Consider the following 52,020-nt stretch of genomic DNA (forward strand, 5'->3'; position numbering starts at 1 on the left):
AACTAAAAGGTAAAAAACTCGGGATTTTAGGATTGGGGCGAATCGGTATGGTTATGGCGAAACGCTGCAAGGGTGCCTACGATATGGAAATTTTGTACCATAACAGAAGTTCCAATGAAAAAGCAGAAAAAGAATTCGGTGCCAAACGCGTTGATTTCGACACCTTGATAGCTAAAAGTGATGTGATTTCTGTTCATTGCGCGCTTACACCAGAAACTCGCGGCATTTTCAACAAATCCGTTTTTGACAGGATGAAATCAACAGCTTTGTTCATCAATACTGCTCGTGGCGGAATCCATAATGAAGGAGATTTAATCCATGCGATACAAAATGGTGATATTTGGGGGGCGGGACTTGATGTGACCAATCCCGAACCCATGAAACCGGACAATCCTCTGCTTACAATGGAAAACGTGTGTGTACTTCCCCACATCGGCTCCGCAACCATAACAGCCCGAAATGAAATGGCCAGAATGGGCGCCACCAATATTATTAGTTTCTATGAAGAGGGTAAAGTGCCATACATTGTCAATCCAGAGGCATTTTAAACACACATACTATAAGGTTTGGTAAACAAAGACTAATCCAACACCTCAGCAATGGGTTCCCCTGTTGTTCCATTCGGAAAACCGATTCCTAATAATGCAGCTATGGTCGGAGCAATATCAGGAATCTCAGTTCTAGCTACCGTACTTCCCTTTTTAATCCCTTTCCCATATAACAAAAGAGGTACATGGGTATCATAGATCATCGGTGATCCATGGGTGGAGCCGGTTATCGGATAATCAATAAATCCAGGTTTTGGAACCAGTAACACATCTCCGGAGCGTTTTTGGTTCCAACCATTTTGTAATAAATGTGGTATACCTTCGGTATATTCGTTTTGCCAAAGCTGGTATGCCGTATACGTTTCGTTGATTCCCTCATAATCCAAAAGCTCCAAAGCTATTTCCTCCTGTACCTTTTTCAAATCCATATCCAGATTGGCAATGATTTTATGGTCCAAAAATACCTGTGAAGCCGAAAAGTGTTTGATTACATCGGTTGTTCCGTATTGATATTTCACAAATTCCAAAAACTTGCTTTGCATTCTTGCTACATTAAGATAACCAGCTGGTATCTTTTGATTCTTTAAATAGGCAGGCACATTTACCGCCCCATGGTCGGCCGTTAAAAACACAGTATACTGTCCAACTCCAACTTTTTGATCTAATTGATTCAGCAATCGTTGCAAATCAACATCCAGACGCAGATATGCATCCTGCACCTCTTTGGAATTCACTCCAAATTTATGTCCTATATAATCTGTGCTGGAAAAGCTAATGGCCAGAAAGTCCGTTATACCATCCGTTCCTAAATTTTCATTTTGCAAAGCTTCCAACGCAAAATCCACAGTAATGCTGTTGCCATACGGCGTGTATTTTAAAATTTCAAAATCGCGCTCCTTCGCCAAAAGATTAGGTGTACTATGTGGAAAAGTTGGTGTTGTCTCATCTTCAAACAAACTTTCATAGACATTGTTATCCAATCCACTTTCTTGGTATAAAGCAATGTCTTTTAGGGTTGTCCAGGGCTTTTTATAGGCTTCCACCCTATCAGATTCGTTAAAATCGGTCACCCATTGAGGTAAATTTTGCATATAATAGGTACTGCTGATCCATTGTCCTGAATCTCCACCTTCAAACCAATAAGCCGCATTGGCCGAATGTCCTCCCGGTAAAATAGCGCCACGATCTTTCAATGCTACGGCAATTACTTTGCCTTTCTGTTGTGTGTGCAACCGTAACTGATCTGTTACGGTAGTGGTCAACATACGATGTGGAGACATCTTTCCCGCATCGGAATTTGTACCAACCGTTGCGTAACTTTCATCTGAAGCACAATACACTTCTTTATCCTGAACCTTATCATACCAATCATTGGAAATAATACCATGGGCAGCCGGGGTTGTACCCGTATAAACCGAAGCATGTCCTGGCCCTGTTTTGGTTGGGGCATAGTTAAAATGATGGTTTTTACAATTGAATCCTTCGTTAACCAACCTTTTGAACCCTCCTTCACCGTAATGGTTCCAAAAGCGGGTTAGATAATCGTACCGCATTTGATCTACAATGATTCCTACTACCAATTTAGGGGATTGGGCTATTTGTTTGGATTGTGGCTGTGGTTCGGAGGTTTTCCTTCCTTTTCGTTGGCCGAAAGTCATGTTTACGGCCAAAATCAAGGATAAAACAAGGATCAGGTTGATATTTTTCATGAATCTTTAAAGATTAGCGACGACAAAACTATTCAATTATCCTTTTTAAATAATTTAAATGATGGTTAAATGCACATCAATATTGTTATTTTTATGGCCGCAAGTCTATTTATAGTACATGAAATACCTTGAAGCGATCGGAAAATACTTCATCATGATATGGGAAGTATTTAAAAAACCGACCAAATGGCCAATCATGAGATCCCTTATTTTAAAGGAAATCGATGAATTGATCTATGGTTCTTTAGGTATCATCATATTTATTTCCTTTTTCATTGGAGGGGTTGTCACCATTCAAACAGCATTAAACCTAAATAGTCCCCTAATTCCCAAAAGTCTTATTGGTTTTGCGACACGACAGTCGGTCATTTTGGAATTCGCACCAACATTCACTTCCATAATCATGGCAGGAAAGGTAGGGTCGTATATTACCTCCAGCATTGGAACCATGAAAGTAACGGAACAAATAGATGCGCTGGAAGTGATGGGGGTAAACTCGGTTAATTATTTAGTATTTCCCAAGATCATTGCCATGCTGGCCTATCCTTTTGCAGTTGCCATAGCTATGTATGTGGGCATTTTGGGTGGATGGATCGCAGGAGCTTTCGGCGGATATGCTCCAAGTGGGGAATTTATTAAAGGACTTCAACTGGATTTTATCCCTTTCCATATTACCTATTCGTTTATAAAAACCGTTGTTTTCGCCTTTGTAATAGCCACAATACCCTCGTTTCATGGGTTATATATGAAAGGTGGCGCTCTAGAGGTCGGTAAGGCCAGCACCACAGCATTTGTCTGGACCAGTGTGGTCATCATCATACTTAATTATATTCTAACACAATTAATGCTAGGCTGATGATAGAAGTAGAAAACATTCACAAATCTTTTGGAGATACTCATGTGCTCAAAGGTATCAGCACCGTTTTTGAGGATGGAAAAACCAATTTGATCATTGGACAGAGTGGATCGGGAAAAACCGTGTTTTTAAAGTGCTTGTTGGGGCTTTTTGAACCTGAAGAAGGCCAAATATGTTATAACGGACAATTTTATTCAGAACTTTCAAGAAGCGAAAGACGTGATTTACGCCAAGAAATGGGGATGGTTTTTCAAGGAAGTGCTTTATTTGATTCCATGACGGTAGAAGGCAACGTGATGTTCCCTTTAGGCATGTTCACCAATCAATCCAAAGCCGAAATGCAAGATCGGGTCGATTTTGTTCTGGAGCGCGTCAATCTTATTGATGCCCATAAAAAATTTCCTTCGGAAATCTCGGGTGGAATGCAAAAAAGGGTGGCAATTGCCCGCGCTATTGTTATGAATCCTAAATATTTATTTTGTGATGAGCCGAATTCGGGCTTGGATCCCAAAACTGCCATCTTGATCGACAATTTGATTCAAGAAATCACTAAAGAATACAATATCACCACTGTGATCAATACCCACGATATGAATTCGGTAATGGAAATTGGGGAAAAAATCATCTTTTTAAAAGATGGAATTAAAGCGTGGGAAGGTACCAACAAGGAAATCTTTAAAACGGACAATGAAGCCGTTACCAATTTTGTCTATTCTTCAGAGCTTTTCAAAAAGGTGCGTCAAATGTATATCGAGGAACGAAATTGACGGATGTCTTATATCTGAAAAAAAAATTAATCCGCTTCCTTTACAACAAGTGTTGAATCCTGTATCCTGATTTTTAACCAATCCAACATTTTCTTTGCGTCACCCTCCTTTTGGTTTTGTCTAATACCTTCTTTCCATTTCACTTCAAAAACAGGAATGGTATCTTGTTTTTTGAAATCGGTCTGTATTTGATATGAAAAGCCCAAACCGTCAATATTCTCATAATTTGCCTTTGCCTCTGCACTGATATTTTCAAAAGGTATTTGCTTTCCTGCGTTTTTTGTCAAAGTCGCCACCTCTTCCTCTAATAATTTTATTTGTTCATCCTTGTTCAACAGCTCTGCTTTATTTTTTTCATAAAGCTCGCTCACATAATTGAACTTTTCTTCAGAATCATCCTTTCCACCCTGTAAAATTCGGAATTCGGCATCCTTTAAACGAGAATATTCATTTTTTTGGACACGCCAGGTGTTGATTATATTTTCAGGAATCAATTCGTCCCCCATACAAACCAGCTCGATAAGCGAAGCTTCTTCATTGTTAAACTCCAGTTTGGTAAGATTGTCCACATATCTACCTGAAGCATTGAACTGATAGACTTCTATGGTTTCCCCCAAAAATTGTTGGGCTTGTTTTTTAAATAAAGATTCCTGAAAGACTTGATAAAAGGTAAATCCGGCTGGGACCATAACCAAAATCCCCGTAATGGAAGCTACACGCGCTATAAACCGTCTGCGTTGGGAGTTGGCATAGCGTACCATCGGAAATCGCAAGAATTTGATGATCAAAAAAGTGGCCAAACCAATAAAAATAGTGTTGATGATAAACAAATACATGGCGCCGGCGGCATACCATGGTTTACCTATTGCCAAACCAAAGCCAACCGTACAGAGTGGTGGCATTAATGCCGTGGCTATGGCAACACCAAAAATAACACTGGCAATGGTTCCTTTTTTAGCACGCGCAATCACCAAGGCCAAACCTCCAAAAAATGCAATCAATACATCGCGAATATCTGGTTTTGTCCTCGCCAAAAGCTCGGAAGACTCATCTCGAAGGGGGAAGAAATAGAAAAATAAAAATGCCGTGATCACACTCAAGACCACCATTACCGTGAAATTCTTTAAGGATCTACGGAGCGTGTCAATGTCATTAATAGCCAACGAGAGGCCCATTCCCAAAATAGGACCCATCAAAGGTGAAATTAACATTGCACCGATAACAACTGCTGGGGAATTTGCATTTAATCCAATAGAAGCAATGAAAATGGAACAGACCAAAATCCAAGATGTATGCCCTTTAAAAGGAATATCTTCGATAATGGATTCCTTGGTTGCTGCGGCATCGGTATTTGTTCTGATCTCCAACAATTCGGAAAGAAACTTTCGTACGCTCCCCAAAAGTCCTTTAAAATCTTTCTTTACTTCGTCCCCGCTATCTTGACCGGGTGTGTTTTCTCCTCCTGTAAACAAATGTTCGCTCATATATTAAGCATATTGGTCACCAAATTTTTCTTTTACTTGGTTCAGGACTTCTTTGATGTTTTGCTGTTTGGATTTTGGATAAATCAAAAGCACTTCTTCTTTATCAACAATTATATAGTCATCCAAACCATCAACCACCACAATTTTCCCTTTTGGGGATCGAATCATATTTCCTTTGGCATCTTCCAATAGGACCTTACCATTAACTACAGCATTGTCAGCCCCATCCTTGTCCAGCTTATCGTATAATGCACCCCATGTACCCAGATCGTTCCAATCAAAAGTGGCTGGCAAGGTGAAAATGGATTTGGACTTCTCCAAGATAGCATAATCTATGGAAATGTTTTCCGCCTTGGGATAGTTTTCCTTTATAAATTCTTGCTCATCTACTGTGTTATAACAAGAATTCCCTTCCTCAAATAATCTATATTGATCCGGTTGATAATTTTTAAATGCATTTACTATGGTATTCACACCCCACATAAAAATTCCTGCGTTCCAAAGAAAATTACCTTGTGCTAAAAATTCCTTGGCGGTTTCGTAATCGGGTTTCTCCCTAAATTGAGACACTTTTTTTAGGTTTTCGTCACTGTCTTTTTCAAATTCAATATATCCGAAACCAGTGTTGGGGAATGAGGGCTGAATTCCCAAAGTACAAAGTACCTCTTCTTTCTCACACTTATCGAAACAGGCTTTTACATCATTTTCAAAAGCTTGTTCGTCTTCAATCCAGTGATCGCTGGGTGCAACAATCATCACAGCATTGGGATTCATCTTCTGAATTTTTAGAGCGGCATATAAAATGCAGGGGGCCGTGTTCCGCATGGCAGGTTCAAGCACCACTTGCTCTTGCTTTACCTTTGGTAATTGTTCCAAAACCAAATCGTTGTACCGTTCATTGGTAAGGATCAGAATGTTCTCCGTAGGAATGAACCTATTTAACCTATCAAATGTTTTTTGAATCAAGGTTTTTCCAGCGCCCAACATGTCATGGAACTGTTTCGGATTTGAAGATGTACTTACAGGCCAAAATCGGGAACCAACCCCACCTGCCATCAATATTGCATAATAGTTTTTATTCATTTTGTTCTGTTCTCAATGTTAAAAAGGCGGCTCTACCCGGGTATCTTTGATCAATTCCACTTCAGCATTCGGCTGGAACAAATATAACCTGCCTGTAGCCAAATCCACACACTCATATCGTTTTACCCGTTTTTTTCCTTTTTTAAAGAGTTTACCGTTATACAAACGAAACGTACTGCCTTGGGGCAATTCGTATACGTAGCTATTTTTTCGTTCTTCCGCATCAAAAGTCTTTAATGCAATGGACAAACGGGCATCGGTACTGCTACTCGCCTTGGGATTTTTAAAGTGATATGCAATGACGGGCAGCAATTGTGAAGGAAAAACTTCTGGACGTATAAATGGAACCATTAAATGCTGAAAGGTGCGCTTCCATTCCAGTCCATGTGGTTTTATACGTCTACCGTATTTTTCAAAGGCCACCAAATGGGCAATTTCATGGACCAGGGTAATCAAAAACCGATATTTATTCAAAGATGCATTCACAGTTATTTGATGGAGTCCATTCGGCAATCTTCGATAATCGCCATGACGAGTAACCCTATGGTTTACAATTTTTAAATGTACTCCATGGATTTTGATAAGATCAAAACAAGGTTCAACCGCACGTTCGGGTAGATATTTTTGTAAGGTGTTGTCCATTAGCGTTCGTCAAACGAAAATAGCAGTTTATCAATTAACTCATCCTAATTGTGGCTCTCAAGGTGTACTATTACTCACCTGCATTAACTTGCCATTGTACAGTTTGTGTCCTGTCAGGGAAAAATCCTTTATGTAGTTTGCCATTTGCAGCGCAGTAACCGGAGCTTTATAACCAGGAAACGCTTCAGCCAACATTTCGGTTTGAACGGCACCAAGTGCCAAAACATTAAAACTAGGGCCCGTTTCCTTGAATTCTTCAGCCCAAAGTTCCGTCAAAGTAATCACTGCTCCCTTGCTGGAACTGTAGGCTGAAAGTCCGGGAAATTTCACGCTTCCTTGTACACCTCCCATGGAACTAATGGTCAACACATGTCCATTCTTTACCATTTTTGGGAGTACGGTTCGGGTCATTTCGGAAACACCAAAGACATTTACTTTGTAAACGGATTCAAATTCCGAAGGAGAGGTTTCTAAAAAAGGCTTGTTCAGTAAACTCCCCGCATTGTTTATCAACACATCGACACTGTCCCATTGTTTTAGAAAATCGGTTACTTTCCCAAAATCTTGTGGATTTGCCAAATCGAAAGGAAAAGTATCAACATTGGGCAAGTTTAAATCGGATATGGGTTTTTCATTTCTAGACAATGCCAAAACTTGGTGCCCCTCTTTTGCAAAAAGTTGTACCAATTCGAAACCAATTCCCCTACTTGTACCTGTAATGATGATGTTTGCCATAATTGCTTCTGTTTGTCATTCCCGTGAAAACGTGAATCTTATACACCCCTAAGATCCCACTTCGACAAGCTCAGTGTGACACTTATTTTGAAATTATCTTGACTTCCTGCGTTGGTGCATTGGCAATTCCTTCCATGACCGGTAGCATTTTGTTCACCAAGGTGGCCATATGCCCAAAATCCATCAGATCGTTTTCATCGCCAACTTTATGATAGTGTCCGAAATTGGTAAAATCGAAAGTGCAATAGGTGTGGGAAGGCACTCCAAACTCCTTATGAAATGGATAATTATCCGAACGCTGAAAAAGATTATACTCTTTAGCGGTTGGTAGAAATCCAACCAAGTTTTCCTTTGCGTAGGTATTGCTTACCTCAGCCAAATTGGAGTTGTCGTACCCCGTGATGTATACAAAATAATCTTTTGCTTGCAGCGGAACTCCTGTCATTTCAAAATTGAGCATGGTATACAAATTTAGGTTTTGGGCCTTTAATTTATGGGCTAAATGCTCCGAACCCAATAATCCTTTTTCCTCAGCGCTGAACAAAGCAAAAATCAGGCTACGTTTGTTGTTCTTTTCGGTTCCAAAATAGCGAGCCAATTCCATTACGGTAGTGGTTCCAGAGGCATTATCATTAGCTCCGTTGGCAATATAATCCCCATTTTCAGGAGTAATGGTCCCAATATGATCATAATGTGCCCCAATCAGGATATATTCATTTTTTAGATTGGGATCATTACCCTCAACTACACCCACAATATTATAGGATGGTTTTTTAAAATTGGAAAGGGTATCTCGATAGGATTCAAAATACGGTTTTACATGGTAGCTCTTAAAATGGTTTTCGATGTATTTGGCAGCCATTTCTATACCTTCACTTCCTGAATCGCGTCCTTTTAGATCGTCCGAAGCCAGATATTTCATTATATCACCAACACGTTCTGCATTGGTAAAAGAGTCAATCGAATTAATTGCTGTTTTAACTTCTTGTGCAGTTTCAACCACACTTCCTTTTACGCCTTCTGGTCCATTTGGTGCTGTAGAAGCTGTTTTGGTTTCAACCATTTGGGCGGAACCACAACTCAACAAGAGCATAGCTCCAAAGGCATAGTACAGTTTTTTCATCGTATTCGTTTTTTGAATTTTTTAAAGATAAAAAAAGCATCCTAAAAGGATGCTCTTAATTTTTATAGTCTTAACTCGGATAAAACATCCCTACCTTAGGACTGCTCAGGACAACAACCTAGGGTAATCGTTCTCGACTGCGCCCGAACTGACATTAAGCCAACATAGTTACTGGGTTTTCCAAATATGCCCGCAAAGTTTGGAGGAATTGGGCTCCTGTAGCTCCATCAACTGTTCTATGGTCACAAGCCAAAGTAACTTTCATGGTACTGCCTGCGACTACTTCTCCATTTTTGACTACAGGTTTGTCCACAATCGCTCCTACGGACAAAATTGCCGAGTTGGGTTGATTAATAATGGAAGTGAACTCCAAAATTCCGAACATCCCTAAATTGGAAACGGTAAAGGTACTCCCCTCCATTTCATCTGGCTTTATCTTTTTGGTCCGAGCTCTTCCTGCTAAATCTTTTACGGATGCTCCGAGTTGGGTCAAACTCAACTGATCTGCAAATTTGATCACCGGAACTACCAATCCTTCATCCACAGCAACGGCCACGCCCATATGAACATGATGTTTGTATATGGTTGTATCGGCGCTCCATGTTGTATTTACTTGCGGATGTTTTTTCAATGCCATTGCGCAAGCTTTTAAAACCATATCGTTGAAAGATACTTTAGTATCGGGCAGACTGTTTATCTGAACTCGCGACGCTTTGGCATTATCCATATCCACTTCGATGGTCAAATAGTAATGTGGTGCGGAGAACTTTGATTCTCCCAAACGCTTGGCAATTACCTTGCGCATGGTTGAATTTTTTACTTCTTCCATGCCTTCTTCTCCAACAGGTAAATTTATTGGGGCCGCGGCTACTGGTGCATCTGTTTCAACGGGGGCAACGGTAGGTGTTGAAGCTGGTGCTTGTGATGGTTGGAAGTTTTCGACATCTCTCTTCACGATTCTACCATGGTCTCCAGAACCTTTGACATCTGCCAAATTGATTCCTTTTTCCCCGGCAATCTTTTTAGCCAATGGGGAAGCCAAAATGCGTTGTCCATTCTGCGAAGTTGCAACCTCTGGGGTTGCTTCTTGTGTTTTTGGAGCATCAACAGCTGCTTGGGCCACAGGGGCACTTTCAGCTACTGCACTAGTAGGTGCACTTAAAACAGCACTTACATCGGTTCCGGCAGGGCCAATAACAGCCAGTACATCATCAACCGGCGCGGATTCTCCTTCTTGTATTCCAATATGTAAGAGCGTTCCAGAATAAAATGATTCAAATTCCATTGTGGCCTTATCGGTCTCAATTTCAGCCAGAATATCCCCTTCTTCTACTTCATCCCCAACCTTTTTTAACCAAGAAGCAACGGTGCCTTCTTCCATGGTGTCGCTTAAGCGAGGCATCTTAATCACCTCAACTCCTTCAGGAATTTCAGCATTTGCTGCCGTTGGTACTGCTGGAGTTTCAGGAGCACTTTCTGTTTCGGCCGGAGCCTCGGCAACAGGCTGCGCGCTACCACCATTCAATAATGCAGAAACATCTTCTCCTTCTTCTCCGATAATGGCCAAAAGTGAATCAACTGGTGCTCCATCTCCTTCTTCAATACCTATATGAAGTAATGTGCCTTCATGAAAGGATTCAAATTCCATTGTGGCCTTGTCCGTTTCGATTTCGGCCAAAATATCTCCTTCCTCTACTCTGTCTCCTACTTTTTTGAGCCATTTGGCCACGGTTCCTTCTTCCATGGTATCGCTCAACCTAGGCATGTTGATTACTTCTGCCATCTACTTATAGTTTATGTTGTAAAAATGGATAGTCTTCTTGTTCGTAAACCGTATCGTACATCTGTTCCAATGGTGGAAAATCAGACTCTTCGGCAAACTTTTCACATTCAGCTACTAATTCTTTTACACCTTTATCAATTTCTTTGATTTGATCCTCAGTGGCCCATCCTTTTTCAAAGATGATGTCCTTCACCTGAGTAATTGGATCTATCTTTTTGTATTCTTCTACTTCTTCCTTGGTTCTGTAATGCTGTGCATCCGACATTGAATGTCCTCTGTAGCGGTATGTCTTCATTTCCAAGAAAGTTGGACCACCTCCTGTACGAGCGCGCTCAATGGCTTTGTCCACTTCTTTGGCAACAGATGCAGGGTCCATTCCATCAACATCGGTACATGGCATTTCATAACCCAATCCCAATTTCCATATTTCGGTCGTATATGCGGTACGGGCTACTGAAGTTCCCATGGCATAACCATTGTTCTCACAAATGAAAACTACCGGCAATTGCCAAAGCATGGCCAAATTGAATGCTTCATGCAAAGACCCTTGACGAACCGCACCATCGCCCATATAGCACAGGGTAACAGCGTCTCTTTTAAAATATTTATCGGCAAAGGCCAATCCGGCCCCTAGGGGAATTTGTCCTCCCACAATACCATGCCCACCATAAAAGCGGTGTTCTTTTGAGAAAATATGCATGGAACCTCCATTACCTTTTGAGGTACCTGTTACTTTTCCAAAAAGCTCGGCCATAACACGTTTTGGGTCAACCCCCATTCCAATTGGCTGAACATGATTACGATATGCTGTTATCATTCTATCTTTGGTCAAATCCATAGCGTGCAGCGATCCTGCCAAAACTGCTTCTTGACCGTTATATAAATGAAGGAAGCCCCTAACTTTTTGTTGAATATATACTGCAGCAAGTTTGTCCTCGAATTTTCTCCAGAACAACATGTCCTCATACCATTTCAGGTAAACTTCTTTGGTGATTTTTTTCATCAACGATTGTATTATTTGAAATTCCCCAGCTTTGGAGAACAGCAAAAATACATATATATCTCTTTTGTAAAAAGATTTGGTTTAAGAATCACCTAAAAATGAACTGCTAAAGGCAAGCGGCAGGATATCACTTATGGAATTACATTTGAATATTGGCCCCACCTGACCTCTCAAGATTATGGATATGGGGGATTCTTGTTTCTGTTCGTACTCAATAATGGACTGTCGACAATTACCGCAAGGACCTGCTGGTTTGTCCACAACATAATTTTCGGAAGTAGCACTGATTACAATGGTTTTTAAAGCTATTCCAGGGAATTTGGCTCCAGCTTGAAAAACCGCTACACGCTCTGCACAAAGTCCGGATGGATATGAGGAATTTTCTTGATTATTTCCTATTACGACCTCTCCATTTTCCAATAATACTGCCGCACCTACTTTGAAATTGGAATATGGGGAATAAGCATTTTCTCTGGCTTCTTCTGCTTGCTTTAACAATTTTTGCTCTATTTGTGACAGCTCATTGGGGTGATCGTAAATGCTAAGCTCAAAACCAATTTGTTTTTTCTTCATGGTATCTATTAGGTGTTGTCCAAAAATAAGAAAACCTGTCGATCGACAGGTTTTCCATTAATTCTTAGTGTCTTTCGGTTAGTCATTAACAAATTCCTCACCAAAATTAAAGGTAAGCGAAAAGCGTAGCGTGTTTTCCAACGGATTCTTCACCTGCGAGGTTGAGAATAAATAGGATAAATCTATTTGAGCGGATTTGAATTGGAAGCCAGCTCCCAGTGTAAAGAACTTTCTTGATCCTTTATCTTCGCTTTCGTTAAAATATCCGGCACGTAGCATAAAGGCATCCATATATTTATATTCAGCTCCTAGAGCCCATGTTACTTCTTTCAATTCTTCACCGAAACCATCAGGGGCATCTCCAAGCGATTCGAAAGCACCACTGAAAAAACCAATTTGCTGGTACTCATCATTGTCCTCGGCAGTAATCTGTCCATCTCCTGTAAAGTCTCTTGGAGTGGGCACCAATAATTTATTGAATTCCGAATGCAGTCCCAATACATTGTCTTGGTCAAATATGAAATCAAAACCTGCTCCGAATTTTAAATTTGTAGGCAAAAAGTTTTCTTGGCCACCGGCATCGTACTGAATTTTTCCTCCAAGATTGGAAATGTTGAAACCAGCTCTCCATCTACCATCAAAACTGTTATAGGCTATTTCTCTTGACCGAAAAAAACCAGCTATATCAACAGCAAATGCGTTGGCCGCCTGTGAATCTTGTGAACCTTCTTGAAACCTAAGGTTGGAGCTAATAAATCTACCGCCAACAGCCATGGAAAAGGTTTGGCTGAGTTTTAACGAATATGAGCCATCTATGGCAAATTCATTGGGTTTAACCAAAGTTGGGTCCAACTGATCAAAGGTTTGGCGAAGTTCTATTTCACCTAAACCGAAATATCGCAAACTAAATGCGAATGCGCTTCGATCATTAATTTTGTTATAGTAATTGGCATTTAAAAGGGAAACATCATTAACAATGCTTTCCAAATAGGGAGTGTAACTTACCCCAATTCCAGATTTTTGGTTTGCAAAGGCGAACTTAGCGGGATTCCATTGTTGAGAGTAAGCATCAAAGGATGTTGCCACTCCCATATCTCCCATTCCCGAAGATCTTGCATCCGAGGCAATGGTTAAAAATGGAACTGCTGTTGTAATTACTCTTTCTTGCTGTGCGCTTATCTTTGGGGCAAGAACAAGCAACACTACCAGTATTAGTAACTTTTTCATTTTAAGCGTTTAGCGTTTAGTTAAATAACGTCCATGGTATAGCATATAAAATAAGACGTATTACATGTAAACGAACTTTTCCATTAATTCTTATGTGCTGCTCCTATTTTTTTCGCCCAAAATTTTGAAAAAACTGCTTATCCATCTGTTAGCTCTCTCATCGTCATGGAATAAAACCGTTAAAACTTCCATATTTCATACTATTTTCGGTTCATTATCGTTTAAAAAGAGAGATTAAGCCCGCATATTAATTTTGCAGGCACAAAATATTATGGCCAAAACATCGTTTTAATGCCATCAATGGATTTTAAGTAAAATCAAATCAAGTTAAAGTTGCTAAGGAAAACCCTTAGTTATAAAGTACTCAAGCCCAAATTATGAAAAAACACTTTATCAAAGTTGTACTTTCTTGCGCTGTCGTGGTAGGAAGTTTTTCAAGCTGTAAAAATTCCTCATCTGGTTCGTCGAAGAATGTTTCCAGAGCCACAGGTTGGAAAATCAATGCCAAGGAAGGAGGATTTCAACACAATTCTGATTTTAAAGAGCAAGAAACTCCTCCAGGAACCGTTTTTATTGAGGGTGGAACCTTTACCAAAGGTAAGGTTCAAGATGATATTATGCATGATTGGAACAATACACCAACCCAACAGCATGTACAATCGTTCTATATGGATGAAACCGAAGTGACCAATGTAATGTACTTGGAGTACTTGGATTACTTGAAGTCCGTTTATCCACCTGAAAATCCAAATTATAAAAACATTTATAGCGGTGCATTACCTGATACTTTGGTATGGAGAAACCGATTGGGCTTTAATGAAACAATGACCAATAATTACTTGAGGCACCCTGCTTATGCAGAATATCCTGTTGTGGGTGTTAACTGGGTTCAGGCTTCACAGTATGCCGAATGGCGAACAGACAGGGTAAATGAAGCCATGTTGGAAAGAGAAGGGTATATAGCCCAGGATGCAAAGTACAAAGTACTAAACGGTGATATGAGCGGGACTTTTAGTACCGAAGCATATTTGAACAATCCAGAATCCGTTTATGGAGGACAAATAGATTCACTGCAAGGAAAGCAGAAAAGAGATTCAATAAACACCTTTGCGAAAAGAAGTAGTGGAGTTATTATGCCTGAGTATCGTCTGCCCACCGAAACTGAGTGGGAATATGCCGCACAGGCTTTGATTGGATCAAGGGAATACAATAATTATAGAGGAAGAAAGAAATATCCATGGGAGGGTGATTACACTCGAAATGGACAACGTGTAGGTCGAGGTGATCAGCTGGCCAACTTTAAGCAAGCTAAAGGTGATTATGGTGGTATTGCCGGATGGTCCGATGATGGTGCAGATATTACTGCCGAGGTAAAATCATATAAGCCCAACGATTTTGGTCTTTATGATATGGCCGGAAACGTATCAGAATGGGTGGCTGATGTTTACAGACCCATTGTAGATGATGAAATAAGCGATTTTAACTACTACAGAGGGAATATATTCTTGAAAAAAGCCATTGGTGATGATGGTAAAGTAAAAGTTTTAGGTGAACAAGAGATAGTCTATGATACCTTACCGAATGGAAAAATTGTAGCCATGAATTTACCTGGTGAAATTGAAATGGTTGCGGTAACTGATGAAGAGACTTATTTAAGAACAAACTTTGATTCAAGTGATAACCGTGGCTATCGTGATGGTGACCCAGGTTCTTCAAGATTCTTTGAAAGATTTAGCGATGAATCGGACAATAGAAAAATGTACGATTCACCGAAACACAATGTGGAACGTGATTCTACCGGCAAACTTATTAGACAGTATGACACATCCAACTACCGTACTTCACTTATAAACGATGAAGTTAGAGTATATAAAGGTGGTTCTTGGAGGGATAGGGCATTTTGGTTAGATCCTGCACAGCGTAGGTACCAGCCGCAATATATGGCTACGGATGATATTGGATTCCGTTGCGCCATGTCAAGAGTTGGATCTAAATCCAAATCAAAAAACAAAACAATACGGCATAAAAAAGCCAAGTAAGAGATATTCATAATTTTGAAAAAAGCCCTGACCAACATCAGGGCTTTTTTATATCTTCGATTTATGACATTGGAACAACTTCATGCAATTTTCTTATTGCATCCCACAGTTTGTACAGATACCCGTAAAATAACTAAAGATTGCCTTTTCTTTGCCCTAAAAGGGCCTAATTTCAATGGGAATGAATTTGCGCAGCAAGCTTTGGAGAATGGCGCAGCCTACGCAATTGTGGACGAGGCCGAGCATAAAACCTCTGCTAATTGCATATTGGTCAAGGATGTTTTAGAAACCCTGCAAAACTTGGCAACTTTCCATAGGAATTATTGCAATGCCAGGATTATTTCCCTTACCGGGAGCAATGGCAAGACCACAACCAAAGAATTGATATATGCAGTTCTTTCCAAAAAGTATAAAACTGTAGCGACACATGGCAATCTAAATAACCATATTGGGGTACCTCTCACTTTGTTGTCCATAAAGCCTGATACTGAATTGGCCATTGTGGAAATGGGGGCCAATCATAAAGGAGAAATCGCTTTTTTGTGCGATATCGCGCAACCTGATTTTGGGTATATCACAAACTTCGGAAAAGCGCATTTAGAAGGTTTTGGTGGAATTGAAGGTGTTATTGAAGGTAAAAGTGAGCTTTACCAGTATTTAATTCCCAACAAAAAGTATATTTTTTTAAATGCCGATGACCCCATTCAACTTGAAAAACTAGCTTCCTACATCAAGAAAATTGGATTTAGTATCAATAATCCTGAATACTTCAATATAAAACTGATGGGTGCAGATCCTTTTGTGGTCATTGAAGTTGAGGACTCCAAAATTTCCACCCAACTCATAGGTGGTTACAATTTTCCAAACTGCTGTGCTGCCATCACCATGGGAAAGTATTTCAACGTCCCTTTGGAAGAAATTAAGTCCGCTCTGGAATATTACATTCCCGCGAACAATCGTTCCCAAATCATCGAGAAAAAAGGTTTTAAAATCATTTTGGATGCGTACAATGCCAATCCCAGTAGCATGAAAGTTGCTTTGGATAATTTCAAAAACATGCGGGGAGCTAAAAAAGCACTGATTTTAGGCGACATGTTCGAACTTGGAACGGAAGCACAAGTCGAACACCAAGCCATTGCTGATTTAGCACATGATCTTGGTTTTTCAACAGTGTTTCTTGTGGGTGGGAATTTTTATAAGACACAAAGCACATTCAAAAAATTTGAGTCTTTTACCGATTTGAAAAAACACCTTGAAAGCAATCCCCTTCCTAATAGCTCTCTTCTTATAAAAGGCTCTAGGGGAATGGCTCTAGAAAGGGTTTTGGAGTTTCTATAATCTAGCAGCACTCTTAAAGAAAGCCTAATATTTAAATGGGAGAGTATTTTGTTCGACAAATTGGACAAAAAATGTTTCCATGCTATGAAGAGAAATATGATTGTTTTTGATGGAGAATGCAATTTATGTAATGGTGTTGTAGGTTGGTTGTTGAAGTTTGCCCCAAAAGATCTATTCCAAATGGTGGCCTTTCAATCGCCGTTGGGACAGGAACTACTTCATACTAACAACCTACCTACCCAACAATTGGAAACAGTTATTCTTTTTGATGAAGAGGGCCAACATACTCATTCCGATGGATTTCTTCGAATTCTTTCGAAAATACCCAAATGGCAATTGATTGGAGCAATTCTTTCTTATGTTCCCAAAGTCATACGGGACAACATCTACTTTTTAGCTGCAAAAAACAGGGTGAAATGGTTTGGGAAATCCCAAACTTGTGCAGTAAGTCTTTAGAAGAAAATTGTGGGATATACTGGATTCGAACCAGTGACCTCTGCCCTGTCAAGGCAGCGCTCTAAACCAACTGAGCTAATATCCCTTAAATATGGTGTGCAATATCGTAAAATTGTTACCAATCTCCATATTCTGCAGAGTTCTTTTGTGTCTCGTGCAGGGTAATATGCAGTAAATGTGTTTTGTTCAATTTAGGCTTCAAAATATCATAAATAACCTTTACGAAATATTCAGTTGTTGGATATACCTCAGCAAACTCAATACAATCCAAATTCAGGTTTTTATGATCAAACCTTTCTTCAACTTCGTCATGGACAAGCTTTCCTAACACCGCCAAATCCATAACAAAGCCAGTAGAAGGGTCCACTTCTCCCCTAATCCTAACTTCTAAATCAAAATTATGTCCATGCGTATTATTGCACTTGCCAAAGGTCTCAACGTTTTTTTCATTGCTCCAATTGGGATTATGCAATCTATGCGCTGCATTAAAATGGGCTTTTCTACAAATTGTGGCTATCATTCAGCACTTAATTTGTGCAAAGATACTTCTTAAGGGAGAATCCCACTAAAATATAAGGCTGATATATATTCATACAAATGTATAAAAAAAGCCATCCTAAAAAGGATGGCTTTCTGGTCATAAAGACCACACTTTTTGAACTTGACGGTTATTGCTTAGAAAGTTCAAAAGGGTGTGCGTTTCCGGAAAATGCATCAAAATCCATTACAAGTACGATATTACCCGTACAGGTAAATACAAATCCAGTTGCGGATCCCCAATTATCTGTTGCAAAAGCTCCAGCTGCAGCATCAAAAGCTATGGCGGTCTCACCTAATGAAACTGCTCCTGTGGTTGGATTTATATCCAAAACCAGGTCCTCTGAGCCTACAGCAGGCCATTCCCCATCAAGAATTGTAATCTGATTTGCCCCAGGTCCGGCAACAACTTCACGGACAAAGTCAGTCTCTCCGAAGAATCCTGCAAATCCAAGATTTGTTACATCATAAGTACCGGGTAGTGCGCTAAAATCAACACTAGGACAAAGTATAACAAAACTAAACTCAAAGGCTTGTCTGTATCCAGCTTCATCAAGCAAGTCATCAGTGGTGCTTTGTCCGCTGGCAAGGAAAGAACTTCCATCCGAAGTTGTGTAAACAACATCATTTGGACCTACTGCAACAGGGTCATCATCCTCATCTAAAAAAGTTCCATCAGGTTGAGGAAAAACTTCCACACCACCTAGCCTATCAGCTCCTCCATAAACCGCACCATCAGTTGTAGTTACTGTGGCGGTAAAGAAGAAGTTATCTCCAAAGCCGAGATCAGCTACTGTAACACCTAGTAAACTTGCAATTTCCTCTGCATTAAAGGAGAAGCTAGCAGGAAAGCTAGTTACTTGCTCAACTTGAACAGTATCGGTTCTAACTCCGCCCAAATCAGCATATAATCTAAGGTCATACATGGTGGCCGTATTATTTGCATCTTCAACGGAAAAAGAATACGATAACTCATCTATTGCGTTGACCCCAACCGCTCCCGGTGGATTCTGATCAGCAAATCTTACAAACCCACCAGTGACGAGAAAATCATTGAGCTGGTTCTTGTCATCATCCTCACATGAAGTAAGGATAGCACTGGCCATTATCAGCGCAGCCATGAAGGCAATATTTATTTTTGAATAGATTTTATTGTGTATTTTCATTTTTATTGCTTTTAGAGTTAATCCAATACTGCAGGATTTGTATCCCAGAATGTTTTCACTGAAATCTCCTTTTGACTAATATTGGAGTTGGTATTCACAACAGTTGCCGGATAAAGGAATGTTCTTGGAAACGCCCCTGATGTTCCCACATGATCGGAAAGGTCACTAGGTAATCCTGTTCTTCTATAATTATTATATGCTTCGAGTCCATTACCCCATAGGGCGATGTAATACTCTTTCATAATAACATCCAACCTAGCTGTATCATCAGCGGCAGCATCATATTGCCCTAATACAAAAGTGACATAGTCATCTACATCAGTACTGGTAGCAGCAAATGCTGGCGCTACTTGTCCTGGGATGAAGTTCAACACTTTATCCATTGATTCTCTAACTCCTTCTTCCAATAAGGTTCTTGGGTTTCCGGTAGTTCCTGACATCAATGCAGACTCTGCTTGCATGAATTTAACATAAGAGGAAAGCAAGAAAGGGAAAATACCTGCTCCGCCACCTCCGGCATTTACCGCAACTGATGTAAAGGTATCTGCATCAAAAGCACCACCAATAGGATACAATCCATACGTTGATCTCTTTAATCCGTCCGGTGGAACACCATCATCATCGCCATGATCTCGTGTCCAATAGAAATCACCTAGGTGGCAAAAGTTAACTACAGTGTTATCCTCGCATGGCAAATCATCACCTGAAGGGGTTGCGTTTACTTGTCTGTAGAAATAATATCTCAATCTAGGGTCTTCAAAACCTTTGTCTGCCTTTAACAAGTTTACATAATAGCTAACCAAGTAGTCGTCCGCTCCATCAGCATCATAAATAAGTGCATAATATGGATGTCTACTTTCACCTGTTGTACTAGCCGTTGTTGAATATTTAAACTCAAAATCATCAGCCGCGGAAGTAATCAGCCCAGAATTGATCAGGCTATTGATTTCACCGCTAAAGTCTCCCACTAACCGCATTTGCAAATACATTTTAAACTTCAGCGTATTGGCCATCCTTGTCCATTGCGCCTTGTTCCCTCCATAAAAAAGGTCATTGGGCATTACAGAACCTGGTGCGTTAATTGAGGCAACTCCTTCGTCTATAACGGTAAGCATTGCATTATAGATAGATTGACCGTCCTCAACATTTGGATTGGCATTGTCATTACCTTGTAGTGCCTCTGTAAAAGGAACATCTCCAAATACATCAACCAAAGTCACAAAAATGTATGCCTGAATCAATTTGGCCACACCAATAAACCCTTCCAATTCTCTTTCTTCTGCAAGCGGAATTAGAACATTGATATCTTGGAGTGATTCTCTGTACAAATCTGTCCAAAGATCATCCAGATTACCTGAACTTAACGAAAATGGTCCTACATACGCACCAAACAAGTGCTGCATTCTTACAAACTCCGACGCACGAACGTTTATACCATCTTCATTGTCTTCGTTGTATGCAATTGCGTTTACAAATCGTAACTGCACATTGTTCAACAATAACTCTGGGTCAGCACTGGAAGGCGTTAACTCACTTGGGTCATTAAGCTGGTTCAAATCAACTGTCTCACAGCTTATACCGAGCATCAGCACTAATATGCCAATGATACTTATTTTATTATATTTCTTCATTGTCCTATTTTTTTCTTTTCCACTTATTAGAATGATGCCTTGATACTAAATCCATATTTCCTGGAAGTAGGGGTTGTTTGAAGATCAAGTCCCAAACCGTTACCAACACCTGTACTGATCACTTCTGGATCAAAATTGGTTCCAGAGGGAACGTTAGGAGCCCAATACCACATATTCTGCCCTAGCAATGTGAACGAGAGTGATCCAAATGGCGTTTTCTCTAAAAGTTTTCTTGGCAGGGCATAGCTCAACGATACTTCTCTAAGTCTTACTACTGATCCATCATAAATGGTCTGTCCGCTGGGGTCAACAAAGTTCAAGAAGTAAATTTCGTTCGCTCCTTGTTGAATGGTGTTGGGAATTGCATTTCCTGAACCATCAAGCAATACTTGACCGGTATTTGGATCAGCAAGCACACCAGGTACGATTACAGAACCTTCTCTATTTTGAGTATCTGTAGTTACACCTCTACGTATAAGGTTTCCTATTGTGTTGGAACTAAAGTCTCCTCCATGTGTGTATTCTACTTGGGCCGCTAAGCTCAATCCTTTATAAGAGAATGTATTGCTTGTCACCAATCTCCAATCGGGATTTGGATCACCAATAACTTCGTTATCCAACCCTAATGCATCACTATCTATGATGTTACCATCTTGTGGGTTTATCAACAAATTGCCTTGATCATCCCTTACTGCGAAGCTTCCTCGAAGAACACCCAATGGCTGCCCCTCTATAGCATAGTTTCCTAAGTTGGAGAATCCAGCGATAAATACATCGTCTCCGCCAGGTAGGTCTATAACCTCGTTCTGATCGGCGGTAAAGTTAATATTAGAGCTCCACTGGAATCCATCGCTGTTTTTGAATGGATTGAAACCTAAATCCACCTCAATACCTTTTGTGTCGATTTGACCAGCGTTAATTGTAGTTCTATCAAATCCTGTTGATGGATCCAATATCTTTCCAAGAATTTGGTCTTTGGAATCTCTTTTATATACGCTAACCTCAAGGTTTATTCTGCTGTCCCAAAGGTTTGCTTCGACACCTGCTTCAAACTCTCTGTGCAATTCAGGTTTCAGGTCAGGGTTAGGAAAGACATCCAAACCAGAACCTAAACCTCCACTGGAATTCACATTGATCAACGATCCACTACGCGTAGTGAATTGGGCCGTACCCAATGCCAATGTTGGCCTTGTGTTGTATGGACCAGGGAAACCTGCCGAAGTACCATATCCAAATCTGAATTTAAGGAAGTTCAAGAAGTTACCCTTTATATCTGGAATCGCCGATGTTGGTACAAAGGATAGCGATGCACTAGGATAGAACAACGATCTATTTTCTCGTTCAACGGTAGAAGACCAGTCGTTCCTTCCTGCCAGAGTAAGATAAACAAAGTTGGAATAGTCAAAACCTATGGATCCATATAGACCGAGTGTATTAACCGTTTGCTTAAAGTCAAGGTTTGAACCTAAAGGATCAGCATTACTTTGTGTAGCAAAGTTGGTATGATCAATAAAGTCAAATACTACTTGACCTGTACTTACCTGACCGAACTTTTCAAAAGTTTCAGAGTTGGAATTAAAACCAACTGTTCCGGTAAATCCAAGTTTTTCGGTTAGTTGAACACTATTAATGTTCAAAATCAAACTATGATCCCAGATGGTATTGACACCGGAGGTTGTTTTTAAGAAACCTTGTTGAGACAATAAACTTGAAACACCACCTTTGTTCACATAAAATTGCTGATTCTCAGTGAACGTATCCAAACCTACCCTATACGTAAGGGCAACCTTGTCGCTGAAGTCATAACTTGAGCTTATTGAATTATAAAAACGATTGGTCTTGATCTGCTCTTGCGAGTTGGCAGCCAACCATCTTGGGTTTTCTTGATCCGCGCGATAGTATACATTAGATCCATCAATCGGATTTTGAAATGGAAGTCCATTTAAATCCAAGTTTCTCGGGATAAACATTGTTCTAAAGAAAATTGAAAAATTCCCTGTACCATTACTGGCAGAAACTGGAGGTGTTGTAAAATTACTGGTGGAATAGTTGAATGATCCATTAATCCTGAACTTATTGCTCAGTTTTACAGAACCACCTAATCCAAAGTTGGTTCTATTAATGTTGTTACCGACAACAAATCCATCTTCATCAGTATGTCCAAAGTTCACGTTATACGCTATATCTTCAGAGCTTTTGGATGCATTAATAGAAGTTGTTCTACCCAACCCTTTTCTAAAAAAGTTGCGCACATTGTTTCTAAATGCTCTATACGGCACATTGACGCCTTGGAATTCGGGGAAAGGTTCTGCGAACTGTGCTTGATTGTAATGGTGCCTTACTGTGGCCCCACTATCAAATCTTCCTCCCCAGTTACCCACGAATCCAACGTTGATAGAATTATCACCACCTTGACCGTAAATGTTTTGGTAATCTGGCAAACTTGCTATTTCGTTAACAAATACAGATTGATTAACACTTACTTCGAATCCTTTGTTTACTAATTCGGATCCTCCTGTTTTGGTAGTTATTAAAATAACCCCATTTCTACCTTGGTTACCATAAAGTACCGTGGCACTCAAACCTTTAAGAATACTGATATCCTCAATATTGTTTGGGTCAAGGTCTAAAAACCTACTTGATGCAGAGACGGAACCATTTCCTGTGGTAACGTTACTTTCTGCGTTTGTGTCTGTGTTAAAAGGAACACCATTAACAACGAACAAAGGTTGGTTGTTACCTGTAATGGAAACATTTCCACGAATTCTGATGTTTGTACCACTACCGGCCAAACCACCAGTTCCCACAACGTTAACACCTGCAGCCTTACCGCTCAATACTCTGGCAATATCCGCTTCTGGTCGATTTTCAACCTTATCGGAGCCTAAATTGGTCACCGCATATCCCAAGGCTTTCTTTTCCCTTCGGATACCTTGTGCTGTAACAACAACCTCTTCAAGAGCTTGAGCATCTTCTTCCATTTGAACGTTGATTAGGTTTGCAGCGTCTACCACCCTTCTTGCCGTTCGTTGACCAAGATAGGTGAAGAGCAGTGCTTGTCCTTCACTTGCTGAAATGGAATAGTTTCCATCAAAATCGGTTTGGGTCCCGTTAGTAGTGCCCTCAACAATAATGTTGACCCCGGGCAATGGTACGCCCGTATGGTCAATAACCGTACCCGTAATTGTTTTTTCTTGGGACAGTACTGTCGTTGTACACAACAGTAGGGCTAGAATCCCAAACAGTTTCAATACTTTCATAGAATTAAAAGTTTTGTTAGTAATTAATGAGTTAGCGCAACTGAGAAAGGTAGGCGGGAGAAGTTGTTTTGATAGCTAATTCAAATAATACTCCCTAGTACGAAAACAAAACTTAATGGAAAGTCTCTATTATTAAGGTAGTAAGGCCTCTCACCGCCTTACCTTTACAATTGCAACCACAAAAGAATTGCATGTTATACTACCATGGGTACTTTTAAAACGGGAAGAACCCTAAAAATAACAACCCCAAACGGGACGAACTCTTTTTAACTTTTTATTAGCAATACAGAAAGACTTAAAAGGTTTCTTAAATTTTAACAGTTAATTGCACTGTATAAGGGGTTACAGGTGATTGAAGTGGAATCTACATAACTACTACAACACAAAAATAGATGAGTTTGTGATAAGATTGTTAAGATCATATTTTCACCAATCAATATGTAAAAAAGGATTGATTTCTATATTAAAAAGAAGAAATTCAACGCGTTAGAAGGGAGAAGAAAATAGTGGTTAATTCTAGGAAGCGTGCAAGGTAAAACTCCTAAAATCATTAGGGCTTAGGCCTGTTTCTTTTTTAAATGCCCCGTAGAAACTGGTCTTGCTATTAAAACCAACTTCATACATGATAGCCTTAACACTCAAAAAGGGTTGGGATAACAGCAAATCCTTTGCTTCTGTAATCCTATATTGGTTAAGCAAAGCATAAAAGTTTTTTGACATGTATTCATTTAAAACTTGTGAAACCTTGTACCTATCCCTCCCAATGTGTTTTGCAAGATCACCTAAACCGACCGCATTATTTTTATACAGTTTATTGTATTCAAAGGCTGTTTTAATTTCATTTGTTATTTCAACCGCCTCTTTTAGTGTTAGTCCAGACTTTTCATATTTGGCAGAATTCACACCATCATAGATGCTATGATCTGTTAAAACATGTCCTGAAGAAAAAAGATATTGAATAAGTCTTTTCATAGCAGTTAGATTGTTAACCACTATCATAGTTAATACAAAACACCAATAATCAGGTTCTAGCCGATAAGGATTAACGTAAACTATCATCGGGATTGGTTTACTCTTAGGTATAACTATATAGATACTATCCTGTTAAAAAAGGATAAGCCATTATCAAGCAAGTTGTTGAATTTGCATATACCACAATGGCCACACAGAACATAATCAAAGAAAGACAATCTATCAGGCACTTCAGCGCATTTGATGTCAAATAAACCGAGGCAACTATTTAAACTTAATTTCCCCTGTAACGAGTAGAAATCATCAAAAAGTACTAAAACAAAAAACCTCAGCAATTGCTGAGGTTTTATTCTGTGGGCGCGAAGGGATTCGAACCCCTGACCCCCTGGGTGTAAACCAGGTGCTCTGAACCAACTGAGCTACGCGCCCATTCCATTTTCCAAACGGGAGTGCAAATATAGCATCATTTTTTGTTTACCAAAAAGAAAAAATACAAAAAGGTGGCTATAAATATTATCCCATGCCAATTTGCCAATCCTAGATAGTCAACCAGATCCACTTTGGCCCAGTCCAGTACAAATCATTTGATTCCAAATAACATTTTGCACCACTCCCTTATCTTATTTTGCGTTTCTTAAACCAAAGATCTTCCAAGCTTAAATTTAACGTGAGTACATGGTAGTTCTCTTCTATCAGCACATTCTCAATTTGCCCTTTCAGACCATAACTGTATGATAAATTCAAGTACGAATTAGTAAAAAACCCTGTTGGCAGCCCAACACCTATGGTAAAGTTATACCCATCAATTTTCTTGTTGTTTATGGCCAAATAGCCATTGTCATAATTGAACCCTGTTCTTATCCTTATTCTATCACCATATTTGCGCCCTTTTGGGTTCTTCACATATTCCAATCCCAGCGCATAAATATCTTGATCTTGGTACACTCCTATTTTTTCAGATTGATTCGTGTTATCCCAAAAGTTCTTTTTATAATCTGCACTTACGGTAAGAAAATCTCCTAGCTTAACACCCAATCCAAAACCTAATTCCATAGGAAGTTTAAAGTCAGCAACACTGTCACCTTCATCTTCTTCAACCACAATTTCAGATTCGACCAAGGTCTTTAAGACAGATCGTTTGAGGCTTCCGCTAAGCGAAACAGGTAATTGTAATGTACCTCCAATGGTGATTTTATCTGTCAAATCAAATTGGGCTCCAACACCCAATCGAAATCCACTATAATTGGTTGTTTCGGTAAGTTCAAAATACCCACTTCCTATTTCAAGTGATTCTGTTTCTTCTATATTACCAAATAATAGAGATGCACTTAACCCAAACCTCAATGTTTCAGTGAGTCCATATCCCACATTAAATCTAAAATCATTTAGTCCTCCCAAACCAGTCACATTACTTTCGAAAAGTTCATTGGACCCTTCAATGTTTGTTTGTATACCTAGTAAGGAATAACCAACATCACTATACGGAATCAGGGTGACTCCAGCTCCAAGCCTATCATCAATCCTAAAGGCGAAGGCTAAATTTGAAAAATTGAGCGTTGTCTTGGATTCGCTGTCTGAATTGTTCTCAAAACTATTGAACTCGCCCACTATGCCAATATCGTAGAAGAAAGAATTCTGCGGTATCAAAGAATACGTGGCTGGATTTAGGTTATTGATTCCTGTATCGGTTCTAAGCCCAATTCCTGAGTATCCCATACTGTTGAATTTACCAATACTGGTTTGGTTAATCACTCCCAATCCATATAAGGAATATGGAGAACTTGTTAATCCTTCGGATTGCGCCATAGCCGTATTGCACAAAATTAAGGCAATCAAGGGGGGTAGAATACTAGTCGTTATCCTCATCATAGATTGCGTAGATAAGTTCAAGTTCGGTATTGAAATCAGAAGTGCCCGCGCCGTTCAAGACAAAACGGTCAACGGTTGAATTAAAGTTTTCTGGAAGTAAAATAAGGGCGTCATCAGACTCAAATTCTGTCAGCAATAGCTTTTCCATATAACTTGTTAAGGGTATTTCATAATAGATATCATTGAACTCCTCTTCGGTTCGGTTAAGAACACCTGTTACCGGGAAAATTTCATCAACTAAAAGCTGCCCGGTAACCTCATTGTTACGGTTTACTTTATATACTGACAATTCATCTCTAAGAATCAATTTATCATCATAAGTGCCATTTTTTGGTTTAATTTTTAATACCGCACCCATAATGGTTCCCTGACCTTGAATATCGAATAGGCTTTTTATATGAGGAAATTGAAGTCTATTCACAATTCCTAATCCAGATTGGATAAAACTTAGCCCGTCAGCTTCCAAACTGTTTAAATTGATTTCTTGATCTATCAAGGTTTGCAACGGTGCAATTGGATTATCAGCCAATATCTGATTGAAAAAAGGCGCTGGTATTTCGAAAAGGTTAGGGCTAAAATCAATATAGTCCTGATTCTGTTCGTTTTCCTCGGGCACACTATAGTACAACCTTATAAAACTTGCTCCCGCTTCTTTAGAAAATCCAATTACGGCACCATTGTCTTCTTCACCAGGTAAAAGGGCTATTCCCTTAAAAAAGTCTACGAATTCATCAGCATTTGTGATCAACTTTTCCTGTAGCTTTTGAAAAACTTCAACGCCAAATTCATCATCCAATTTTAGTTGAAGCGTATCGGTTTCCAATGGTCTAGGCTGATAAGAAAATATACCTAAATCACCTTCATGGTATTCAACAATACTCGTGTTATAAAATTCATCCCCTTCTTGCGGCCTAAGGGTTTTAAGCACCCTTTTTACCTGAATAGTGTTCGTAATAGTTGTATCATTATAATAATAACCATCAAAGTTTAAGTGAAGTACTATACTATCATATTCAGCTTCAACATCAATTGCATAGGAAGAGGGTATCAACCCCAAATGGCTTGATGCCTTAACGGTTCCAAAAATGGAATCCACATATTTACCTACCAACATTCGTGTTGATTGACTAATTGCAACGCTGTCTAATTTCATTGTGGACACTTCCACAGTAAGTGTGTCTATGAGCACTACCTTAATATTACTATCGGTAAGGTCTGCCCCTGCTAAAAAATCTGATTCATTCAAGTTCTCTTCGTCACAAGAAACTAGACTCAATACCAACAGACTGATTAGCCAAAATGTTCTTTCCATAATCTCAATTTTCATTAAAAGTAGAGGCTATGCTTGAGTCCAAAAACGCGGATAGACCAACCCCATTACTTTTAAGACAAAGCAGCCAAATTTGGCTACGAACCCACTTTCCGTGTTCGTAGATAAAATTTTCCAATTCATATGTTAAAACCTCGGGTTGATATATTCCCTAACAAGACCATGGAGTCGAAAATTAACTTTGTTGGAAAATTAAAATGATTGTTATGAAAAAAACAGCATACTATACCAAACAAGTAGTGGTCTTAGCTAGCTCCATAGTTCTTTTTGTTGGTTGTTCCACAGACGATAGCGAGGAAGACTTGGGAAATTGGATTAATAGATCAGTATTTGATGGAAGCCCAAGAAGTGGCGTAGCAGGATTTACAATAGACAATATAGGTTACATGGGTGTAGGTTATGACGGTGATGATTACCTGAATTCATTTTGGGCTTATGATATGGAAGGTGATTTTTGGTCACAAAAAGCAAATTTTTCAGGCTCACCTAGAAACGCAACTGTTGGTTTTCAAATCGACGGAAAAGGATACATTGGGTCTGGATATGATGGCGTGGATGAACTCAATGATTTTTACACCTACGACCCGGCTACCAATTCTTGGTCGCAAATAGCCTCTATTGAATCAACCAAAAGAAGGAGTGCCGTAGCTTTTTCAGCAAATGGGTTCGGATATTTTGGAACAGGTTATGATGGTGAGAACGATCGGAAGGATTTCTGGAAATATGACCCTTCCGCTGATGTTTGGACAGAACTGGAGGGCTTTGGAGGTAACAAAAGAAGGTCGGCCACAACCTTTATTATAAATGGATTAGTGTATTTGGGCACAGGTATTTCCAACGGTGTTTATCTTGATGATTTTTGGGTTTTTGATCCATCCACAGAGGATTGGACTAAAAAGACAGACTTGGACGATGAGGATGACTATAATATAGAAAGAAGTAGTGCAGTAGGGTTTTCCATTAACGGATATGGGTATATCGCTTGTGGTGAAATAAACGGAGCAACAACATCGGTTTGGGAATATGACCCTTCTACTGATACTTGGGAAGCCAAAACCAATTTTGAAGGTTCTTCAAGACAAGATCCCATAGTATTTTCGAATGCCTCAAAAGCGTTCGTGGGACTTGGACGTACCGGTAGTCTCTATTTAGACGATTTAGATGAGTTCTTTCCTTTCGATGAATACGATGAGGAAGATTAATTTTTCATAGTGAGTAGTTTGTTGATTTTGACAGTAGATGGGCCAGATTCTAGCGACTGGCCCATTCACAAAACTTAAAAAGGCATGATAAAATTTTTAAGAAATTTAGCCTATTCTGTACTTGGCATACTGGTATGCCTTGTCCTATTCAAAACCCAATTGCCCAATACAACCAAAGAGAACACTGAAATACGTACTGAAATAATAACAGTTGAGCATGGGTATGGCTATCAAATCTTAATAGGGAAGAAATTATTGGTCAAGCAGCAATTTATTCCCGCCATAAACGGTGAAGTTGCCTTTCAAACCCGTAATGATGCTAAAAAAATTGCCGATTTAGTTAAATGTAAGTTGATAAACAGATTAAATCCCGAAGTTAGTTTGAAAGAATTGGTCAACTTAAATATCCAGACATGGAAATGTCAGCCAGATATATGGTTTTAGAAAAGAAACATATCAATCAATTTCTAATCCATTTTTTTCTATGGGCCTCATTCTGCACTTTTTTTCTTTCCCCGTACATATTTGAAATTAGAAGGGTCCCTGAAGGCTTGCATGTTCGATTTATATCGATTATGGTTCTTTTCTATGCAAATTATTTCTTTTTAGTCCCAAGAATATTGCTTAAAAGAACCACGTTGACTTATGTCGTGGTCTGTCTTTTATTGATTTCCTTGATTGGGCTTGCCATCAATTTGAGCTACCCACCAAATCCTTCTAGATTTCTGGAGTATTCCGCAAAACCCGCTTTACCATCGGAGTTCCCAAAACCATATCTGGACAGGGTTTCTAGAATAAGGCAAAATCCTTTTTTCAATCAATTGCTAATAATGGCAATTTTGAGTGCCCCTCTATTTGCAAGTGCATTATTGCGAGTTTATATAGAATGGAGAAAAAACGAAGATTTAAGAAAAAAAGTCGAGAACGAAAAAACCCACTCCGAGCTCCAATTTTTAAAAACGCAGCTGAACCCGCATTTTCTTTTTAATTCTTTAAATGCCATTTATTCCCTGTCGGCCAAAAACTCCAAAGATACCTCCGAAGCCATCATCAATCTTTCTGAGCTAATGAGATACATGTTGTACGAAGCAAATAAGAACTTGGTCCCCCTTAGAAAAGAGCTAGAATACATAAAGAACTACGTTAAATTACAAAGGTTACGTTTGTCAGACAGCATCAACGTCAAACTCAAAATTTCTGGTGAAGACAGGAATAAAGTCATTCCTCCCTTACTTTTCATCTCATTTATTGAGAATGCCTTTAAGTATGGAACAGATTATGAAGGAAGAACTTATGTACAAATAAACCTTTCCATAGAAAATGGGTCTATACATTTCATGGTAGAAAATAAAATCGGCCCTTATACAAAGCAAAAGGGGAGTTCTGGAGTGGGTTTAGAAAATGTGAAAAACCGATTAAATCTGTTATACCCGGAATCCCACGAATTGGAGGTGGCCAATAACGGTGAAACCTATACCGTGATTTTGAATCTTTATCTATAAAAAAAGGAAGTATGACCTGTATAATAATTGATGACGAACCATTGGCAATAGATGTCTTGGTTGACTACTGTAAAAAGATGGATTTTATCCAACTGGAAGGCACCTTTACAAATCCATTGGAAGCCATTTCAATCATTAAAGAGAAAAAGCTCGACTTAATATTCTGTGATATTGATATGCCTCAGATAAGTGGGATTGATTTTATAAAATCCCTGGACAATAAGCCCATGTTCATTTTTACTACTGCTTACTCCCAATACGCTGTTGAAGGGTTTAATTTAAATGCTGTTGATTATTTGGTCAAGCCCATACCCTACAATCGTTTTATTAAAGCCATTTCCAGAGCACAAGAAATTCTAAGCTATAAAAAGAAGCCCGCGGACAGCAATGTGTTCCCATCTCATGGTGAAACAAACGAATCACAGAATTACATTTTCGTAAAAGCAGAATATGAAAGTATTAAGATAAACCTTAACGAAATCGAATACATTCAAGGCTTAAAGGACTATTTAAAGGTTCATATCGCGGGATCCAACAAGGCCATACTTACCTTGATGAGCTTCAAGGAAATTTTGGACAAACTTCCCTCAAACCAGTTTTTAAGGGTTCATAAATCGTTCGTAGTAAATGTGACTTGTATTAAAACGGTACAACGAAATAGAATCGTAATCAACGATGTAAGAATTCCCATTGGTGAAAGTTACAAAGTAAGTTTTTTCAGTATGCTGGGGTTATAATCTTCCTTCGGGATGTTTAAGGAGTTGTTTTCAAACTACCTCAGCAACTACAAAAGTACTGCCTCCCACATATATCAGATCATTTTGGTGTGCTTGTGCAAGTGCTGCCTTATATCCATTTTCAACTGTGTTGAAAACCTCTCCTTTTAGTCCAAATCTCAAAGCTTCACTCCATAGTTTTTCCGCTGCCAATCCTCTAGGGATATTTGGTTTTACAAAGTAATATTCAGCTTGTTCGGGAAATAGAGCCAAGACCTCATCCAAGTTTTTGTCATTTACAAACCCTAGTACAAAATGCACTTTTTGTGGATTATAATCAGCTATCTGCTCCAGCACAATTTGTAATCCTTCTTTATTATGAGCCGCATCACATACAATTTTTGGATTTTCTCCAAGTACTTGCCATCGCCCTAAAATACCTGTGTTTTTTACACAATTTCGAAGTCCTTTTTTTATATGACTTTCTTGTATCTCATAATCATTCAATTGACCTATGGTAGCTACAACACCTTTCATGTTTTTTTTCTGATAAGACCCTAGCAAGTCCGTTTCATGGTAGTTTTGGGCCAATTGATCTGCAAACACAATCTCACTTCCTTTTTGGGCAGCAATAATTCTAAAGATCCCTTCTGTTTCTTGCTGTGTTTCACTAATAACAACTGGGATGCCTTTTTTAATAATTCCGGCCTTTTCCAAAGCGATTTTTTCCAAGGTATCCCCTAAAATCTGTGTGTGGTCCAATCCAATATTGGTTATAAGGGAAACCTCCGGAGTAATAATGTTGGTAGAATCCAATCTTCCGCCCAAACCGACTTCAATAATTGCAATATCCACGTTTTCATTTGCAAAATAGGAAAATGCCATTCCTACTGTCATTTCAAAAAAGGAAAGTGCATTCCATTCCAAAAATATCTTGCGTGTCTTTATAAACTTCGTTACAAATTCTTCAGGTACTGGAATACCATTTATTTTGATTCGTTCCCGAAAATCTTTGAGATGTGGAGAAGTATACAACCCTACTTTGTAACCAGCTTCTTGAAGGATGGATGCCAACATATGGCTGCTTGAGCCTTTTCCGTTTGTGCCCGCAACATGAACACTTTTGAACTTTTTATGTGGATTACCGAGCTGTTCGGTAAAGGCAAGAATATTATCCAACTTATTTTCAAGAGCTTCCGGTCCTTTTTGCTGATACATTGGAAGTTGTTTAAACATCCAATCCAAAGTTTCTTGATAAGTCATAGGATTATTGTCCTAACTTAAAGTTGACAACCACAAAACCAGTCTGCTGTGATGGGGCTTTGGAATCCAGATTCCATTTATGAAGAAATGCAGTTTTTCGTGCTGGTTCGAGCAAGCAAGGAGCATTGTTGGTTGTCCCTTTAACTCCAGGAGTTGCCTGAATTACCTTTCCATTTCTATCTACAACGATTCGTACCACCACCCGGCCATCTTCATTGCACTCTTGTTGCACTTTTCCCTTACTGACCAAGGAACGTCCATTAAGTCCATATCCACCTGTTCCGCTTCCACTACCGGGACTTCCGTAATAGCTTGTTGCGTATGGGTCTCCATCGGGGTTTCCTTTGTCTCCTGCCCTATTATCGTCTCCTTCACTACCGGTTGTTGTGCCGTCGGATTTTCCGATTCCCCCAATTAAGGCGTCCAAACTTTTCTTTTTCGCTTCTTGTTCTTGTCTTTTTCGGTTTTCAGCTTCTTTTTTTTCACGAGCTACGCGTTCTGCTTCTGCTTTGGCTTTTTTTGCTGCTTCGTCCGCTTTTCGTTTTGCCTCTTTTTGTTGATTGATTTTAATGGTTTCTTCGTTTTCCGAAGTCAAAACCTTTTCTACAGGTTCTTCCGGAGCAGTTTGCTTAGGCACAACTTGTTCTTGTACCTGCTCCACCGGTTTTGGCTCAACCTTTTTGGGTTCGGAACGCACTTTTTCTTTTGGTTGAACCTTGCCACTTCCGAAATCCATAGTTCCAAAATTAATGGCAATGCCATTCTCTATGGGCGGATCCATATATGTCATTCCAATATAAAAAAGCAATAGCAATAGCACGCTTAACAGTAGAGTAGTAAGCGTGAAAGATTTTTTCTTGTGTCTCGTATCTAAAAATGACATTATTTTGGCCGCACGGCCAAGATAACCTTATAACTGTTCCTGTTGGCGATATCCATAACATTGACCGCTTCTTTAATGGCCACATTTTCCTCCGCCCTTAGGATAATTGTAGGCTTTTCTTGTCCTTCAAGTGCCTTTTTTAATTCAATTTCAATGTATTCTTTACTTATCTGTTCGTTGTTCACAAAATACTTCAAGTCTTTATTAATGGTAACTGAAACATTTTGTGTGTTGGTGGATTTTCCTTTTGCCTTTGGCAATAATAAATCCAACGCATTCGGTGCGTTCGAAGTCAGCATAAAGAATACCAATAACAAAAACACAATGTCTGTCATTGATGACATGCTAAACTCTGGACTAACCTTATTTCTTCCTTTCAATTTCATATGGAAACTCTAAATGGGCTCGTTCAATAAATCCAAAAATTCCACGGCATTGGCCTCCATTTTATGCACCACTTTATCTGTACGATTAACCAAATGGTTGTAGCCAATGTAAGCGATGATTCCCACAACCAATCCGGCCACAGTGGTTGTCATTGCGGTATATATTCCCGATGCCAATGATCCCATTTCAGCTTGACCACCACTACTCGCCATTTCATGGAAAGCTAAAATCATACCAATTACGGTTCCTAAAAATCCAATCATTGGTGCAGCGCCTGCTACTGTAGCTAAAACACTAACGTTTTTTTCCAATTTATAGACCTCGAGGGTTCCTGCATTCTCTATTGCAGTGTTGATATCATCCAGTGGTTTTCCAATTCTGGACACTCCTTTTTCTGTTAATCGAGCCACCGGAGAATCAGTTTGCGCACAAAGAATTTTGGCGGCATCCAACTTACCGTTCATGACATGATCACGAATTTGGTTCATAAAGTTCTTGTCGATTTTAGAAGCTGCTTTTATCGCAAAAATGCGTTCAAAGTAAATGTAAAGCGCAACAAAAAGAAGCACAAAAAGTACCGAAATGATCACAACACTTCCGGTACCACCGTTAACAATCAAATCAACAACGGAAAGGGTTTTTTCTTCCGAAATGGATGCACCTATTTCGGCCCCTTCTTCTAAATCTTGAAAAGTAATCATATAAAATCCCCAATTAAAGTTGCAATAATAACGGAGATTTTTGAGCTAAAGTATTTTTTAGAAGAAATATCGCATCATGACAAAGCAAATAGCTCCCGCAAGGAATCCGATAGCCGCTAACCATGCTATTTTCTTGAGATACCAGAAGAAGTCAATTTTTTCCATTCCCATGGCAACAACACCAGCTGCCGAACCAATAATCAACATACTACCACCCGTTCCTGCAGAATAGGCTATAAAATGCCAAAGTGGGTTATCAATGGGTTCAGAAAACATTCCTAAACTTGCTGCAACCAAAGGTACATTATCTATTACAGCAGAACCAATACCAAGAATAATTACTACTAAATCTGAAATCTCAGTTCCGGGAAGTTCTGTGCCCAATAATCCCACACCCTGTTTCAATCCTTCAGCAAAATTGAACAATAGGCCTAAAGATTCTAGTGCGGCAACTGCCATTAATATTCCCAAGAAAAATAGAATACTGGGCAATTCAATCTTTGTCAAAGCACTATGAACAGGACTATGGTGTGCTTCTGCATCGCTTTCTAGATCAACGGATGATATTGCAATTTTTGAACTACTATATATCTCTGCAAAAGTAGCTACTACAGCCAAAGATAACATCATACCAACATAAGGAGGCAAATGGGTAATGGTCTTAAAAATCGGCACAAATACAATTGCGCTTAACCCTAAATACAACATTGTTGCCCCAAACTTCGTTTTGGCCGGAGCCACTTCTTCCGCTTCAATTTCGCCTTTAAAAGCGGGTAAAAAAGAAGCAATAAAAGTAGGGACCAGCATACAAACAAGGGAAGGAATAAGCAAGTATCCAATCAATTTGGTGGTGGTTACCTTATTGCCGATCCAAAGCATGGTGGTGGTAACATCACCGATTGGCGACCATGCACCTCCAGCATTGGCGGCAATGATAATCAAACCTGCATACCAAAGTCTATCATTTCTTACTTTAACTATTTTTTGAAGAATCGATATTAAAACAATGGTTGCTGTAAGATTATCTATAATTGCCGAAAGTATGAAGGCCAGAAAGGCAAAAATCCAAAGAATCCTTTTTTTACTTCTAGTTTTTACAAAAGATTTTATAGTAGCAAATCCATCAAAATAATCAATGATTTCGACTATGGTCATGGCCCCTAATAAGAAAACCAAAATTTCGGATGTCTTCCCTAAATGATGCAACAAGGTTTCCTCCAGCATGTGCATCTTATCTTCATGACCCAGTGCAGAAAAACCTTCCATTAATGCATGTTTTCCTGAATCAAACCAGGTAGTAAAACCATCAACACCAAAAGCCATTAAAGCCCAGAGAATGGCCATCATGGCCAAAGCAGGGATAAGCTTGTCAATTTTAAGATTATGCTCTAAGGTAATCGCAAGATATCCTATTACAAAGATGGCAATGAGGAGGGTTTCCATATGAGTTGGTTATTTAGTTGAAAAATATTTTGTTCAGTAGCAGTCTGTGCTAAAGATATTCAAAATGACTTTTTAAACATAATGTTCTTTTTTAAAAAAATTAAAAACACGAATCTCGTCATATATAGAGCAAACAATATTAAATCATTCTCATTTTTTACATATATTCTTTAATAATATCGTATCATAAAGCTATATTTGTACTCCATTTTTATCTATTTCTCAGTTTTATGGAATTCACACTTACCGAAGAACAATTATTGATACAAGAATCGGCAAAAGATTTTGCCCAAAACGAACTATTGCCAGGAGTCATTGAGCGCGATGATGCCCAAAAATTTCCAAAGGAATTGCGAAAAAAAATGGGAGAACTTGGCTTCATGGGCATGATGGTAGATGAAAAATATGGGGGCAGTGGACTAGGTACCCTCGCCTATGTATTGGCCATGGAAGAATTATCGAAAGTAGATGCTTCCGCTTCAGTTATGGTATCTGTGAACAATTCTTTGGTGTGCTGGGGACTGGAAGCATTTGGCACCGAAGAGCAGAAAGAAAAGTATTTGACCCCATTGGCATCAGGTGAGATTATCGGAGCCTTCTGTTTATCTGAACCCGAAGCTGGCAGTGATGCCACGTCTCAAAAAACGACGGCAATTGACAAAGGGGACCACTACCTTTTGAATGGAACCAAAAACTGGATTACCAATGGTGGAATAGCCGAAGTATATCTTGTAATAGCCCAAACCGATGTTGAAAAAGGACATCGTGGTATAAATGCGCTTATCGTAGAACAAGGAATGAAAGGTTTCGAGATTGGACCCAAGGAGAATAAATTGGGTATCCGTGGAAGCGATACCCATTCTCTATTGTTCACTGATGTACAGGTGCCTAAAGAAAATCGTATCGGTGAAGATGGTTTTGGATTTAAATTTGCCATGAAAACCCTGGCCGGTGGTCGAATCGGAATCGCGGCACAGGCATTGGGAATAGCTGCCGGAGCATATGAACTCTCAAAAAAATACGCAAAAGAACGCAAAGCCTTCGGAACGGAAATCGGAAACCACCAAGCCATAGCGTTTAAACTTGCCGATATGCATACCAAAATTCAAGCAGCACGCCATTTGGTCTACAAAGCCGCTTGCGATAAAGATGCTGGTAACGACTATACTCTTTCAGGAGCAATGGCCAAACTTTATGCTTCTGAAGTTGCCATGGAAACCGCGGTAGAAGCCGTACAAGTGCATGGGGGCAATGGTTTCGTTAAAGATTATCATGTGGAACGATTCATGCGTGATGCTAAAATCACTCAGATTTACGAAGGAACTTCGGAAATCCAGAGAATTGTTATCTCAAGAAGCATATTAAAGGATTAAGTTTTTAATTTTTATAAAGCCTCCCTATTTATTTGAAGGGATCAGCTCCAATAAATTACGTTTTATGGCGTCATACCCCTGTATTTTAGAATCAAATCAATTTAATTGATCAATTTCTTTCCTTACCCCCTCCTTTGAACTTGTAAATCATGATTCAGACATCTCCATTTATGAGAATGATAATTTAGCATCGCTCAAATTCTCATTTTGCACATTTTTTAACCTTTCCACCAAAACGTTGATGATTTAATTGCAATTGATTGAAAACCTTATAATTACTACATCAAAAATGATATTTTTGAGTAAATATCACAATGATGAAGTTAGAGAAACAAGGTTTATACCTACCCGAATTTGAACATGACAACTGTGGTGCAGGCTTTATTTGTAGCCTAAAAGGAATAAAATCCAATGACATTATACATAAAGCCCTTGAAATTCTGGATAAACTAGAACATCGAGGAGCAGTAAGCGCCGATGGTAAAACTGGTGATGGTGCCGGTATCCTAATAGACATTCCACATGATTTCTTCACCGATGTATGCGAATTCGATTTACCTGAGGCCGGAGAGTATGCTGTCAGTAATGTGTTCTTGCCTCAAAAAGAAAATCAACGAGAGTTCTGTATATCAGAGCTTGAAGAAAATATAGAAAACCAAGGGTTAAAACTTCTAGGATGGCGAGATGTTCCTGTGAATCGTTCTGTTCCGGGAAGAATAGCAGCAGAAACCGAGCCTTTTGTAAAGCAGATTTTTGTTGGCAAGACCGACAAATTAACCGAATTTCAGTTCAATTTAAAGTTATTTATCGCTAGAAAAATAACTGAGCATAAAATCATAAAAAGCAAGCTTTCACAGAGTCAATTCTTTTATTTACCTAGCCTTTCTACCAAAATAATCATCTTTAAAGGTCTTTTGGTACCACAAGACATCAGCAGATATTATCAAGATCTATTGGACCCCCGTGTGGTAACCCGTTTGTCTCTGGTACACCAAAGATTCTCAACTAACACCTTCCCTACATGGGATTTGGCACAACCCTTTAGGTACATGTGCCACAATGGAGAAATCAATACCCTTAGAGGTAATGTTTCCCGTATGAGGTCTAGGGAAGAGCTTTTAGAAAGCGATTGGTTTGGAGAGGAGATCAAAAAAATACTGCCAATAGTATTGCCGGGCAAATCGGATTCAGCCAGCATGGACATGGTCGTAGAACTTTTATTGATGACAGGACGTTCACTCCCTGAAGTAATGATGATGTTGGTGCCTGAAGCTTGGGAAAAAAATACCGAAATGTCAGAATCCAAAAGGGCATTTTACGAGTACAATTCATGCGTAATGGAACCATGGGATGGACCCGCTTCAATTCCATTTACCGATGGAAACTACATTGGAGCCGTTTTGGACAGGAACGGATTGAGACCATCCCGTTATTCTGTAACCAAAAAAGGATATGTTATCATGTCTTCCGAAACGGGGGTAGTGGATTTAGAACCTGAGGATATTGAATTCCATGGTCGATTGGAACCAGGAAAAATGTTCTTGGTAAATATGGAAGAAGGCCGCATCATAAATGACGAAGAAATCAAGGAGTCTATTGCAAAAAAACACCCCTATAAAAAATGGTTGAAGAACAACCTGGTACATCTTCGTGACATTCCTTATAATGATTGCCCCGTTTTTTATGGAGAATTCCCTCTAGAAACCAGAAGGTCGGCATTCGGGTACACCCTTGAAGACATCAATACCATTATTTTACCGATGGCAAAAAATGGTAAAGAGCCTATTGGCTCCATGGGATCTGATACTCCTATTGCCGTATTGTCTGAAAGGCCACAACTGATCTACAATTACTTTAAACAGTTATTTGCCCAGGTAACCAATCCACCATTGGATGGGATTCGGGAAGAATTGATTACAGATATCAGTTTAACATTGGGTAGTGATAAGAATATTTTTGAGACAACCGAACAACACTGTAGAAAATTAAAAATCCAGAACCCGGTAATTTCTAAAGAGGATTTGGACAAGATAAAAAATCACGATGCCAGTCCAGATTACAAGGTCGTTTCCATTTCTATTCTTTATGAAATAGCAAAAGGACACAATGGACTGGAAGAAGCACTTGAATCCGTCTTGCAGCAAGCTTCGGATGCAATTGACCAAGGAACCAATATCATTATCCTTTCCGATAGAATGGTAAGCTCGGAAATGGCAGCTATTCCAGCGCTTTTAGCGTGTTCCTTTGTTAACAGCGGACTCAGAAAAATGGGTAAGCGCTCAAAACTGAGCATTATTGTGGAATCTGCAGAACCAAGAGAAGTACATCACTTTGCACTATTATTCGGTTTTGGAGCAAGTGCAATCAATCCATATCTCGTAAATGAGATTATTGGAGAACAGATTGAGGAGAACGATATTACAGAATACACCTTTGATGAAGCCATTAAAAACTATAACAAAGCCATTGGTAAAGGCATTTTAAAGGTGATGAACAAAATTGGAATCTCAACCTTGAATTCTTACCGAGGTTCCCAATTATTCGAATGCATTGGTATTAATACCAAAGTGGTAGACAAATACTTTCCCAATACCCCAACACGTATTCAGGGAATAGGTTTGTATGAGATTGAAAAAGAGGTAGCAAGACGCCACAAAAAAGCATTTAAAACCCAGGAATTAGCAGCCAACCTCGACATTGAGATTGGCGGAGAGTACCGCTGGCGAAGGGATGGAGAAAAACACATGTTTAATCCATTGACAATCGCCAAGCTTCAAAAATCGGTACGCAATAACGAGCCGGATACTTATAAAGAGTATTCCGATTTGGTGAATAAGCAGTCCAAAAACTTAATGACCATTAGGGGCTTGTTCGAATTTTCGAACTACGACCCTATTCCTATTGAGGAGGTGGAACCTTGGACTGAAATCGTAAAACGATTCAAAACAGGGGCCATGTCCTACGGAAGTATCAGTAAGGAAGCCCATGAAAATCTAGCGATTGCAATGAACCGAATTGGAGGAAAAAGCAATTCGGGAGAAGGCGGTGAGGATTCGGCTCGTTTCTATAAAAACCAAACCGGTGACTGGAAAAACAGTGCCATCAAGCAAGTTGCATCGGGAAGGTTTGGAGTTACATCAAACTATTTGACCAACGCGCAGGAGATTCAGATTAAAATGGCCCAAGGGGCCAAACCAGGAGAGGGAGGACAACTCCCGGGTCCAAAAGTAAATCCTGCTATTGCCAAAACTAGAAATTCTACTCCCTATGTTGGGTTGATTTCTCCACCTCCACATCACGACATCTATTCCATTGAGGATCTCTCACAGCTTATTTACGATTTAAAATCGGCCAATAGAGAAGCAAGAATCAATGTAAAATTGGTTTCGGAAGTCGGCGTGGGAACAGTGGCCGCAGGTGTATCAAAAGCCAAGGCGGATGTTATCCTTATTTCAGGTTTTGACGGCGGAACCGGGGCATCACCTTTAACTTCATTAAAGCATGCGGGGCTTCCTTGGGAACTAGGAATAGCCGAAGCACAACAAACCTTGGTGCTAAACGATTTAAGAAATAGAATCACTCTGGAATGTGATGGACAATTAAAAACAGGTCGTGATGTTGCCATAGCTTGTCTGCTTGGAGCAGAAGAATTTGGTTTTGCAACCGCACCTTTGGTCGCATCAGGTTGTATTATGATGCGGGTATGTCATCTAAATACCTGCCCGGTGGGTATTGCAACACAAAATCCAGAACTCCGAAAAAAATTCAAGGGAAAACCTGAGCACGTGGTCAACTATATGTATTTCGTGGCTCAAGAGTTGCGAGAAATCATGGCCAAATTGGGCTTTAGAACCATTAACGAAATGGTCGGACAAGTTCAAAAGTTGGATAGAAAAAAGGCTGTTGAACATTATAAAGCTGCCGGTATAGACCTAAGCCCAATTCTCTATCAGGTAGATGTTCCAAAAGGAACGAAGTTCTACCATACGGCAGACCAAAAGCATCATATTGAAGACTCCATCGAGTTTGACATTATTGCTAAAGCACATCCGGCACTTTTCCGAAAGGAAAAAACCGCTTTGGATTTCCCAATTCATAACACGGACAGAGCTGTTGGAGCCATTATCAGTAATGAAATTTCTAAAATTTATGGAGCAGATGGACTCCCAGAGAACACCTTAAAGCTGAACTTTACCGGTTCGGCAGGTCAGAGTTTTGGGGCATTCGGCACCAAAGGACTTACCATGGTGGTCAACGGAAATACTAATGACTACCTGGGCAAAGGGCTTTCAGGAGCCAAACTGGTCATAAAAGTACCGGATAAGTCAACCATAAAACCTGAGGATAATATCATCACTGGAAATGTCACATTGTACGGAGCCACCTCTGGCGAAGCCTATATTAATGGTAAAGCAGGTGAGCGTTTTTGTGTCAGGAATTCTGGCGCTAAAGCCGTGGTTGAAGGTATTGGAGATCATGGGTGTGAATATATGACCGGTGGAATTGCCGTTATTTTAGGGTCTGTAGGCAGGAATTTTGGAGCTGGTATGAGCGGTGGAATTGCCTACGTTTATGACAAGGACAAAACTTTCGAAAAAAGATGCAATGGTGAAACCTTAAATCTGCTTGCTCTTGAAGAGGATAACGATATCATTCAACTCAAAAAACTTATCGAAAATCATTACAACGCCACATTGAGTCCGTTGGCACAGGAAATCCTTGAAAATTGGGAAAAATGCCTGCCGAAGTTCATAAAGGTATTCCCAGAAGAATACCGGCAAGCCTTGATTCGATTGGAAAAAGAAAAATTACAAACCTTATAATTTGAGCCATGGGAAAGACGACTGGATTTATGGAATTTGACAGGAAGGATGAAGCCTATGCACCTGTTAAGGAACGAATCAAAAACTATAAGGAATTTACACTTCCATTAAAAGAAAGTGAATTAAAAAACCAAGGTGCCCGCTGTATGGACTGCGGCATCCCTTTTTGCCACAGCGGTTGCCCACTGGGAAATTTGATTCCGGATTTTAACGATGCAGTTTATCGGGGTAAATGGGAGAAAGCAACAAAAATATTGCATTCCACCAATAACTTTCCAGAGTTTACAGGAAGGTTATGTCCGGCTCCCTGCGAGGAGGCCTGTGTCCTTGGAATCAACGAAGACCCGGTCTCCATAGAAAATATAGAAAAGAACATCGTTGAAACCGCTTTTAAAAATGGTTGGATACAACCTGTTCCTCCATTAAAGAGAACGGAAAAAAATGTTGTTATCGTTGGTTCAGGTCCTGCGGGATTAGCTGCAGCGCAGCAGTTAAATAGGGCTGGACATACAGTTACTGTTCTGGAACGCGATGAAAAAGTTGGTGGATTGCTGCGATATGGGATTCCAGATTTTAAAATGGAAAAGAGCATTATCGACCGACGTTTGCAAATCATGGATAATGAAGGAATTATATTTAAAACGGGAGTACATGTAGGTGTCGATGTTAAGGCAAATGAGCTTCAAGAAGAATATGATGCCATTGTACTCTGCGGAGGTGCAACAGTAAGAAGACAACTTCCAATACCAGGTGCTGATTTGAAAGGTGTTGTTCAGGCCATGGATTTTCTTCCCCAGAACAATAGAAAAGTTGATGGATTACCGTACCAAGGTGAAGAACTAACCGCCAAAGATAAAAAGGTCATTGTTATTGGGGGAGGTGACACAGGTTCAGATTGTATTGGAACCTCTATAAGACATGGTGCTGATTCAGTAACCAATTTTGAGATTATGCCAAAATCAACTCCTCAGAGACCTGCAGATCAACCGTGGCCATTTTGGCCTATGCGATTGCGCACAAGTACATCGCATAAAGAAGGAGCTGAACGTGTATTTAGCATCGCTACCAAAAAATTTGTCGGTGATGATAAAGGAAACCTGAAAGGCTTGGTTACGTCAGAGGTTGTTTGGGAAAAAGTACCAGGACAACGCCCTGTACTCAAAGAAGTTGAAGGAAGTGAAAAAGAGTGGGAATGCGACTTAGCACTTTTAGCCCTGGGATTCACAGGTTCTGAAACTACAATCACCAATCAATTGGGATTAGAAATGGATCCTCGTACAAATATTAAAGCATCGGTTAAAGATTATAAAACGAATGTGCCTGGTGTTTTTGTAGCAGGAGATCAAAGAAGGGGGCAATCATTGATTGTTTGGGCTATATCTGAAGGAAGGGAAGCGGCTTACTATGTAGATGAATTTTTAATGGGCAAATCAAATTTACCATTAAAGGGAGAGGGAGATTTACCGAGAATCTAATACTAATATTACCAACCTACCATAAAAAGGCTCCCGTGAAAATTCATTGGGAGCTTTTTGCTTTACAAAGGTCAAAGTTCTTCAAAACCTAATCGGAGAATTGTTGAGCCCGTAATTTCATTTTAAGCTCTATGCATATGGAACAGCTCTCGCAATCTGAATTAAAACATTTAATTAGTTATTCTTCATTTTTTCAATCATTCTCCGAATGTCACCGCTTCCCTTAAAAGCAATAATCGCTGTTACAACAATATACCATATTAATATAACCGCGCTCAACAATGTCCAAAACCAGTGTTCCATAATTATTTTATTTTCTAATAAGCAATTTTAATTTCGACCCAAGTATCATTGCCACTGCGGTCGCGAAATAGGTGGCAACACCAAATTTATAAGGTCCTATTTTAAGTATCTCCGTTTGGGTAGCATCCAATTCCTGTAAAATAAGGTAGGATATAGGAATTATCCCTCCAACCGCTATACTTGCAATTGCACCCCAATTGTTAGCTGGTTTCCAATAACAAGCGGAAATTAACAACACACTCATGCTGGATAAATAAATTGTTCCTGTTACCTGAAGATATACCCACAAATCTCCTTTCAAAGGATACCATAATCCATACAGTAGTAAAAACACACCAATTATGGCAATCAAAATCCGGTTCCATAACAGTCCTTTTTTATCTGACCACAAACCTTTGTGAATGGGTTTCATAATATCATTATAGATCACAGAGCTCCATGCAATCATGTATGATGAATTGGTGGACATGTCGGCCGCCAGCATGGCAGCTATCAAAATTCCGATAAGTCCAACCGGAAGTGCTTTAGCCAAAAGATTTGGCATAGCCAAAATGGCCTCTTCATTCACAAATAGCTGTGTTCCAAAATAATGTAAAGCGGCAATTCCCAATATTGCCGGTATAGTAAATCGCACCAAAAGGAAAGGCGAAGTGCCTATAAAAATACGTTTGGCAATCTTGGTATTTTTAGCCGATAGCACTCTCGATATTATTGTCTGCCAAGTCAATACAGCTGCAAAAGCTACCAAAACATCAAGCAGAATTTTATCAATACCATATGTTTCACTTGCAAAAGGGTTATATGCCTGAGATCCCAAGGAATCATCAAGGCTTTGCAACATATTGAACCAGCCAAAATCAACCACTAGCAGCAATACCACAGCAATCAACCCAATACTCATAACCACGAATTGGATATAATCTGTTATGAAGACAGATATCATTCCTCCGAGAATGGTATAAATCGCAACGCCTAAAAGAATAAGGGTCATTACAACTTCCAAATAACCGATTTCAAAACCACACACAATGGTCAAAAAGATTCCGGCCTGTCTAAGAAATACGCCCATATTCAGCAATCCTCCCAAAACAATCACCACTCCACTGGCCCAACGAACCTTTGTTCCAAATTTGTTGGCAAAGAGTTCGGGTAAGGTCACTACTTCCCTATCCCGTAAAGGTTTAATACAAAAGCCTGTCCAACCAACAATAAACATGGCAAATGCCAATGCTATTCCAGGGGTAATTCCGGCAAATCCGTATTTGTATCCTAATTCAGCATTGGCCATACAGGTTGCAATACCGAATTCAGTAGCGGCTAGTGAGGCAATTCCCAAATAAAGGTCAACGCTCCTGCCTGCTACCAAAAAATCATTTAAATTTCTGATATATCTTTTTACCCATAAACCAGCAGTAATTGTACCGATAAGGTAGACCAATACAATTGTTCCATCTACTAAGAGGTCAAAATTGGTCATTTAAGCTTCTAAAAGGTCAACAACTATCTCTTCTAATTTTCCGACCACTATTTTGGTGATTCGCTCCCCTTTCTCTTTGGAAGCATGGGTGGGATCTCCATACACCCCATTTGAAGTCATTTTTTTGATTGAACGGTACAGAGAAACTTTTGGGCCTTTTAACATGTCTCCTATTGCCCAGGAAAAAGTGCTTGAATGTTTCCCTTTTTCCAATTTATCCAAATGTACCAGATGAGGCGCTATCAATAACAACAGGGAAGTTTCAAATTCACCGGCATGACCTGTCCCATTTGGCCCACTTTCATTCAGGGCGGAAAATTCTTTGTCTCCCAATTTCCACCAGGTAACCAGCACCAAGTTAATTTGTGAAAAACGATAGCCAAGTTTCTCCACTAAAACTTGACCTACCCCTTGATTTCCACCGTGACTGTTCAATAAAATAATATTCTTAAAACCGTGTTTTACCACCGAGGTGACAATATCCTCCACTTGTTTGATAAACGTTTCATGACTTAGTGTCAAGGACCCTGAAAAATCCATATGGTGTTCGGAACAACCAACACTTACAGTTGGCAACAACAATACTTTTTCGGGGATTTGCTTATGCAACGTACGAGCAAAATGCTCCCCAATCATGCGATCTGTCGCTATTGGAAGGTGCGGCCCATGCTGTTCTGTTGCCGACAACACCAAGACCAAGGGAATCTGTTTGTCCAGTTGCCCAATTTGTGTTGAAGTCAATTCGTCGTAAATCATCTTTTAATTTTTAACGGCCCACATTTCCACTTCGACCAATAAAGTCATCAATAAACCAGATTCTACAGCTGTACGGACAGGTTTCGGGTCTTGAAAGTAGTGTTTGTACACTTCATTGAACCTTGGCCAATCGTTAATGTCCTTTAGGTAAACATTTACCTTGAACACATTTTGTAAGGAACAACCCGCTGTGGCCAATTGTTGACTACAGTTATCCAAAGTATATGCGGTCTGATCTTCAATAGTATCACCAATTACATTACCTTCTTTATCTATAGCTGCTTGACCAGAAATAACCACCAGTTTTCCGGGATTAATCTCCAAAACCGGAGAGTAGGGACCCGCTGTTTTATGCTGTCCTGCACTTTTTGGAAGGTTTTTACCAATTTTAGAAATGCTGTTCTCTTCTTGCAATAAGGGTATATAACCTGTGAAACCACATATTTTCCAAACACCATTCACTTTTCTGCATCTGTACAACGTTTGCCAATCGGTGTTGATTTCTGTACCGTCTTTTTGTTTTATCGGACCGTAAAATTTTTTATGTAAAAGCGCAAAATCATCTTTTATTTCTATTTGCTGCAATATGGTTACCCTATGTAGTGCGTCTTCTTTATCTTCGACCAAATCAAGTTGGCCGAATTCTTTGGCCTGTTTTAACCATTCTTCTTGATATGATTCCAGACTTGGGTATTTGAGTTCCCATGTATCAATATTATGCTGTTTTCCGGCATCAATTCCAGTAAAACCATCAACTACAAAATCATTTGCCACCATTTCCCAATCTTGTCCCACAAAGGCTTTGATATCTCTTTCCACTAACATTTCCCAGATATACGCTCTATCCTTATCGTCTGTGAACGGGTTGTTTTTCATGCTTTAAACTCTTTTTGATTTGTCTGATAATCCCTGATAGCATCCCTATCGGGTTCTACTCCAAGTCCATTGCCCTTTGGAAGGTGCACAAACGGGGGTTCCATTTGCAAGGGTTCTTTTAATAGATCATGCTCTCGTATCAATCTTCCGAAAATATCACTTGGCCAAACACATGATTCTGCAGCGGCCGCAGAGTGCACATACATGGCTTCCATAATACCGAGGTCTATTTCCGATCCATGCCAACAGGGAAGCTCAGCAGCGACCGCAATATGGTCCAATCGTTGAAAATTGGCCAATCCACAATTAAAATTGAACCCATCTACCGCTTCTTGCCGAATGGCCTGAATGCTGTCTTTTATTCGTTGACCATGAAGTATATATGGCAATGAAACATGCAGTACGATAGGAATGGAACTGTATGCTCTTAATTTTGCGTACTCATTTAATTGCCATCTGGGGATGGGATCTTCTAAACAGAGAACGTTTCCAACCTCGGACAATCCATCTAATCTTTTTTTTGTTTCGTAAGCATGGTTCCACCGTTCGTTAGGGTCCAGAATAACTTTCATTTCAGGTGCTGCATCGGCAATAGTCTGGCACCAACCTACTACATCATCTTCTAGATCGGTCTTGAATTTTAAACAGTCATAGCCCATTTTTTGAAATTTGAATGCCAAATCCTTAATATCATTACTCCGACGGTGACTGGACCAGGCTCCAACCTTAATTTTGTCTTTGACAGGTCCGCCCAACAAATCAACTACCCTTAGATCTTTTAATTTTGCGTAGGCATCCCAAATTGCACACTCAAAACCATCATATTCCCTACTAAAAACAAAGGGTAATTTTTGAAGTATCAAATTTTCTATATCAACATTCAATAATTGCTGGCAAATTTCCTCTACAACATTCCAATTATGACCTCGATATAGTTCTCCCCATCCTATTATTCCGTTGCTCAATTCAAGTTCCACCAATAGTTTAGGAATTTGATCAAACTGCATGCTCCACCCCGATTTGGCGCCTACAGGCAGTTTATGCAGCGGTTTATTTATTCCATCGCTCTCAATAGTTCCCGCATGGGTTGGCACTTTTACTTCGTAAAGATGAATATGTACTATTTTCATTGCTTTGTTTTATTCCCCAAAAAACTATTTCCATACAACAAGTTCGTAAAGCCTCCATCCACTATAAGGGTTTGACCTGTAATGGATCTTGCCAAATCTGATAACAAGAACACAACGGCATTGCCACAGTCACGAGGGGATATGAAGTGTTTTAAGCTTTGATATTCATCTCGTTGTTGTTCTTCCCATTGCTTGGGATTATCTGACCATGTCGCAATGGCTTCTCTACCCTGTTCTGAATCTACGTACCCAGGAGCCACTGCATTGCATCGAATTCCATACTCCCCAAGTTCTACAGACATGCCCCTGGTAAGCCCCTCTACTGCCATTTTTGCACTTGAATAAATTGCATGGTTTAAGGTAGTAGCGTGTGCATGTACTGATGATATATTTACCAAATGACCAATTTGATTATTGGCGATAAGTTGGTTGGCAAACGCTTTGGCCATCAACCAAACTCCTTTAACATCTATATTATATAATTGATCAAACTCTGATTCGGTTGTGTTATGTGCTCTTTTCCGTAATCCAATGCCAGCGTTGTTGACAAGACCGTGTACAACACCATATTCTTTGTTGATAAAAGCGAACATATCATCAACTTCATTGGGGATACTAACATCACAGGGAACTCCAATAGCGTTCGGGTATTTTTCAAGAGCTTCATTAATTTTTCCGCTATCCAAATCATTTATTATTATCTGTCCCCCCGACTTAGCTATTGCTTCACATATTCCAGCTCCAACACCAATTCCTGCTCCTCCGGTGACCAAATATCTTTTACCTGAACAATCTATTTTCAGCATGTTCCTTTGTTCTATTTTTTCTTTTATTGAGAAAACCTCAATACGTTGCCCTTCCTCCAGAAAGATCAAACACAAATCCAGTATTAAAGCTTGCCTCCTTAGATACTATCCAACAAGCTAGGGCTGCCGCTTCTTCTGTAGTACCCAATCTTCCCATCGGTATTTTAGAGGTCATATATGCTATCATTTTAGGGTCGGTATCCTGGTTCATAGGGGTTGAAATTACCGCAGGTGCGATACCGTTAATGGTAATTCCTGTATCGGCATATTCCTTTCCCGTGCCCTTGACCAAACCCATCATACCAGATTTGCTGGCCGCATAACCAACCATTCCCGGGTTTCCTTCTTTACCTCCAATGGATGTAAAATGTAATATTCTACCATAGTTTTGCTTAATCATCTGAGGTAGTACAGCTTTTGTAACAATAAATGCCCCCGTTAAGTTAACTTCAAGAACTTTTTGAAAATCCTGAAGGGAATAGTCCAAAATCTTGGTTGCCGATGGTCCAACTATACCCGCAGTATTAACCAAAATATCTAGGCGACCACTTTGCTCAATAACCTTCCCAACAATATCAAGTATTTCATTTTCTTCGCAAATATTAGCGGTATAAATTGATGCATTTAATCCAATCTGTCCGAACTCCAACTTACATTGTTCGAGGTCTTTCTCCAAAACATCTATTATATAAACATAAGCGCCTTCCAATAAGAGTCGCTCAGCTACTTTTTTCCCAATACCCCGGGCACCGCCAATAACTATGGCTACCTGATCTTCAAACCTTTTCATTTTGATATATAAATCTCTTTTAACAGATTATTGAAGGAATCTTCACCTACATTATTCCATATTTTTTAAATGCTTCAACAGCAGGCATTCCATTTTCGATTGCCCTTTGAACCACTTTCTCTCCTTTGGCCTTTTCCAAGGCTGCCTCAATTACATTTTTTTCAATTTTTTGAGGGATAATACAAACACCATCAATATCTCCGAAAACAATATCTCCCGGTTCAATTCGAACCCCTTGAATCTCTATGGGAACTCGAAAATCAATAACCTTTCCTCTTGGTCCCTGATCTTGAGCATAGCTGCCATACGAAAAAGTTGGAAAATCCAACTTTAAAATACCTTTGGTATCTCTTGAGTATCCATCCACAACTGTACCCATGGCGCCACATTGCATTGCTCTACTACTCATTAATTCGCCCCAAAGCGCATATGTAGGGGATGATCCGGTACAGATATATACCTCATTTTTCTTTAAATCATCCAAAGCTTCCAACATCAAACCAAATGGCTTGGACATTACCGGATTGTTCAGATTCTCAGAACTTTCGTTATAACAGTCCGCCTCCAAAACAGGCATGGCACGGCCAACTAAAATCATATCTGCTCGCAAGGGTTGAATCTGGGGAGGTAAAAACTGATGTAAAAAACCCATTTTGTCCATCACATCTCCAATCACCGCCGAAAATAGTTCCTTCTTCATTTGAGCAAATAGCTCATCGTCACTCATAAGATCCATACATTTTTAACATTTAAACAAAGGAAAAGTAGTTAAATTAAGAATTGCCTTGTTGTTTTAGATTAAAATTCCATTAATAGTTTTATTTCAGCTACTAAATTCTCAACAAAAAACGATACAAAATCAATAATGAAGGTATTTTTATGGTATTTTGATTGCAAAATTATTATTCTTGGAATCACTAATGCAAAAAATTAAGTGGAAGTATATCGTTTTATCAATCTTGAATGAAAGCTAAACTCGTAGATCGCAGTAATCCGTTAAACCAATCATTTAGCACTAGTTATTTGGATGAAAAATATTTCTTTAAGGTATGGCATTATCATCCAGAACTAGAATTGGTAATTATACTTGAAAGCAAGGGAACACAATTTGTTGGTGATAGCATTGAGCGGTTTAAAGACGGTGATGTTCTTTTAATTGGTAAAAATTTGCCACACCTTATGCTTAACGACATTGAGTACTTCGAAGATGGGTCCATGCTTCCTGCCAGGGCCATAGTAATTAATTTTGAGCGCTATTTTACCGGCAACACCTTTCTTTCTTTACCAGAAATGAAATCAATTAATACATTTTTAAGCTTAAGTGAGCGAGGCATCAAATTCTCAGGACCGATTAAACAATATGTACGGGAAATGGCTCTCACCATATTGTCTTCAAAAGGCTTTGAACGTATACTTCTATTTATTAAACTATTACATACAATTTCAAATACTTCAGAATATAGATTACTGTCTAGTGCTGCTTTTTCAATTTCGGTTGGTAACATTGAAAAAAGTAGAATGGGAAAAGTCTATGATTATGTCATGAACAATTTTGATAAAGCAATCAGTCTTAAAAAAGTTGCTGAAATTGTTCATATGAACCCTACTGCTTTTTCAAGATATTTTAAGCAAAATCACAAGGAAAATTTCACACAGTATGTCAATGAGGTTAGGATTAGGTTTGCTTGTAAGCTGCTATTGGAAAAAAAATTAAATGTTTCAGAGATATGTTATAGGGCTGGCTACAATAATATTTCAAACTTCAATAGGCAATTTAGAATAATCAAAGGAGTATCTCCAAAGGAGTACATTAGATCATATACCCCACTTAGCACAAACAAAAAGCAATAGTTATAAAACAAAAAAAGGCCCTTTACATGTGTAAAGGGCCTTCAAGGAAGGCGGCGACCTACTCTCCCACTTGGTATAGCAGTACCATCGGCGCAAACGGGCTTAACTTCCCTGTTCGGAATGGAAAGGGGT

At 39.4% G+C, this 52,020-nt stretch carries 43 protein-coding genes, 2 tRNA genes and 1 rRNA gene (1 of these 46 running past the window's edge); 14 read left to right on the forward strand and 32 right to left on the reverse strand.

The annotated features are described in order from the left end of the window. Positions 1–548 carry the 3' portion of a D-glycerate dehydrogenase gene (locus IAG46_RS07510; protein ID WP_190809673.1) on the forward strand. The gene continues 433 nt to the left of window position 1, outside the view, so 548 of the gene's 981 nt are visible here — the last part of the coding sequence; its start codon lies off the left edge, out of view; it ends in the stop codon at positions 546–548. A gap of 32 nt (positions 549–580) precedes the next feature. Here IAG46_RS07510 and pafA read toward each other — a convergent pair whose 3' ends face one another. Further along, positions 581–2,257: an alkaline phosphatase PafA gene (gene pafA, locus IAG46_RS07515; RefSeq protein WP_190809674.1), complete on the reverse strand. Its 1,677-nt coding sequence runs from the start codon at positions 2,255–2,257 to the stop codon at positions 581–583. A gap of 118 nt (positions 2,258–2,375) precedes the next feature. Between pafA and IAG46_RS07520 the strand changes: the two genes are divergently transcribed. Both IAG46_RS07520 and IAG46_RS07525 read left to right on the forward strand, forming a co-directional pair. Further along, the gene (locus tag IAG46_RS07520) at positions 2,376–3,113 is read left to right on the forward strand and encodes an ABC transporter permease (RefSeq protein ID WP_190809675.1); all 738 of its coding nucleotides are present in this window, start codon (positions 2,376–2,378) and stop codon (positions 3,111–3,113) included. Further along, positions 3,113–3,880 (forward strand): ABC transporter ATP-binding protein, encoded by a 768-nt coding sequence (locus IAG46_RS07525; RefSeq protein WP_190809676.1) that lies wholly within the window; start codon positions 3,113–3,115, stop codon positions 3,878–3,880. Before IAG46_RS07520 ends, IAG46_RS07525 begins: the two co-directional genes overlap by 1 nt. A gap of 26 nt (positions 3,881–3,906) precedes the next feature. On the opposite strand, the gene IAG46_RS07530 is transcribed toward IAG46_RS07525, so the two are convergent. From IAG46_RS07530 to porV, 9 genes are all read right to left on the reverse strand, one after another. Next, on the reverse strand, positions 3,907–5,364 hold the full coding sequence (locus IAG46_RS07530; RefSeq protein WP_190809677.1) for a DUF389 domain-containing protein: 1,458 nt from the start codon (positions 5,362–5,364) through the stop codon (positions 3,907–3,909). Between the two features lie 3 nt (positions 5,365–5,367). After that, on the reverse strand, positions 5,368–6,447 hold the full coding sequence (locus IAG46_RS07535; protein ID WP_190809678.1) for a mannose-1-phosphate guanylyltransferase: 1,080 nt from the start codon (positions 6,445–6,447) through the stop codon (positions 5,368–5,370). Positions 6,448–6,465: 18 nt separating this feature from the next. After that, a complete protein-coding gene (locus IAG46_RS07540; RefSeq protein WP_190809679.1) occupies positions 6,466–7,089 on the reverse strand; it encodes a SprT-like domain-containing protein in 624 nt (207 codons plus the stop codon). A 57-nt stretch (positions 7,090–7,146) separates the two neighbouring features. Continuing rightward, positions 7,147–7,824, reverse strand: coding sequence for an SDR family oxidoreductase (locus IAG46_RS07545; protein ID WP_190809680.1), 678 nt, complete (start codon positions 7,822–7,824; stop codon positions 7,147–7,149). An 82-nt stretch (positions 7,825–7,906) separates the two neighbouring features. Then, positions 7,907–8,947: a M28 family peptidase gene (locus IAG46_RS07550; protein WP_190809681.1), complete on the reverse strand. Its 1,041-nt coding sequence runs from the start codon at positions 8,945–8,947 to the stop codon at positions 7,907–7,909. Positions 8,948–9,101: 154 nt separating this feature from the next. Then, positions 9,102–10,730: a pyruvate dehydrogenase complex dihydrolipoamide acetyltransferase gene (locus IAG46_RS07555; protein WP_190809682.1), complete on the reverse strand. Its 1,629-nt coding sequence runs from the start codon at positions 10,728–10,730 to the stop codon at positions 9,102–9,104. Positions 10,731–10,734: 4 nt separating this feature from the next. Then, positions 10,735–11,733, reverse strand: a complete 999-nt coding sequence (gene pdhA, locus IAG46_RS07560) for a pyruvate dehydrogenase (acetyl-transferring) E1 component subunit alpha (protein ID WP_190809683.1) — start codon at positions 11,731–11,733, stop codon at positions 10,735–10,737. Between the two features lie 81 nt (positions 11,734–11,814). Next, complete coding sequence (gene cdd, locus IAG46_RS07565; protein WP_190809684.1) at positions 11,815–12,306, reverse strand: cytidine deaminase; 492 nt, start codon at positions 12,304–12,306, stop codon at positions 11,815–11,817. A 78-nt stretch (positions 12,307–12,384) separates the two neighbouring features. Continuing rightward, complete coding sequence (gene porV, locus IAG46_RS07570; protein WP_190809685.1) at positions 12,385–13,533, reverse strand: type IX secretion system outer membrane channel protein PorV; 1,149 nt, start codon at positions 13,531–13,533, stop codon at positions 12,385–12,387. Positions 13,534–13,910: 377 nt separating this feature from the next. Here porV and gldJ point away from each other — a divergent pair, with 377 nt between their 5' ends. The 3 genes from gldJ (at position 13,911) to IAG46_RS07585 (ending at position 17,366) form a co-directional block, all read left to right on the forward strand. Continuing rightward, positions 13,911–15,572, forward strand: a complete 1,662-nt coding sequence (gene gldJ, locus IAG46_RS07575) for a gliding motility lipoprotein GldJ (protein WP_190809686.1) — start codon at positions 13,911–13,913, stop codon at positions 15,570–15,572. 63 nt (positions 15,573–15,635) lie between these two features. Next, positions 15,636–16,910, forward strand: a complete 1,275-nt coding sequence (gene murF / locus IAG46_RS07580; protein WP_190809687.1) for a UDP-N-acetylmuramoyl-tripeptide--D-alanyl-D-alanine ligase — start codon at positions 15,636–15,638, stop codon at positions 16,908–16,910. An 84-nt stretch (positions 16,911–16,994) separates the two neighbouring features. Then, positions 16,995–17,366: a thiol-disulfide oxidoreductase DCC family protein gene (locus tag IAG46_RS07585; protein ID WP_190809688.1), complete on the forward strand. Its 372-nt coding sequence runs from the start codon at positions 16,995–16,997 to the stop codon at positions 17,364–17,366. A gap of 10 nt (positions 17,367–17,376) precedes the next feature. On the opposite strand, the gene IAG46_RS07590 is transcribed toward IAG46_RS07585, so the two are convergent. The 9 genes from IAG46_RS07590 to IAG46_RS07630 form a co-directional block, all read right to left on the reverse strand. Then, a tRNA-Val gene (locus IAG46_RS07590) sits at positions 17,377–17,451 on the reverse strand. A 30-nt stretch (positions 17,452–17,481) separates the two neighbouring features. Continuing rightward, positions 17,482–17,886: a 6-carboxytetrahydropterin synthase gene (locus IAG46_RS07595; protein ID WP_190809689.1), complete on the reverse strand. Its 405-nt coding sequence runs from the start codon at positions 17,884–17,886 to the stop codon at positions 17,482–17,484. Positions 17,887–18,034: 148 nt separating this feature from the next. Then, a complete protein-coding gene (locus IAG46_RS07600; protein WP_190809690.1) occupies positions 18,035–19,069 on the reverse strand; it encodes a hypothetical protein in 1,035 nt (344 codons plus the stop codon). Between the two features lie 17 nt (positions 19,070–19,086). Next, a complete protein-coding gene (locus IAG46_RS07605; protein WP_190809691.1) occupies positions 19,087–20,700 on the reverse strand; it encodes a SusD/RagB family nutrient-binding outer membrane lipoprotein in 1,614 nt (537 codons plus the stop codon). A 26-nt stretch (positions 20,701–20,726) separates the two neighbouring features. Beyond that, positions 20,727–23,960 (reverse strand): SusC/RagA family TonB-linked outer membrane protein, encoded by a 3,234-nt coding sequence (locus IAG46_RS07610; protein WP_190809692.1) that lies wholly within the window; start codon positions 23,958–23,960, stop codon positions 20,727–20,729. Between the two features lie 516 nt (positions 23,961–24,476). Beyond that, positions 24,477–24,932, reverse strand: a complete 456-nt coding sequence (locus tag IAG46_RS07615; protein WP_190809693.1) for a helix-turn-helix domain-containing protein — start codon at positions 24,930–24,932, stop codon at positions 24,477–24,479. A 354-nt stretch (positions 24,933–25,286) separates the two neighbouring features. Further along, positions 25,287–25,361, reverse strand: a tRNA-Val gene (locus IAG46_RS07620). 186 nt (positions 25,362–25,547) lie between these two features. Continuing rightward, positions 25,548–26,738: an OmpP1/FadL family transporter gene (locus IAG46_RS07625; RefSeq protein WP_223826601.1), complete on the reverse strand. Its 1,191-nt coding sequence runs from the start codon at positions 26,736–26,738 to the stop codon at positions 25,548–25,550. A 43-nt stretch (positions 26,739–26,781) separates the two neighbouring features. Further along, positions 26,782–28,113, reverse strand: coding sequence for a DUF4270 family protein (locus IAG46_RS07630; RefSeq protein WP_190809695.1), 1,332 nt, complete (start codon positions 28,111–28,113; stop codon positions 26,782–26,784). A gap of 224 nt (positions 28,114–28,337) precedes the next feature. Here IAG46_RS07630 and IAG46_RS07635 point away from each other — a divergent pair, with 224 nt between their 5' ends. The 4 genes from IAG46_RS07635 (at position 28,338) to IAG46_RS07650 (ending at position 31,572) form a co-directional block, all read left to right on the forward strand. Next, positions 28,338–29,333, forward strand: coding sequence for a kelch repeat-containing protein (locus IAG46_RS07635; protein WP_190809696.1), 996 nt, complete (start codon positions 28,338–28,340; stop codon positions 29,331–29,333). Positions 29,334–29,417: 84 nt separating this feature from the next. Then, positions 29,418–29,777 carry a DUF4907 domain-containing protein gene (locus tag IAG46_RS07640; RefSeq protein WP_190809697.1) on the forward strand — a complete coding sequence of 120 codons (360 nt, stop codon included), beginning with the start codon at positions 29,418–29,420 and terminating at the stop codon, positions 29,775–29,777. Next, positions 29,747–30,835 (forward strand): sensor histidine kinase, encoded by a 1,089-nt coding sequence (locus IAG46_RS07645; protein ID WP_223826602.1) that lies wholly within the window; start codon positions 29,747–29,749, stop codon positions 30,833–30,835. The genes IAG46_RS07640 and IAG46_RS07645 overlap by 31 nt, the downstream gene beginning before the upstream one ends. An 11-nt stretch (positions 30,836–30,846) precedes the next feature. Beyond that, positions 30,847–31,572: a LytTR family DNA-binding domain-containing protein gene (locus IAG46_RS07650; protein WP_190809698.1), complete on the forward strand. Its 726-nt coding sequence runs from the start codon at positions 30,847–30,849 to the stop codon at positions 31,570–31,572. 30 nt (positions 31,573–31,602) lie between these two features. On the opposite strand, the gene IAG46_RS07655 is transcribed toward IAG46_RS07650, so the two are convergent. The 5 genes from IAG46_RS07655 to nhaD are packed head-to-tail and all read right to left on the reverse strand — an operon-like array spanning position 31,603 to position 36,228. Then, positions 31,603–32,814: a folylpolyglutamate synthase/dihydrofolate synthase family protein gene (locus tag IAG46_RS07655; RefSeq protein ID WP_190809699.1), complete on the reverse strand. Its 1,212-nt coding sequence runs from the start codon at positions 32,812–32,814 to the stop codon at positions 31,603–31,605. Positions 32,815–32,818: 4 nt separating this feature from the next. Next, on the reverse strand, positions 32,819–33,697 hold the full coding sequence (locus IAG46_RS07660) for an energy transducer TonB (RefSeq protein WP_190809700.1): 879 nt from the start codon (positions 33,695–33,697) through the stop codon (positions 32,819–32,821). Beyond that, a complete protein-coding gene (locus IAG46_RS07665) occupies positions 33,697–34,083 on the reverse strand; it encodes a biopolymer transporter ExbD (RefSeq protein ID WP_190809701.1) in 387 nt (128 codons plus the stop codon). The genes IAG46_RS07660 and IAG46_RS07665 overlap by 1 nt, the downstream gene beginning before the upstream one ends. 9 nt (positions 34,084–34,092) lie before the next feature. Then, positions 34,093–34,785, reverse strand: a complete 693-nt coding sequence (locus tag IAG46_RS07670) for a MotA/TolQ/ExbB proton channel family protein (RefSeq protein WP_190809702.1) — start codon at positions 34,783–34,785, stop codon at positions 34,093–34,095. Between the two features lie 57 nt (positions 34,786–34,842). Then, positions 34,843–36,228 carry a sodium:proton antiporter NhaD gene (gene nhaD, locus IAG46_RS07675; RefSeq protein ID WP_190809703.1) on the reverse strand — a complete coding sequence of 462 codons (1,386 nt, stop codon included), beginning with the start codon at positions 36,226–36,228 and terminating at the stop codon, positions 34,843–34,845. 230 nt (positions 36,229–36,458) lie between these two features. Between nhaD and IAG46_RS07680 the strand changes: the two genes are divergently transcribed. The 3 genes from IAG46_RS07680 to IAG46_RS07690 all read left to right on the forward strand — a co-directional run bounded on the left by IAG46_RS07680 (position 36,459) and on the right by IAG46_RS07690 (position 43,899). Then, positions 36,459–37,601, forward strand: a complete 1,143-nt coding sequence (locus IAG46_RS07680; protein ID WP_190809704.1) for an acyl-CoA dehydrogenase — start codon at positions 36,459–36,461, stop codon at positions 37,599–37,601. A 317-nt stretch (positions 37,602–37,918) separates the two neighbouring features. Continuing rightward, positions 37,919–42,424 (forward strand): glutamate synthase large subunit, encoded by a 4,506-nt coding sequence (gene gltB, locus IAG46_RS07685; protein WP_190809785.1) that lies wholly within the window; start codon positions 37,919–37,921, stop codon positions 42,422–42,424. 8 nt (positions 42,425–42,432) lie between these two features. Next, entirely contained in the window at positions 42,433–43,899 is a 1,467-nt protein-coding gene (locus tag IAG46_RS07690; RefSeq protein WP_190809705.1) for a glutamate synthase subunit beta, read from the forward strand. A 310-nt stretch (positions 43,900–44,209) separates the two neighbouring features. Here IAG46_RS07690 and IAG46_RS07695 read toward each other — a convergent pair whose 3' ends face one another. Genes IAG46_RS07695 through IAG46_RS07725 form a run of 7 tightly spaced genes read right to left on the reverse strand, consistent with a single transcriptional unit; the run spans position 44,210 to position 50,764 of the window. After that, the gene (locus tag IAG46_RS07695; RefSeq protein ID WP_190809706.1) at positions 44,210–45,679 is read right to left on the reverse strand and encodes a sodium:solute symporter; all 1,470 of its coding nucleotides are present in this window, start codon (positions 45,677–45,679) and stop codon (positions 44,210–44,212) included. Beyond that, positions 45,680–46,435, reverse strand: coding sequence for a creatininase family protein (locus IAG46_RS07700; protein WP_190809707.1), 756 nt, complete (start codon positions 46,433–46,435; stop codon positions 45,680–45,682). Between the two features lie 3 nt (positions 46,436–46,438). Then, on the reverse strand, positions 46,439–47,311 hold the full coding sequence (locus tag IAG46_RS07705; protein ID WP_190809708.1) for a RidA family protein: 873 nt from the start codon (positions 47,309–47,311) through the stop codon (positions 46,439–46,441). Then, a complete protein-coding gene (locus tag IAG46_RS07710; RefSeq protein ID WP_190809709.1) occupies positions 47,308–48,441 on the reverse strand; it encodes a mandelate racemase/muconate lactonizing enzyme family protein in 1,134 nt (377 codons plus the stop codon). The genes IAG46_RS07705 and IAG46_RS07710 overlap by 4 nt, the downstream gene beginning before the upstream one ends. Further along, on the reverse strand, positions 48,438–49,247 hold the full coding sequence (locus tag IAG46_RS07715; RefSeq protein ID WP_190809710.1) for an SDR family NAD(P)-dependent oxidoreductase: 810 nt from the start codon (positions 49,245–49,247) through the stop codon (positions 48,438–48,440). The genes IAG46_RS07710 and IAG46_RS07715 overlap by 4 nt, the downstream gene beginning before the upstream one ends. 37 nt (positions 49,248–49,284) lie before the next feature. After that, positions 49,285–50,037 (reverse strand): SDR family NAD(P)-dependent oxidoreductase, encoded by a 753-nt coding sequence (locus IAG46_RS07720; RefSeq protein WP_190809711.1) that lies wholly within the window; start codon positions 50,035–50,037, stop codon positions 49,285–49,287. 46 nt (positions 50,038–50,083) lie between these two features. Further along, complete coding sequence (locus IAG46_RS07725; protein WP_223826603.1) at positions 50,084–50,764, reverse strand: RraA family protein; 681 nt, start codon at positions 50,762–50,764, stop codon at positions 50,084–50,086. Positions 50,765–51,000: 236 nt separating this feature from the next. Between IAG46_RS07725 and IAG46_RS07730 the strand changes: the two genes are divergently transcribed. Continuing rightward, entirely contained in the window at positions 51,001–51,888 is an 888-nt protein-coding gene (locus tag IAG46_RS07730) for an AraC family transcriptional regulator (protein WP_190809713.1), read from the forward strand. 45 nt (positions 51,889–51,933) lie between these two features. Here IAG46_RS07730 and rrf read toward each other — a convergent pair. Continuing rightward, positions 51,934–52,020 (reverse strand): 5S ribosomal RNA (rrf, locus tag IAG46_RS07735); the annotation flags it as partial.

The sequence above is a fragment of the Flagellimonas sp. S3867 genome, from assembly GCF_014698935.1.
GTDB lineage: Bacteria > Bacteroidota > Bacteroidia > Flavobacteriales > Flavobacteriaceae > Flagellimonas.

What these genes read in the sequence shown, in the direction of transcription:
- pafA (WP_190809674.1), bottom strand. Translation starts at nt 2,257, where the DNA reads ATGAAAAATATCAACCTGATCCTTGTTTTATCCTTGATTTTGGCCGTA.
- IAG46_RS07520 (WP_190809675.1), top strand. Translation starts at nt 2,376, where the DNA reads ATGAAATACCTTGAAGCGATCGGAAAATACTTCATCATGATATGGGAA.
- IAG46_RS07525 (WP_190809676.1), top strand. Translation starts at nt 3,113, where the DNA reads ATGATAGAAGTAGAAAACATTCACAAATCTTTTGGAGATACTCATGTG.
- IAG46_RS07530 (WP_190809677.1), bottom strand. Translation starts at nt 5,364, where the DNA reads ATGAGCGAACATTTGTTTACAGGAGGAGAAAACACACCCGGTCAAGAT.
- IAG46_RS07535 (WP_190809678.1), bottom strand. Translation starts at nt 6,447, where the DNA reads ATGAATAAAAACTATTATGCAATATTGATGGCAGGTGGGGTTGGTTCC.
- IAG46_RS07540 (WP_190809679.1), bottom strand. Translation starts at nt 7,089, where the DNA reads ATGGACAACACCTTACAAAAATATCTACCCGAACGTGCGGTTGAACCT.
- IAG46_RS07545 (WP_190809680.1), bottom strand. Translation starts at nt 7,824, where the DNA reads ATGGCAAACATCATCATTACAGGTACAAGTAGGGGAATTGGTTTCGAA.
- IAG46_RS07550 (WP_190809681.1), bottom strand. Translation starts at nt 8,947, where the DNA reads ATGAAAAAACTGTACTATGCCTTTGGAGCTATGCTCTTGTTGAGTTGT.
- IAG46_RS07555 (WP_190809682.1), bottom strand. Translation starts at nt 10,730, where the DNA reads ATGGCAGAAGTAATCAACATGCCTAGGTTGAGCGATACCATGGAAGAA.
- pdhA (WP_190809683.1), bottom strand. Translation starts at nt 11,733, where the DNA reads ATGAAAAAAATCACCAAAGAAGTTTACCTGAAATGGTATGAGGACATG.
- cdd (WP_190809684.1), bottom strand. Translation starts at nt 12,306, where the DNA reads ATGAAGAAAAAACAAATTGGTTTTGAGCTTAGCATTTACGATCACCCC.
- porV (WP_190809685.1), bottom strand. Translation starts at nt 13,533, where the DNA reads ATGAAAAAGTTACTAATACTGGTAGTGTTGCTTGTTCTTGCCCCAAAG.
- gldJ (WP_190809686.1), top strand. Translation starts at nt 13,911, where the DNA reads ATGAAAAAACACTTTATCAAAGTTGTACTTTCTTGCGCTGTCGTGGTA.
- murF (WP_190809687.1), top strand. Translation starts at nt 15,636, where the DNA reads ATGACATTGGAACAACTTCATGCAATTTTCTTATTGCATCCCACAGTT.
- IAG46_RS07585 (WP_190809688.1), top strand. Translation starts at nt 16,995, where the DNA reads ATGAAGAGAAATATGATTGTTTTTGATGGAGAATGCAATTTATGTAAT.
- IAG46_RS07595 (WP_190809689.1), bottom strand. Translation starts at nt 17,886, where the DNA reads ATGATAGCCACAATTTGTAGAAAAGCCCATTTTAATGCAGCGCATAGA.
- IAG46_RS07600 (WP_190809690.1), bottom strand. Translation starts at nt 19,069, where the DNA reads ATGAAAATACACAATAAAATCTATTCAAAAATAAATATTGCCTTCATG.
- IAG46_RS07605 (WP_190809691.1), bottom strand. Translation starts at nt 20,700, where the DNA reads ATGAAGAAATATAATAAAATAAGTATCATTGGCATATTAGTGCTGATG.
- IAG46_RS07610 (WP_190809692.1), bottom strand. Translation starts at nt 23,960, where the DNA reads ATGAAAGTATTGAAACTGTTTGGGATTCTAGCCCTACTGTTGTGTACA.
- IAG46_RS07615 (WP_190809693.1), bottom strand. Translation starts at nt 24,932, where the DNA reads ATGAAAAGACTTATTCAATATCTTTTTTCTTCAGGACATGTTTTAACA.
- IAG46_RS07625 (WP_223826601.1), bottom strand. Translation starts at nt 26,738, where the DNA reads ATGGCGCAATCCGAAGGATTAACAAGTTCTCCATATTCCTTATATGGA.
- IAG46_RS07630 (WP_190809695.1), bottom strand. Translation starts at nt 28,113, where the DNA reads ATGGAAAGAACATTTTGGCTAATCAGTCTGTTGGTATTGAGTCTAGTT.
- IAG46_RS07635 (WP_190809696.1), top strand. Translation starts at nt 28,338, where the DNA reads ATGAAAAAAACAGCATACTATACCAAACAAGTAGTGGTCTTAGCTAGC.
- IAG46_RS07640 (WP_190809697.1), top strand. Translation starts at nt 29,418, where the DNA reads ATGATAAAATTTTTAAGAAATTTAGCCTATTCTGTACTTGGCATACTG.
- IAG46_RS07645 (WP_223826602.1), top strand. Translation starts at nt 29,747, where the DNA reads ATGGAAATGTCAGCCAGATATATGGTTTTAGAAAAGAAACATATCAAT.
- IAG46_RS07650 (WP_190809698.1), top strand. Translation starts at nt 30,847, where the DNA reads ATGACCTGTATAATAATTGATGACGAACCATTGGCAATAGATGTCTTG.
- IAG46_RS07655 (WP_190809699.1), bottom strand. Translation starts at nt 32,814, where the DNA reads ATGACTTATCAAGAAACTTTGGATTGGATGTTTAAACAACTTCCAATG.
- IAG46_RS07660 (WP_190809700.1), bottom strand. Translation starts at nt 33,697, where the DNA reads ATGTCATTTTTAGATACGAGACACAAGAAAAAATCTTTCACGCTTACT.
- IAG46_RS07665 (WP_190809701.1), bottom strand. Translation starts at nt 34,083, where the DNA reads ATGAAATTGAAAGGAAGAAATAAGGTTAGTCCAGAGTTTAGCATGTCA.
- IAG46_RS07670 (WP_190809702.1), bottom strand. Translation starts at nt 34,785, where the DNA reads ATGATTACTTTTCAAGATTTAGAAGAAGGGGCCGAAATAGGTGCATCC.
- nhaD (WP_190809703.1), bottom strand. Translation starts at nt 36,228, where the DNA reads ATGGAAACCCTCCTCATTGCCATCTTTGTAATAGGATATCTTGCGATT.
- IAG46_RS07680 (WP_190809704.1), top strand. Translation starts at nt 36,459, where the DNA reads ATGGAATTCACACTTACCGAAGAACAATTATTGATACAAGAATCGGCA.
- gltB (WP_190809785.1), top strand. Translation starts at nt 37,919, where the DNA reads ATGAAGTTAGAGAAACAAGGTTTATACCTACCCGAATTTGAACATGAC.
- IAG46_RS07690 (WP_190809705.1), top strand. Translation starts at nt 42,433, where the DNA reads ATGGGAAAGACGACTGGATTTATGGAATTTGACAGGAAGGATGAAGCC.
- IAG46_RS07695 (WP_190809706.1), bottom strand. Translation starts at nt 45,679, where the DNA reads ATGACCAATTTTGACCTCTTAGTAGATGGAACAATTGTATTGGTCTAC.
- IAG46_RS07700 (WP_190809707.1), bottom strand. Translation starts at nt 46,435, where the DNA reads ATGATTTACGACGAATTGACTTCAACACAAATTGGGCAACTGGACAAA.
- IAG46_RS07705 (WP_190809708.1), bottom strand. Translation starts at nt 47,311, where the DNA reads ATGAAAAACAACCCGTTCACAGACGATAAGGATAGAGCGTATATCTGG.
- IAG46_RS07710 (WP_190809709.1), bottom strand. Translation starts at nt 48,441, where the DNA reads ATGAAAATAGTACATATTCATCTTTACGAAGTAAAAGTGCCAACCCAT.
- IAG46_RS07715 (WP_190809710.1), bottom strand. Translation starts at nt 49,247, where the DNA reads ATGCTGAAAATAGATTGTTCAGGTAAAAGATATTTGGTCACCGGAGGA.
- IAG46_RS07720 (WP_190809711.1), bottom strand. Translation starts at nt 50,037, where the DNA reads ATGAAAAGGTTTGAAGATCAGGTAGCCATAGTTATTGGCGGTGCCCGG.
- IAG46_RS07725 (WP_223826603.1), bottom strand. Translation starts at nt 50,764, where the DNA reads ATGAGTGACGATGAGCTATTTGCTCAAATGAAGAAGGAACTATTTTCG.
- IAG46_RS07730 (WP_190809713.1), top strand. Translation starts at nt 51,001, where the DNA reads ATGAAAGCTAAACTCGTAGATCGCAGTAATCCGTTAAACCAATCATTT.